This window comes from Pseudomonas sp. LAMO17WK12:I1 (assembly GCF_900177315.1).
Classification (GTDB): domain Bacteria; phylum Pseudomonadota; class Gammaproteobacteria; order Pseudomonadales; family Pseudomonadaceae; genus Aquipseudomonas; species Aquipseudomonas marginalis.
Genome location: NZ_FWZV01000024.1, coordinates 1 through 57,068, shown reverse-complemented (window position 1 = coordinate 57,068; position 57,068 = coordinate 1). Strand labels below are relative to the sequence as shown.

General features: G+C 61.9%; 50 protein-coding genes (1 of these 50 running past the window's edge). 24 read left to right on the top strand and 26 right to left on the bottom strand.

Translation table 11 applies throughout. The features are described 5' to 3' along the window. The 3 genes in view from B9N88_RS31155 to B9N88_RS31145 are tightly spaced (at most 10 nt apart) and all read right to left on the bottom strand, a layout consistent with a single transcriptional unit that may run on beyond the window. On the bottom strand, positions 1–445 hold the 5' portion of the coding sequence (locus B9N88_RS31155; RefSeq protein ID WP_027607928.1) for an ABC transporter ATP-binding protein. 272 nt of this gene lie to the left of the window's left edge; 445 of the gene's 717 nt are visible here — the first part of the coding sequence; the start codon lies at positions 443–445; its stop codon lies off the left edge, out of view. Next, positions 442–1,269 (bottom strand): ABC transporter permease, encoded by an 828-nt coding sequence (locus B9N88_RS31150; protein WP_027607927.1) that lies wholly within the window; start codon positions 1,267–1,269, stop codon positions 442–444. The genes B9N88_RS31155 and B9N88_RS31150 overlap by 4 nt, the downstream gene beginning before the upstream one ends. Before the next feature lie 10 nt (positions 1,270–1,279). After that, complete coding sequence (locus tag B9N88_RS31145) at positions 1,280–2,251, bottom strand: aliphatic sulfonate ABC transporter substrate-binding protein (protein WP_027607926.1); 972 nt, start codon at positions 2,249–2,251, stop codon at positions 1,280–1,282. Positions 2,252–2,591: 340 nt separating this feature from the next. Between B9N88_RS31145 and B9N88_RS31140 the strand changes: the two genes are divergently transcribed. Further along, positions 2,592–2,807 (top strand): TOBE domain-containing protein, encoded by a 216-nt coding sequence (locus B9N88_RS31140; protein ID WP_003173733.1) that lies wholly within the window; start codon positions 2,592–2,594, stop codon positions 2,805–2,807. A 47-nt stretch (positions 2,808–2,854) separates the two neighbouring features. Here the strand turns inward: B9N88_RS31140 and B9N88_RS31135 are convergent, their stop codons facing one another. Beyond that, entirely contained in the window at positions 2,855–4,000 is a 1,146-nt protein-coding gene (locus B9N88_RS31135; RefSeq protein WP_027607925.1) for a MalY/PatB family protein, read from the bottom strand. 78 nt (positions 4,001–4,078) lie between these two features. After that, on the bottom strand, positions 4,079–4,930 hold the full coding sequence (locus B9N88_RS31130; RefSeq protein WP_370671275.1) for a LysR substrate-binding domain-containing protein: 852 nt from the start codon (positions 4,928–4,930) through the stop codon (positions 4,079–4,081). A gap of 243 nt (positions 4,931–5,173) precedes the next feature. Between B9N88_RS31130 and B9N88_RS31125 the strand changes: the two genes are divergently transcribed. From B9N88_RS31125 to ggt, 10 genes are all read left to right on the top strand, one after another. Beyond that, positions 5,174–5,995, top strand: coding sequence for a transporter substrate-binding domain-containing protein (locus B9N88_RS31125; protein ID WP_027607923.1), 822 nt, complete (start codon positions 5,174–5,176; stop codon positions 5,993–5,995). A 2-nt stretch (positions 5,996–5,997) separates the two neighbouring features. Next, positions 5,998–6,804, top strand: coding sequence for a transporter substrate-binding domain-containing protein (locus B9N88_RS31120; protein WP_027607922.1), 807 nt, complete (start codon positions 5,998–6,000; stop codon positions 6,802–6,804). Further along, positions 6,797–8,218 (top strand): FAD-binding oxidoreductase, encoded by a 1,422-nt coding sequence (locus tag B9N88_RS31115; RefSeq protein ID WP_027607921.1) that lies wholly within the window; start codon positions 6,797–6,799, stop codon positions 8,216–8,218. The genes B9N88_RS31120 and B9N88_RS31115 overlap by 8 nt, the downstream gene beginning before the upstream one ends. Continuing rightward, positions 8,215–9,417, top strand: coding sequence for an aminotransferase class I/II-fold pyridoxal phosphate-dependent enzyme (locus tag B9N88_RS31110; RefSeq protein WP_027607920.1), 1,203 nt, complete (start codon positions 8,215–8,217; stop codon positions 9,415–9,417). The genes B9N88_RS31115 and B9N88_RS31110 overlap by 4 nt, the downstream gene beginning before the upstream one ends. Continuing rightward, positions 9,414–10,139: an amino acid ABC transporter permease gene (locus B9N88_RS31105; RefSeq protein WP_027607919.1), complete on the top strand. Its 726-nt coding sequence runs from the start codon at positions 9,414–9,416 to the stop codon at positions 10,137–10,139. Before B9N88_RS31110 ends, B9N88_RS31105 begins: the two co-directional genes overlap by 4 nt. Continuing rightward, positions 10,129–10,812, top strand: coding sequence for an amino acid ABC transporter permease (locus B9N88_RS31100; protein WP_027607918.1), 684 nt, complete (start codon positions 10,129–10,131; stop codon positions 10,810–10,812). Before B9N88_RS31105 ends, B9N88_RS31100 begins: the two co-directional genes overlap by 11 nt. Next, positions 10,799–11,623 (top strand): amino acid ABC transporter ATP-binding protein, encoded by an 825-nt coding sequence (locus B9N88_RS31095; RefSeq protein ID WP_027607917.1) that lies wholly within the window; start codon positions 10,799–10,801, stop codon positions 11,621–11,623. Before B9N88_RS31100 ends, B9N88_RS31095 begins: the two co-directional genes overlap by 14 nt. 16 nt (positions 11,624–11,639) lie before the next feature. Beyond that, positions 11,640–12,233 (top strand): cysteine dioxygenase family protein, encoded by a 594-nt coding sequence (locus B9N88_RS31090; protein WP_027607916.1) that lies wholly within the window; start codon positions 11,640–11,642, stop codon positions 12,231–12,233. A 154-nt stretch (positions 12,234–12,387) separates the two neighbouring features. After that, entirely contained in the window at positions 12,388–15,090 is a 2,703-nt protein-coding gene (gene metC / locus B9N88_RS31085; protein WP_027607915.1) for a cystathionine beta-lyase, read from the top strand. 92 nt (positions 15,091–15,182) lie between these two features. Next, positions 15,183–16,907: a gamma-glutamyltransferase gene (gene ggt, locus B9N88_RS31080; RefSeq protein WP_027607914.1), complete on the top strand. Its 1,725-nt coding sequence runs from the start codon at positions 15,183–15,185 to the stop codon at positions 16,905–16,907. A gap of 93 nt (positions 16,908–17,000) precedes the next feature. Here the strand turns inward: ggt and B9N88_RS31075 are convergent, their stop codons facing one another. The 3 genes from B9N88_RS31075 to B9N88_RS31065 all read right to left on the bottom strand — a co-directional run bounded on the left by B9N88_RS31075 (position 17,001) and on the right by B9N88_RS31065 (position 19,892). Then, positions 17,001–17,519 carry an AAA family ATPase gene (locus B9N88_RS31075; protein WP_027607913.1) on the bottom strand — a complete coding sequence of 173 codons (519 nt, stop codon included), beginning with the start codon at positions 17,517–17,519 and terminating at the stop codon, positions 17,001–17,003. After that, the gene (gene pnuC, locus B9N88_RS31070) at positions 17,516–18,079 is read right to left on the bottom strand and encodes a nicotinamide riboside transporter PnuC (RefSeq protein ID WP_027607912.1); all 564 of its coding nucleotides are present in this window, start codon (positions 18,077–18,079) and stop codon (positions 17,516–17,518) included. Before pnuC ends, B9N88_RS31075 begins: the two co-directional genes overlap by 4 nt. 178 nt (positions 18,080–18,257) lie before the next feature. Beyond that, positions 18,258–19,892, bottom strand: coding sequence for a methyl-accepting chemotaxis protein (locus B9N88_RS31065; RefSeq protein WP_027607911.1), 1,635 nt, complete (start codon positions 19,890–19,892; stop codon positions 18,258–18,260). Positions 19,893–20,121: 229 nt separating this feature from the next. Between B9N88_RS31065 and B9N88_RS31060 the strand changes: the two genes are divergently transcribed. Then, complete coding sequence (locus B9N88_RS31060) at positions 20,122–20,952, top strand: undecaprenyl-diphosphate phosphatase (protein ID WP_027607910.1); 831 nt, start codon at positions 20,122–20,124, stop codon at positions 20,950–20,952. After that, positions 20,949–21,332 (top strand): DUF1294 domain-containing protein, encoded by a 384-nt coding sequence (locus B9N88_RS31055; RefSeq protein WP_027607909.1) that lies wholly within the window; start codon positions 20,949–20,951, stop codon positions 21,330–21,332. Before B9N88_RS31060 ends, B9N88_RS31055 begins: the two co-directional genes overlap by 4 nt. Here the strand turns inward: B9N88_RS31055 and B9N88_RS31050 are convergent. Both B9N88_RS31050 and B9N88_RS31045 read right to left on the bottom strand, forming a co-directional pair. Next, positions 21,315–21,677, bottom strand: a complete 363-nt coding sequence (locus B9N88_RS31050; protein WP_027607908.1) for an MmcQ/YjbR family DNA-binding protein — start codon at positions 21,675–21,677, stop codon at positions 21,315–21,317. The genes B9N88_RS31055 and B9N88_RS31050 overlap by 18 nt on opposite strands. Continuing rightward, a complete protein-coding gene (locus tag B9N88_RS31045) occupies positions 21,674–22,582 on the bottom strand; it encodes a LysR substrate-binding domain-containing protein (RefSeq protein WP_027607907.1) in 909 nt (302 codons plus the stop codon). Before B9N88_RS31045 ends, B9N88_RS31050 begins: the two co-directional genes overlap by 4 nt. Before the next feature lie 126 nt (positions 22,583–22,708). Here B9N88_RS31045 and B9N88_RS31040 point away from each other — a divergent pair, with 126 nt between their 5' ends. Next, positions 22,709–23,320, top strand: a complete 612-nt coding sequence (locus B9N88_RS31040; RefSeq protein ID WP_027607906.1) for an FMN-dependent NADH-azoreductase — start codon at positions 22,709–22,711, stop codon at positions 23,318–23,320. A 240-nt stretch (positions 23,321–23,560) separates the two neighbouring features. Beyond that, entirely contained in the window at positions 23,561–24,598 is a 1,038-nt protein-coding gene (locus B9N88_RS31035; RefSeq protein ID WP_027607905.1) for an alpha/beta hydrolase family protein, read from the top strand. On the opposite strand, the gene B9N88_RS31030 is transcribed toward B9N88_RS31035, so the two are convergent. From B9N88_RS31030 to B9N88_RS31010, 5 genes are all read right to left on the bottom strand, one after another. Beyond that, a complete protein-coding gene (locus B9N88_RS31030) occupies positions 24,592–25,767 on the bottom strand; it encodes an MFS transporter (RefSeq protein ID WP_027607904.1) in 1,176 nt (391 codons plus the stop codon). The two genes, B9N88_RS31035 and B9N88_RS31030, sit on opposite strands and share 7 nt — an antisense overlap. 351 nt (positions 25,768–26,118) lie before the next feature. Further along, positions 26,119–27,705, bottom strand: coding sequence for an ABC-F family ATPase (locus B9N88_RS31025; protein WP_027607903.1), 1,587 nt, complete (start codon positions 27,703–27,705; stop codon positions 26,119–26,121). 221 nt (positions 27,706–27,926) lie between these two features. Then, positions 27,927–28,253 (bottom strand): DUF2388 domain-containing protein, encoded by a 327-nt coding sequence (locus tag B9N88_RS31020; protein ID WP_027607902.1) that lies wholly within the window; start codon positions 28,251–28,253, stop codon positions 27,927–27,929. Positions 28,254–28,324: 71 nt separating this feature from the next. After that, the gene (locus B9N88_RS31015) at positions 28,325–28,900 is read right to left on the bottom strand and encodes a hypothetical protein (RefSeq protein ID WP_027607901.1); all 576 of its coding nucleotides are present in this window, start codon (positions 28,898–28,900) and stop codon (positions 28,325–28,327) included. A 49-nt stretch (positions 28,901–28,949) separates the two neighbouring features. After that, complete coding sequence (locus tag B9N88_RS31010) at positions 28,950–30,188, bottom strand: MFS transporter (protein ID WP_027607900.1); 1,239 nt, start codon at positions 30,186–30,188, stop codon at positions 28,950–28,952. Between the two features lie 155 nt (positions 30,189–30,343). Between B9N88_RS31010 and B9N88_RS31005 the strand changes: the two genes are divergently transcribed. Continuing rightward, on the top strand, positions 30,344–31,156 hold the full coding sequence (locus tag B9N88_RS31005) for a class I SAM-dependent methyltransferase (RefSeq protein WP_027607899.1): 813 nt from the start codon (positions 30,344–30,346) through the stop codon (positions 31,154–31,156). A gap of 137 nt (positions 31,157–31,293) precedes the next feature. Here B9N88_RS31005 and B9N88_RS31000 read toward each other — a convergent pair whose 3' ends face one another. Beyond that, positions 31,294–31,680 (bottom strand): TIGR03067 domain-containing protein, encoded by a 387-nt coding sequence (locus B9N88_RS31000; RefSeq protein ID WP_027607898.1) that lies wholly within the window; start codon positions 31,678–31,680, stop codon positions 31,294–31,296. A gap of 363 nt (positions 31,681–32,043) precedes the next feature. Between B9N88_RS31000 and B9N88_RS30995 the strand changes: the two genes are divergently transcribed. Beyond that, positions 32,044–33,363, top strand: coding sequence for a Wzz/FepE/Etk N-terminal domain-containing protein (locus B9N88_RS30995; protein WP_081744489.1), 1,320 nt, complete (start codon positions 32,044–32,046; stop codon positions 33,361–33,363). Between the two features lie 264 nt (positions 33,364–33,627). Continuing rightward, positions 33,628–34,527: a lipid A hydroxylase LpxO gene (gene lpxO, locus B9N88_RS30990; RefSeq protein ID WP_027607896.1), complete on the top strand. Its 900-nt coding sequence runs from the start codon at positions 33,628–33,630 to the stop codon at positions 34,525–34,527. Between the two features lie 18 nt (positions 34,528–34,545). Here the strand turns inward: lpxO and ligD are convergent, their stop codons facing one another. Continuing rightward, positions 34,546–37,020: a DNA ligase D gene (gene ligD, locus B9N88_RS30985; protein WP_027607895.1), complete on the bottom strand. Its 2,475-nt coding sequence runs from the start codon at positions 37,018–37,020 to the stop codon at positions 34,546–34,548. 24 nt (positions 37,021–37,044) lie between these two features. Beyond that, entirely contained in the window at positions 37,045–37,884 is an 840-nt protein-coding gene (locus B9N88_RS30980) for a non-homologous end joining protein Ku (protein WP_027607894.1), read from the bottom strand. Positions 37,885–38,068: 184 nt separating this feature from the next. Here B9N88_RS30980 and B9N88_RS30975 point away from each other — a divergent pair, with 184 nt between their 5' ends. Beyond that, positions 38,069–38,383, top strand: coding sequence for a hypothetical protein (locus B9N88_RS30975; protein ID WP_027607893.1), 315 nt, complete (start codon positions 38,069–38,071; stop codon positions 38,381–38,383). Between the two features lie 12 nt (positions 38,384–38,395). Further along, on the top strand, positions 38,396–39,553 hold the full coding sequence (locus B9N88_RS30970) for a PQQ-dependent sugar dehydrogenase (RefSeq protein ID WP_027607892.1): 1,158 nt from the start codon (positions 38,396–38,398) through the stop codon (positions 39,551–39,553). Between the two features lie 42 nt (positions 39,554–39,595). On the opposite strand, the gene B9N88_RS30965 is transcribed toward B9N88_RS30970, so the two are convergent. Continuing rightward, positions 39,596–40,075 carry a nuclear transport factor 2 family protein gene (locus B9N88_RS30965; RefSeq protein WP_027607891.1) on the bottom strand — a complete coding sequence of 160 codons (480 nt, stop codon included), beginning with the start codon at positions 40,073–40,075 and terminating at the stop codon, positions 39,596–39,598. 54 nt (positions 40,076–40,129) lie between these two features. Further along, complete coding sequence (locus tag B9N88_RS30960) at positions 40,130–40,693, bottom strand: TetR/AcrR family transcriptional regulator (RefSeq protein WP_027607890.1); 564 nt, start codon at positions 40,691–40,693, stop codon at positions 40,130–40,132. A gap of 125 nt (positions 40,694–40,818) precedes the next feature. On the opposite strand from B9N88_RS30960, the gene pssA reads away from it, so the two are divergent. Continuing rightward, positions 40,819–42,162, top strand: a complete 1,344-nt coding sequence (gene pssA, locus B9N88_RS30955; protein ID WP_027607889.1) for a CDP-diacylglycerol--serine O-phosphatidyltransferase — start codon at positions 40,819–40,821, stop codon at positions 42,160–42,162. Positions 42,163–42,521: 359 nt separating this feature from the next. Further along, positions 42,522–45,920 (top strand): hypothetical protein, encoded by a 3,399-nt coding sequence (locus B9N88_RS30950; protein WP_027607888.1) that lies wholly within the window; start codon positions 42,522–42,524, stop codon positions 45,918–45,920. A gap of 36 nt (positions 45,921–45,956) precedes the next feature. On the opposite strand, the gene efeO (B9N88_RS30945) is transcribed toward B9N88_RS30950, so the two are convergent. From efeO (B9N88_RS30945) to efeU, 4 genes are read right to left on the bottom strand one after another with little or no spacing between them, the layout of a single operon-like run. Beyond that, complete coding sequence (efeO, locus tag B9N88_RS30945; protein ID WP_027607887.1) at positions 45,957–46,775, bottom strand: iron uptake system protein EfeO; 819 nt, start codon at positions 46,773–46,775, stop codon at positions 45,957–45,959. Between the two features lie 25 nt (positions 46,776–46,800). Next, positions 46,801–48,105 (bottom strand): iron uptake transporter deferrochelatase/peroxidase subunit, encoded by a 1,305-nt coding sequence (gene efeB / locus B9N88_RS30940; RefSeq protein WP_027607886.1) that lies wholly within the window; start codon positions 48,103–48,105, stop codon positions 46,801–46,803. A 14-nt stretch (positions 48,106–48,119) separates the two neighbouring features. Then, complete coding sequence (gene efeO / locus B9N88_RS30935; RefSeq protein ID WP_027607885.1) at positions 48,120–49,322, bottom strand: iron uptake system protein EfeO; 1,203 nt, start codon at positions 49,320–49,322, stop codon at positions 48,120–48,122. A gap of 10 nt (positions 49,323–49,332) precedes the next feature. Further along, positions 49,333–50,178, bottom strand: a complete 846-nt coding sequence (gene efeU, locus B9N88_RS30930; RefSeq protein WP_027607884.1) for an iron uptake transporter permease EfeU — start codon at positions 50,176–50,178, stop codon at positions 49,333–49,335. Between the two features lie 168 nt (positions 50,179–50,346). Between efeU and B9N88_RS30925 the strand changes: the two genes are divergently transcribed. Then, positions 50,347–51,363: an AraC family transcriptional regulator gene (locus B9N88_RS30925; protein WP_027607883.1), complete on the top strand. Its 1,017-nt coding sequence runs from the start codon at positions 50,347–50,349 to the stop codon at positions 51,361–51,363. Positions 51,364–51,463: 100 nt separating this feature from the next. Next, the gene (locus tag B9N88_RS30920) at positions 51,464–55,042 is read left to right on the top strand and encodes a hypothetical protein (RefSeq protein ID WP_143491284.1); all 3,579 of its coding nucleotides are present in this window, start codon (positions 51,464–51,466) and stop codon (positions 55,040–55,042) included. Between the two features lie 30 nt (positions 55,043–55,072). On the opposite strand, the gene B9N88_RS30915 is transcribed toward B9N88_RS30920, so the two are convergent. Together B9N88_RS30915 and tnpB are read right to left on the bottom strand one after the other, a co-directional pair. Further along, positions 55,073–56,605, bottom strand: a complete 1,533-nt coding sequence (locus B9N88_RS30915) for an IS66 family transposase (RefSeq protein WP_027604575.1) — start codon at positions 56,603–56,605, stop codon at positions 55,073–55,075. 18 nt (positions 56,606–56,623) lie between these two features. Then, complete coding sequence (gene tnpB, locus B9N88_RS30910) at positions 56,624–56,983, bottom strand: IS66 family insertion sequence element accessory protein TnpB (protein WP_019412232.1); 360 nt, start codon at positions 56,981–56,983, stop codon at positions 56,624–56,626. Between the last annotated feature and the right edge of the window lie 85 nt (positions 56,984–57,068).

Here is a 57,068-nt window from a genome sequence, read left to right as displayed (position 1 = left end):
ACGGTTCGTCGAGCAGCAACACCTGCGGACGTGAATACAGGCCGCGTGCGATCGCCACCCGCTGTGCCATGCCGCCGGACAACGCCTTGGGCAGCGCCTGGGCGAAGCCCTTGAGGCCGACTTCCTCGATCAATTGTGTGACCCAGGCCCTGTCGTAGCGGTTGTCATCGCTGAAACCAATGTTCTGCTCCACCGTGAGCCAGGGCATCAGGCGCGGTTCCTGGAACACGAACGCCACGTCGCCGTCAGGGCTGCGCAGTTCGCCCTGGAAGTCCTTTTCCAACCCGGCGACGATCCGCAGCAGGGTACTTTTGCCACAGCCACTGGGGCCCAGCAGGCTGACCGCTTCGCGCGGCTGCAAGGCCAGGCGTACGTCTTTCAACACGGTGGTGCTGGCAAAGCTTTTACGCTCCACCCGAATGTCCAATAACGGCTGCGTACTCATTGTTCCGCTCCTTGGCCGGTGAAGGTGTCGCGCCAGGCCAGGCAGCGTTTCTCCAGCGCCGCGAGCAGGCCGTCGCTGACCTTGCCCAGTAGCGCCAATACGATGATGGCGGCCAGCACAATGTCGGGCCGTGAGGTTTCCCGCCCATCGCTGAGCAGGTAACCCAAACCCTTGGTCGCCGCGATCAGTTCGGCCGCCACGAGGAACATCCACGCCAGGCTCAAGCCACTGCGCAGCCCGGTGAACAGGCCGGGCAGGGCCGCGGGCAGCAGGATCCGGCGCACCAGGCGGCGGCGACTGAAACCGTACATTTGCCCGACTTCCACCAGCTTGCGATCAATATCGCGAATCGCCGCGACGCCATTGAGGTACACCGGGAAAAACGCGCCAATGGCGATCAGCACAATCTTCGAGGTTTCATCGATGCCCAGCCAAAGCAGCAGCAAGGGCACCCAGGCCAGGCTCGGGATCGAACGCAGGCCGGCGAAGGTCGGCTCCAGGTAGGCTTCGGCTTCACGGCTCAAACCGACCCAGGCGGCAAACACCAGGGCCAGGCTGGCGCCGATGGCAAAGCCCAGCAGCACGCGGGCGAGGCTGGCGCTGATGTGTTTCCACAAGGCGCCCTCGGCCAGGTCGGTGAGGGTCACGGCGATCTCGCTGGGGGCCGGCATCTGGTAGGACGGCAGCCAGCCCACCCGCACGACCACTTCCAGGATCAACAGGATCAGCACCGGCAGGACCAGGCCTTTGAACCGTCGTGGCCAGGCGCTGCGCTGGCTGACCGCGGGGACCGGAAGGGGCAATGCCTGGCTTTTGCTGGTCATCGCGCGCCCCTTATTGCTTCGACAGGGTTTGGCCGAACGAAGGGTCGATCAGTTGATCGATCACCTGGTCCACATTCACCCCGCGACGCACCAATTCCTCGGACACCAGGATCGGCGCCGCCGCCTTCGACGACTGCACATCCTTGGCGCTCAACAACGGCGTGCTCAGATCGGTGCGCGACAATTGCAGCTTGGCCACTTCCAGCGGCAGGCCGGATTCATCCGCCAGCAACCTGGCGAATTCATCGGGGTGCTTCACCGCCCAATCCCGGGCTTTTTCATACGCCCCGAGCACCTTGGTGATGGTCTGTGGGTGCGCCTTGGCGAACTGCTCGGTGACGCTCACCACGCCATAGCTGTTGAAATCCTTGTTGCGGTACAGCAGGCGCGAACCGGCCTGGATTTCACTCGCGGCCATGTGCGGGTCGAGGCCGGCCCAGGCGTCCACGTCACCTTTTTCCAGGGCGGTGCGGCCGTCCGGGTGTTGCAGGTGCACCAGTTCCACGTCGTCTTTTTTCAGCCCGGCCTGTTGCAGGCTGCGCAGGGTGAACAGGTACGGGTCGGTGCCTTTGGTCGCGGCGATTTTCTTGCCCTTCAGGTCGCTGACGCTGTTGAGCGGCGAGTCCTTGCGCACCACCAGGGCGGTCCACTCGGCGCGGCTGTAGACGTACACCGATTTGATCGGGCTGCCATTGGCGCGGCTCAACACGGCGGACAAGCTTGCGGACGAAGCGAAATCCACGCCGCCGCTGTTGAGGTATTCCAGGGAGCGGTTGCTGCCCTGGCTGAGTACCCAGCCGACCTTGCTGTGGGGCAGGGCCTGTTCCAGCCAGCCGAAGTGCTTGAGCACCAGGCTGACCGGCGAGTAGTAGGCGTAGTCGAGGTTGACTTCGGCGGGATCGGTTTCGGCGGCATAGGCATGTGCCTGCAGGCTCAGGATGAGGGCGCAGGCGCCGAGTAGACGCTGGGTGAAGGGTTTCATGGAACAGCTCCGGACAAGGCGTTGAGAGAAGGCTTTTCTTATATTCAGAAAGATGATTTTTAATGTCTCATCATGCTTTACAGGAATATGCAGTCTCTATGCCAAGGTTACCGCTACCCCGCGTAGAGATCGTCTTAACCGTAAATATCGCCTTATCCAAATCCGCAGCTGCTACGGGGGTAGCAAATTGTTGATCGGCTGTTGGTGGGGCAACAGTGCGCATATATTTTTATGGAATAAATAAAGAGTTATATATTCCTTTTAATGTTCTGCGTGATGGCGCACTTTGAGGGCCTGCGCATTCGTGCGGATTGACCCAACAGCCAAAAGGAAAGCCGACATGACCATTAAAGCGATCAACGTGCGCAACCAGTTCAAGGGTGTGATCAAGGAAATCCTGCTGGGGGAGGTGGTGTCCGAAATCGACGTGCAAACCGCGTCCGGCATCGTCACCTCGGTGATCACCACCCGCTCGGTGCGTGACCTGGAATTGAAGGTGGGCAGCGAAGTGATTGCCTTCGTGAAGTCCACCGAAGTGTCCATCGCCAAGCTGTGAAGCCCACCGGATGTGGGAGCGCTGCTCCCACATCCATAAAGCCTGCCTCAGCGTTGCTGCAGCGCACGCTCCATACGTTGCAGACCCTCTTCCAGCAAAGCCCGTGGGCAGCCGAAGTTCAGGCGCACGAACTGCTGGCTGTCGTCACCGAATTCGATCCCCGCACTCAGCCCGACCTTGGCCTGTTCGAGGAAGAACTGCTGTGGGTCGTCCAGGCCCAGGGCGCTGCAGTCCAGCCAGGCGAGGAAGGTGCCTTGCGGCGCATGCATCACCACGCCGGGCAAACGGGTTTGCACGGCGTCGAGAAGGTAATCGCGGTTGGCTTGCAGGTAGTGCTTCAGCGCGTCGAGCCATTCACCGCACTGGCTGTAGGCAGCGCGGGTGGCTTCCAGCCCCAGGGGGCTGACGCTGTCGACCATGCCGCAGCGGGCCTGGTTGAAGCGCTCGCGGATCTCGGCGTTCTGGATCACCGCAAAGCAGGTCTTCAGGCCGGCCACGTTGTAGGCCTTGCTCGCCGACATCAGCGTGATGGTGCGCTGGGCAATCTCAGGGCTAAGGCTGGCGGTGGGGATGTGGCGGCGGCCGTCGAAGCACAGTTCGGCGTGGATTTCGTCGCTGATGATCAGCGCGCCGTTTTCCAGGCAGGCAGTGGCCAGGGCCAGCAGTTCTTCGCGGGGGAAGACCTTGCCGATCGGGTTGTGCGGGTTGCTCAGCAGCAGTGCGCCGGCGCCGCTCAGGGCCTCGCGCAGGGCGGGCATGGGGGTGACGTATTCAGCGTTGTTCAATTCGAACGGTACTTCGATGCGCGGCAGGTTCCAGTGGCCGGGCGCCAGGCGAATCGGCCGGTAGTTGGGGGTTTGCAGCACCACCGGCTGGCCCGGTTGGACGAAGGCGTGCAGCGCCATATTGAAGCCAGGCTCGACGCCGGGCAGGAACAGCAGGTCGTCGGGCTGCACGCGCCAGGCGTACTTGGCCCACAGGTCGGCCACGATGGCCTCGCGTACATCCGGGCCGGCCACGCTGTAGCCGAGAATCTGCTGGTCGAGGCGCGCGTGCAGGGCCTGCAGCACGGCGGGCGGCGCGGCGATGTCCATGTCGGCGATCCACATCGGCAACACATCGGCCGGGTAGCGGTTCCACTTGGTGCTGCCGGTGCCGAGGCGGGGGTGGATCGTGTCGAAATCAAAGCTCATGAAGGGGCTCGTGTCAGGGAGGGCAGGCGGGAATGGCGATGATTCTAACGGGATAAAATCCAGATGCCAGCCCCGTCTTTACAGGCCCTGGCTGCCCCGAATCAAGTCATACGCCTTGCGCGCAATCGGGTTCGCCGTATTCGGCCGAATCCACAGGTAATACGTGACCTCCGGCAACCTCGGCAACCCATCCGTTTCGCCCAGCACGCGCATGTCCGGGCCGAGCATTTCCATGCTGCGCGGCGTCACCCCCAGGCCCGCGCGAGTGGCCGCTTTAATCCCGATCAGGTTCGACGCCAGGTACGCCTGGCGCCAGGGAATGTTCGCCCGTTCCAGCGCCTCCAGCGCGTAGCGCCGGTAGATGCTCGGCTCATCCACCAGGATCAGCGGCAGCGGCTCGCTCGGCTGGTGGATGTACTGCGCCGAACAGATCCACCACACCGGCGACGTACGCAGCGCAAAGCCTTCCAGGTTCGGGTCGGCGCGGGTGGAGATCACCATGTCCACCTTGCCCCGGTGCAGGTCGTCCATCAGGAACGGACTGCGGCCCACGTCGATCTCCAGGCGCAGGCGCGGCGCCGAGCGGGCGATATGGCTGAGGATCGGCGGCAGGATGGTGTCGGCAATATCGTGGGGCGAGCCGATGCGCAGCACACCGCTCAGGCTGCTCTCGCGCAGGGAATTCAAGGCATCGTCATTCAGCGCCAGCATCTGCCGCGCATGGCGCAGCAGTTGCAGGCCGGGCTCGGTCAGTTGTTTTTGCCGGCCGCGCTTCTCGAACAGGCTGACCCCCACTTGCTGCTCCAGGCGCTGCATATGCTGGGTCACGGACGACTGGGTGCGCGCCAGGTGCGTGCCGGCTTCGGCGAAACTGTGGTGGTCGACCACGGCGATAAAGGTGCGCAGGAGTTCAAGGTCGAGGGTCGACATGGCCATTTCCAGGGGCGGTTTTATATCAAGGACGTGAAGTTAAACATTACAGATATTTATGCTTTTCTGGAGATTATTTTTGCGTGGGTCAATAAATAAAGGGTTATGCCAAAAACGAAGGCGGGGCGGACACGGCAAGTTATAACGATATGAGATATTTGCATTTCCGTTGCCCGCGCACTCTCCCTAGCATGCCCCTCCATCAGGTCGGGGTACGCCGATCATTCGCCAGGGGGAAGTCCAATGATGTTGAAGAAATGGTTGCCGGTGGCCCTGGGGTCGATGATCGCCCTGGGCGGCAGTGTGGCGGCGCAGGCCGATGCGACCCTGGACAAGATCGAGCAGCGCCATGTGCTGGTGGTGGGCGTGTTGTTGTCCGGCGGGCCGTTTGGCAGCATCGATCCGGCCACGCAACAGCCCAAGGGCTTGAACGTCGACCTGGCCAATGAGCTGGGCCGTCAACTCAAGGCCGAAGTGCAACTGGTGCCGGTATTGCCGGCCAACCGCGTGCAGTTCCTGCAACAGGGCAAGGTCGACCTGCTCATCGCCAATATGGAATGGACCGCCGAACGCGGTGAAATCCTCGGCTTCGTGCCGACGCCGTTCTACCGCGTCGGCGGTGCGGCTGCGGTGCTCAAAGACAGCCAGATCACCCGCTGGGAAGACCTCAAGGACCAACCCGTGTGCACCTCCCAGGGCAGCAGCTACGTCAAGCCGCTGACCGGGTTCGGCGCGCAACTCAAGGCGTTCAAGAGCTCGTCCGAATCGCTGCTGGCCCTGCGGGGCAACAACTGCGTCGCGGCGGTACACGACTCTACCCTGATCAACCCGTTGATCAACGACAGTGCCGAATGGAAGGACTACCGCGTCCTTGGTCCGGAGCTCAACCCGGCACCGTCGGTGATCTGGACCCGTCGTGGCGAGAATGACACCCAGGCCAGGCTCGACCCGATCGTCAAGGAACTGCACCGCAGCGGCTGGCTGATCGACGCCCAGACCCGCAACCGCATCAGTCCGGCATCACCGGCCCTGGTGGAATTGCAGAAACAGTTCAAGGGCGCCTGAGCATGAACCTGAAAACCTTCACCGCACTCGGCCTGGCCCTGTGCGCGGGCCTCGCCCATGCCGACGCCACCCTCGACAAGATCCAGCAACGCCACGTCGTCAGCGTCGGCGTGATCCTCAGCGGTCCGCCGTTCGGCACCATTGATCCCAAGACCGGCGAACACCTGGGCTACAACGTCGAGCTGGCCAAAGGCATCGGCCAGGCGCTGGGTGTCGAGACCCAGACTGTCTCGGTGCTGGCGCCCAACCGCGTGCAGTTCCTGCAACAGGGCAAGGTCGACATTCTGATCGCCAATATGCAGTTCACCGAAGAGCGCGCCGAAATCCTCGACTACGTGCCTACGCCCTATGAAGAAGTCGGCGGCGCTGCGTTGATTCGCAAAGGCGCCGGCATCCAGCAGTGGGCCGACCTCAAGGGCCAGCCGGTGTGCGTGTCCCAGGGCAGTAACTTCATCAAGCCTTTGCAGGAGACCTACGGCGCACAGATCAAGGCGTTCCGCAGCCAATCCGAATCGCTGCTCTCGCTGCGTGGCAATGGTTGCGTGGCCGCCGTACATGTCAGCCCGACCATGCATGCGCTGCTCAGCGATGCCGAGTGGGCCGGTTATGAAATCCCGTTGCCTGGCGATTTGATCCCGTCGAAATCGGTGATCTGGATTCGCAAGGGCGAGCACGACACCCAGGCCAGACTCGATGCCATCGTGAAGAGCTGGCATAAAAGCGGCTTCCTGATCGCCCTCGGCGAGCGCACCGGCATGGCGCCGTCCCAGGCCTTGCGCGACCTGCATGAGCAGTTCAGCCATGAGTGATGCGCTGTTCGCCACCTTGCAACAACTGCTCGGCGCGGCCCATGTACAAACCAGTGATGAGGCGGCGCACCGCCTCACCGATAAACAGGGCCGTTATAGCGGGCGGGTGGTAGCGGCGGTGCACCCAGGGAATACCGAAGAAGTTGCCGCGGTGGTGCGCGCCTGTGTGGCGTTGAAAGCGCCCATCGTGGTGCAGGGCGGCAACACCGGCCTGATGGCCGGCGCGACGCCGGATGCCAGCGGGCGCTCGGTGTTGCTGTTGCTCGACCGCATGAACCGTGTGCGCAATGTCGATACCGACAATGACACCCTCACGGTAGAAGCCGGCTGCATCCTGCAAAACGTCCAGGACCTGGCCCGCGAGGCCGGCCGTCTGTTTCCGTTGAGCCTGGGCGCCGAAGGCAGTTGCACCCTCGGCGGCAACCTCGGCACCAATGCCGGCGGCACCGCAGTGCTGCGCTATGGCAACACCCGTGAGCTGACCCTGGGCCTGGAGGTCGTCACCGCCGAAGGCGAGATATGGGATGGCCTGCGCGGTTTGCGCAAGGACAATACCGGCTACGACCTGCGCGACCTGTACATCGGCAGCGAAGGCACCCTTGGCATTATTACTGCCGCCACCTTGAAGTTGTTCCCGCTGCCCAAGGCCCAGGCCACCGCACTGTTGGCCTTTGATGAGCTGGCCCAGGCGGTGGCGTTCCTGTCCCACGCCCGTGCCGGTTTTGGCGCCAATCTCACCGCTTTCGAATTACTCAGCGCCGATTGCCTGGCCTTGCTGCGCGACCAGTTCCCTGAAGGCCCCCAGCCGTTCAGCAGCGCGCGCCAACCCTGGTTTGCCTTGATCGAACTCTCGGATAACCATGGCGAAAGCCATGCCCGCGAGGCTTTTGAACACGTGCTTGGCGAAGCCTTCGAGCACGAATTGATCGCCGACGCCCTGATCGCCGAAAGCCTGGCGCAAAGCGACGCCTTGTGGCTGCTGCGCGAGAACATGAGTGAGGCGCAGAAACGTGCCGGGGGCAACATGAAGCACGACATCTCGGTGCCGATTTCTCAGGTGGTGGCCTTCGTTGCCCACACCGATGCAGTGCTCCAGGAACATTTCCCCGGCGTGCGCAACTTCACCTTTGGCCATCTGGGCGACGGCAACCTGCATTACAACGTGGCCCATCCGCTGGATTCGACGGTGGAGGCGCATATGGCCCATTACGCGCAATTGAGCGCGCTGGTGCATGACAGCGCCAACGCCCACGGCGGTTCGATCAGCGCCGAGCATGGCATCGGCCAGCGCAAGGTCGGCCTGCTCGGCCGCTATAAAAGCCCGGTGGAGCTGGACCTGATGCGCCGCATCAAGCAGGCGCTGGATCCGCACAACCTGCTCAACCCCGGCAAAGTCCTCGAGGTTCAGCCATGACCGTACGCCTGTCCCGGCGCGTGCAGCGAGTGTCGCTGTCCGCCAACGCCGCGGCCAAATCCCGCGCGACTGAATTGCGCGATGCCGGTCGCGACATCCTCGACCTCACCACCGGCGAGCCGGATTTCGACACGCCCGAGCACATCAAGCAGGCCGCCTGCGCAGCCATCGCTGCCGGTGCGACCAAATACACACCGACGCCGGGCGTTAAAGCCTTGCGCGTCGCGGTGCAGCGCAAGCTGGCCGAAGAAAACCAACTCGACTACCCGCTGGCGTCCATCGTGATTGCCAATGGCGCCAAGCAGATCATCTTCAATGCCTTCGCCGCTACCCTGGATGACGGTGATGAAGTGCTGGTGCCGACGCCGTACTGGCCGTCTTTCCCGGACAGCGTGCGTTTCAATGGCGGCGAACCGGTGTTTATCGAATGCGGCCTGGAGCAGGGCTGCAAGCTGCTGCCGGCGCAATTGGAGCAGCACATCGGCGCACGCACACGCTGGCTGATCCTCAATGGCCCCGGCAACCCCAGTGGCGCGGTGTACAGCGAAGCCGAGCTGCAGGCGCTGGCCGAGGTGCTGCGGCGTCATTCCCACGTATTGATCCTGCTGGACGAGCTGTATGAACACATCCGCTTCGATGGTCGCCCGGCGCAGAGCCTGTTGAATGTCGCGCCGGATTTGCAGGCGCGCTGCCTGCTGGTGGGCGGCGTGTCCAAGACCTACGCCATGACCGGCTGGCGCATCGGCTTTGGGGCGGGGCCGAAAACCCTCACCGACGCCATGGCGGTGGTGCAATCCCAATCCACTTCCGGCGCCTCATCGGTGGGGCAGGCGGCAGCGTTGGCGGCGTATACCGGCGGGTTGGACTTCCTCGCGGAGCAGGTCGCAGCCTATCAATTGCGCCGCGACATGCTGGTCGAGGCGCTGAAAAACATCGATGGACTGGACGTACTCGAGCCCCAAGGCGGCTTCTTCGTCTTCGTGCGTTGCGCCGGGCTGATGGGGCGTTCTCGTCCGGACGGCCAGCGTATCGACAATGACGCCGATGTGGTGGCCTGGTTGCTGGAGGAAGGCGTGGCCGGCGTGGCGGGCAGTGCCTATGGCCTGTCGCCGTGGTTCCGCCTGTCCATCGCCACCGCGACCGACAGCGTTGCCGAAGCCGGGCGGCGTATCGTGACAGCCTGCGGAAAATTGCAATGATGGAGCTTTTCGTCGATTGGGCCGCGCGTATCGGCCTGAACTACACCTTCCTGCTCGACGCCTATCAGCGCGGCAGCCTGGTCCAGGGCGCGCTGACCACCGGCCTGCTGTGCCTGTTCACCATCCTCGGCAGCCTGCTGGCGGGGATCACGCTGGCAGCGATGCTGACTTCAGGCAACCCCTGGCTGGCCAAGCCGGCGCGGGTGTTCGTGGAAGTCACGCGCAACACGCCGACGCTGGTGCAGCTGTATTGCGCGTTCCTGGTGTTGAACATGCTGTTGACCCAGGCGGTCGGCGCGGCCAACCCGCTCACGCCGTTTGCCTGGGTGGTGATCGTGATCTCCCTGCACAAGGGCGCGTTCCATGCCGAGGCCTTGCGCGCCGGCATCGAAGCGGTGCCCGCCGTCACGCTGGAGGCCGCCAGCTCCCTGGCCTTCAGTCGCCGCCAGTTGCTGTGGAATGTGCAGTTGCCCCTGGCGCTACGCTTCGCCTTGCCGTCGCTGATCAATAACCTGATCGACCTAGTGAAGATGACCGCCGTGGCCTCCGCGATTGCGGTGGGCGACATCACCTACGCGGCGATCATGATCTGGACCCAGAGTGACAACGTGCTGGAGCTGATGCTCCTGATCCTGAGCTTTTTCGGCCTGCTGAGTTTTATCGTCAATTGTGTGGGGCGCTGGCTTGAAGCGCGCCTGAGGATGCCCGGCTATGGCCATTGATTCATTTCCCGTGCTGTCGGCGTTGTGGCAATGGTCGCCGGCGCTGGTCGCAGGCTTTGGCCAGAACATTCTGATCAGCCTGCTGGCGATCGGCATTGGTTCGGTGCTGGGCCTGTTGATCGGTGCATTGGCATTGTCGCCCCTGGGCTTTGTGGCGCGGCTGTGGGTGCAGGTGTTTCGTAATGCGCCATGGCTGGTGCTGATCTACTTCACCACCTATGTGTTCCCGTTCGAGATCCGGATCGGCAGCGGCTACGTGTCGTTCCCCGACTGGGTCAAGGTCACTATCGGCCTGGCCTTGCCGGCCAGCGCCAATGTCGCGGAAATCTTCCGTGGCGCCATCGGTTCGATCCCCAGCACCCAATGGGAAGCCGCGCGGTCCCTGGCGTTCACCCGTGGCCAGCTGTTTCGCTCGATCATCCTGCCGCAGTGCTTCAAGCGCATGTTGCCGCCGTGGATGAACCTCTACGCGGTGGTCACCATGGGCACCGCGCTGGCCTCGCTGGTGGGCGTGCATGATGTGATCGACACCGCGCAGATCGCCAGCAACACCGTGAACATGACCGGCTTTACCGTGGTGATCTACCTGAGCCTGCTGGTGCTGTTCTTTGCGTACTGCTACCCGATTTCCCGCCTGACCCAACACCTGGAGCGCCGTTATGCCTTCTACTGAACCCCTGGTGAGCCTGCGGGATGTGCACTTGTCGTTCGGCGCCAACCCGGTGCTCAAGGGCATCGACCTCGACGTGCTGCGCGGCCAGGCCGTGTCGATCATCGGCCCGTCGGGCTCGGGCAAGTCCACGATCCTGCGCTGCATCACCGGGCTGTTGCAGCCCCAGCGCGGCAGCATTCGCGTGGACCAGACCCAGGTCGACAGCCTGGTCCAGGAAGCCCAGCGCATCGAGTTGCGCAAGCGCGTCGGCTTTGTGTTCCAGCAATACAACCTGTTCCCGCACTTGTCGGTGCTGGAAAACCTGGTGATCGCCCCGCGCAAGGTGCTCGGTCGCAGCCGTGCCGATGCGGAAAAAGACGCGCGGGCGCTGCTGGCCAAGGTGCGCATGGAGCACAAGGCCGATGCGTACCCGGGCCAGTTGTCCGGCGGCCAGCAGCAGCGCGTGGCGATTGCCCGCGCCCTGGCGATGCGCCCGGAGCTGATCCTGTTTGACGAAGTGACCTCGGCGCTCGACCCGGAAACCGTCGGCGAAGTGCTGACGGTGATCCGCGAGTTGACCGAAGAGGGCATGACCTGCGTACTGGTCACACACGAAATGCGCTTCGCCGAAGAGATCAGCGACGTCGTGTACTTCACCGAAAACGGCGTGATTGTCGAGCATGGCAGCGCCGCGCAGATCTTCCAGAACCCTGGCAACGAACGCACCCAGACGTTCCTGCGCCATGCCTTGGGCGATTCGGGGCGCCGTGGCCCCATCCACCATGACCCGTACCTGTTGACCCATTTGAGCCGTTACAGCCTGTCAGTCTGATAAGAGGAAAACCGTGATGAGCAACGCAAACCGTGCCGCCGTGATCGAGGCGTTTTTGCAGCAGATCCGCGTCATCAACCAGCGCGGCGTAGACCGTGCGGCCCTGGTGGAAATCGTCGGCCTGCTGGAGCAATTGGCCGAGCGCCGCGACCTGTTCAACTTCGAGGCATTCCCCGCACCTGTGCCAGGGCAGGGCAGCAGCGCATTCCGCTATCGCCTCAACGACGACGGCGATACGCCCACCCTGTACCTCAACTCGTTGTTGCCGGGCAAAAGCACGCTCCCGCACAACCACGAGACCTGGGCGATCATCAGCGCGGTGGAAGGCCAGGAGATCAACTACGTCTATGCACGCAATGACGAAGGCCGCGAACCGGGCTTCACCACCCTCAGCCTTGAGAAGGAAGTGATCGTGCAGCCAGGCACGTCGATCTCGTTCCTCGGTGAAGACCTGCATGGCATCAAGGTTGAAGGTGAGCAGGCAACGTTGCATTTCCACCTGTATGGCTTGCCGTTGGAATCCCTCAATGGCCGCTACGGCGTGGACGCGGACGGCCGCATCCTCAACTACAACGCCTCGCAGATGGCGCCGTCTATTCGCGCTTACTGATCGCGGGGTGTCAACCGGATCAAATGTGGGAGGGGGCTTGCCCCCGATGGCAGAGTGCCAGTCACCGGATGGATTAACTGACACGCCCTCATCGGGGGCAAGCCCCCCCACAGTTGGTGTTGCAGTCACTTTTCTCTTAATTGTTGGGACTTCCATGAGCCAGACCATCACCCCACTTCAACTGCAGCAATGGCTGTTCGATGGGCAGGAAATCGCCGTGTTCGACGTGCGTGAGCACGGGCAATACGGCGAAGCCCACCTGTTCCATGGGGTGAACCTGCCCTATAGCCGCCTGGAGCTGGAAGTACGCCGCCTGGCGCCCAACCCGCAGGTGCGGCTGGTGATCTATGACCAGGATGGCGGCGAGGTGGCGGCGCTGGTTGCCGCGCGTTTGCAGGCGCTGGGCTACCGCTGCGTGCATGTGCTGGAGGGCGGTGCCGAGGGTTGGCAGGCGGCGGGGTTGCAGCTGTTTGCCGGTGTGCACGTACCGTCCAAGGCCTTTGGTGAGTTAGTGGAAGAGGCCAGTCACACGCCCCATGTCACTGCGCGGCAGCTGGCGGATTGGCAGGCGCGCGGCGAGCCGCTGGTGGTGCTGGACGGACGACCGTTCGAGGAGTACCGCAAGATGACCATCCCCGGTTCCATCTGCTGCCCCAACGGTGAGCTGGGCTACCGTGTACAGGACCTGGTGCCGGATGAAAGCACGCCCATCGTAATCAACTGTGCAGGACGCACCCGCAGCATTATCGGCGCCCAGACCCTGATCAACCTGGGCCTGAAAAACCCTGTCTATGCCTTGGAAAACGGGACCCAGGGCTGGTACCTGGAAGATTTCCAGCTGGAACATGGCAGTACTCGGCGCTATGCCGATCAGGTCAGCACTGACCTGGCTCGGCAGCGCCTGGCTGCGCGGCAATTGGCAGAGCGGTCAGGGGTGGTGACGGTATCGGCGGATCAGGTTCGACAATGGGCCGAGGACGCGCAACGCAGCCTGTTCCTGTGTGATGTGCGCACCGCTGAAGAGTTTGCCCTTGGCTCGTTGCCAGGCGCGCAACATACACCGGGCGGGCAGTTGATCCAGTCCACCGACTTGTATATCGGCGTGCGCCAGGCACGCATCGTGCTGGTGGACAGCGATGGTGTGCGTGCGCCGATTGTCGCCAGTTGGCTGCGTCAACTCGGGCACGAAGCCTATGTGCTCAGCGGTGGTATCGACAGCGGCCTGGCGCTGCCGGTGTTGCCGACGGTGGCGTATCAGCCGTTGCCGCTGATCAGCGCCCAGGCCCTGGCGCTGGAATTGAGCGATGTGAACCTGATCGACCTGCGCCCGAGCATGGCCTACCGCAAGGGCCATATTGCCGGATCCCGCTGGTCGATTCGTGCGCGGCTCAAGACCGACCATCGTCCCTTGGTGCTGGTGGCAGATGACCCGGCATTGGCGGCCTTTGCTGCCGAAGGCCTGTCGGCCAGGTTGCTCGACGGTGGCTTCGCTGCCTGGGTCTCGGCCGGCCTGCCGGTCAACCAGGATCCGCAGACGCCGCCGGACGCCGAGTGCATCGACTTCCTGTTTTTCACCCACGACCGTCACAGCGGCAACAAGGACGCCGCGCGCCAGTACCTGGCCTGGGAAATCGGCCTGCTCGCACAAATGAGCGAAGCGGAAATCGCCAGCTTCAAGCCGCTGGTACCTGTGTCGCGGGTGCGCACGCGCTTGATCCATGCCGCGCGTACCGAAAAAGGCTACGGCGGCCGCGCCGTCAACGTACCCGTCACGCGCCTGAGCACCGTGCTGTTCGACAACCTGGCGCAGATGCGCGACGCCCGTGCCCGCCGCGACAGCGAACGGGTGCTCAGCTACGGCGCGCGTGGCAACCCGACCTCCCATGCGCTGGAAGACCTGGTCACCGAGCTGGAGGGCGGCTTTCGCACACGGCTCTACGGTACGGGCCTGGCGGCGGCGGCCCAGGTGTTCCTGGCCTACCTGCGCCCCGGCGATCATGTGCTGATCACCGACGCGGTGTATTCCCCGGTGCGCAAGCTGGCACGGGAATTCCTCCAGCCGTTCGGCATCGAGGTCGGCTACTTCGCACCCGATGGCAAGGGGCTGGAAGCGCAACTGCAAGCCAATACCCGGCTGGTCTACGCCGAAGTGCCGGGCTCACTGTTGTATGAGCTGTGCGATCTGCCGGCGATTGCCGCGTTGTGCAAGCCTCGCGACATCCTGCTCGCCGTCGACAACACCTGGGGTTCGGGCTACCTGTACCGGCCACTGGCGTTGGGCGCGGATATTTCGATCATGGCCCTGACCAAATACCTCGGCGGCCACAGCGACGTGATGATGGGCAGCGTGTGCACCACACCAGCGGCCTGGCCGGCGCTGGGCAGGATGAGCGACACCTTCGGCAACGCGGTGAGTGCCGACGACGCCTACCTGATCCTGCGCGGCGCCCGCACCCTGGCCTCGCGCCTGGATGTGCACGAACGCCAGGCCGTGGACATCGCCCTGTGGTTGCAGGCGCAACCCCAGGTCAAGCGCGTGTTCCACCCGGCCTTGCCCGGGCATCCGGGGCATGGGTTGTGGCGCCGGGACTTCACCGGCAGCAATGGCTTGGTGTCGTTTGAACTGGTGAATGCCGAGGCCGCCTACGTCGAGCGGTTTATCGACGGCTTGCAGCTGTTCGGCCTGGGCGCTTCGTGGGGCGGCTATGAAAGCCTGGTCACCGTGGCCGACACCGGCGACCGCGACAGTGCGGCCGACCGTGGGCTGAACCCGGTGGTGCGCCTGCATATCGGTCTGGAAGATGTGGCGGCGTTGATCGAGGATCTGCAACGCGGCTTTGCACGTGCCGTTCTGTGACCGACAGGTTCTGTAATAAAAACGCCATTGCGCTGGGGATTAAATTCGGGACGGGCTATTTTGGTGCATCTCAATAACTAGAGTAGCCATGGATGAAATACCAACCCTTCAGCCGCACACTGATTGCCACCGCCCTGGTGTTGACGGTCAGCGGCGTGCAAGCCGCGTCCCAGGCCCCGGTGGCCGGTGAAAATGGCATGGTGGTGACCGCCCAGCATTTGGCCACGCATGTCGGCGTGGATGTACTCAAGGCCGGCGGTAACGCGGTGGATGCCGCCGTGGCGGTCGGCTACGCGCTGGCGGTGGTGTACCCGGCGGCGGGTAACCTGGGCGGCGGCGGGTTCATGACCGTGCAACTGGCGGATGGGCGCAAGACCTTCCTCGACTTCCGCGAAAAGGCCCCGTTGGCGGCCACCGCCGATATGTACCTGGACAAGGCCGGCAATGTGGTCGAAGGCCTGAGTGCCAAGGGGCACCTGGCGGTCGGCGTGCCCGGCACCGTGTCCGGCATGGAGCTGGCCCTGAGCAAGTACGGCACCCTCAAGCGCGCCCAGGTGATTGCCCCGGCGATCAAGCTGGCGGAAAACGGCTTTGCCCTGGAGCAGGGCGATATCGACCTGCTGCACACCGCCACCGGTGAGTTCGAAAAAGACAAGGATATGCGCGGGATCTTCCTGCACAACGGCCAGCCGCTGCAGGTCGGCCAGAAGCTGGTGCAGAAAGACCTGGCCAGGACCCTCAAGGAAATCTCCGCCAAGGGCAGCGACGGTTTCTATAAGGGTTGGGTCGCCAAGGCCCTGGTGGATTCCAGCCAGGCCGGCAAGGGCATCATCACCCAGTCCGACTTGGACAAGTACAAGACCCGCGAACTGGCGCCCATCGAGTGCGACTACCGCGGCTACCACGTGGTCTCGGCACCGCCGCCAAGCTCGGGCGGCGTGGTGATCTGCCAGATCATGAACATCCTCGAAGGCTACCCGATGGCCGACCTGGGCTATCACTCGGCCCAGGGCCTGCACTACCAGATCGAAGCCATGCGTCACGCCTACGTGGACCGTAACAGCTACCTGGGCGATCCGGATTTCGTGAAGAACCCGATCGAGCATCTGCTGGACAAAAACTACGCGGCCAAGCTGCGTGACGCCATCGAGCCGCAGAAGGCCGGGGATTCCCAGGCGATCAAGCCGGGTGTGTCTCCGCACGAAGGCAATAACACCACGCACTACTCGATCGTGGACAAGTGGGGCAACGCGGTCTCTGTCACTTACACCCTCAACGACTGGTTCGGTGCGGGCGTGATGGCGAGCAAGACCGGGGTGATCCTCAACGATGAAATGGATGACTTCACCGTCAAGGTCGGGGTGCCGAACATGTACGGCCTGGTCCAGGGTGAAGCCAACGCCATCGCACCGGGCAAGGCGCCGCTGTCGTCGATGAGCCCGACCATCGTGACCAAGGACGGCAAGGCCGTGATGGTCGTAGGTACGCCGGGCGGCAGCCGCATCATTACCGCGACCCTGCTGACCATCCTGAATGTCATCGACTACAAGATGAATATCCAGGAAGCCGTGGACGCGCCGCGTTTCCACCAGCAATGGATGCCGGAAACCACCAACCTGGAGACCTTCGCGGTCAGCCCGGACACCCAGAAGATTCTGGAAAGCTGGGGCCACAAGTTTGCCGGGCCGCAGGACGCCAACCACTTGGCGGCGATCCTGGTGGGGGCACCGTCCCTGGATGGCAAGCCGGTGGGCAACAACCGCTTCTATGGGGCGAATGACCCGCGTCGTAATACCGGCCTGTCGCTGGGCTACTAACCCCCCCTAAAACCAAACACCGCGTCCTGTCTGGCAGGCTGCGGTGTTTTTATTGGGGCGGCTTCGCCACCCAGCGCGGGGCAAGCCCGCTCACTACAACAGCTGTTCTACCGCAGCAAACGCGGCGGTGCGGCGCTCCTCCCAACTCCCCCTGATGATCACCACCGCCTGTCGATGCGCCTGCATCCACGCCAGGCTGTCCTGGAAAAACGCCTGGCGGTCGGCCAGTTCGGGTTGGCAGCGCTGCCCGTCGGCGGTCCATTCCACATCATCCGGCGACAGCAGCAGGTGCAGGTCGTAATGCCGCGCCAGCAGTTCGTCGTCGAGCCATGCCGGGTAGTCTCCGAACAGGGTCTGGCTCCAGAGTTTGTTGGTCAGCAGGTGCGTGTCGAGGACCAGCAGGCGCGGCTGCCGGGCGCGGGCGGCATCTTCCCAGGACAGTTGGCCGTGGGCGATGGCCGGGATATCCGCCAGGCTGGTGTCGCGCTGGTGGCGGTCCATGAAATCGCGCACGTATTCACGCACCATCAGCCCACCGAAATGCGCGTGCAACTCGGCAGCCAGCCAGCTTTTACCGCTGGATTCGGGTCCGGCCAGTACCACCACCTTCATGGTTGCAACGCCGGGTCGGCGCGCCATTCACGCCAGCCTTGCACGGCGATCACGGTGAACAGGGCGTAGAGCGCAGCGGTGAGGTACAAGCCCTTGTAGAGGAACAGCCCGACAAAAATCACGTCCACGGTGATCCACAGCGGCCAGCATTGCACGCGTTTCTGCGCCATCCACATTTGCGCCACCAGGCTGAAACCGGTGAGGGCGGCATCCAGCCAGGGTTGCGCGGCGTCGGTCCAGTGCGCCATCGCAGCGCCCAGCAGCAGGCTGCCGACCGCACCGATGGTCATGCTGGTCATGATTGCCGGCCAACCCAGGCGGGTGACCTGGCGCCCTTGCCTGACCTCGCCGGCGCGGGTCCACTGCCACCAGCCGTAGACTTGCAGGGCGGCGTAGACCACTTGCAGCAGCATGTCGGAATAGAGCTTCACGTCATAGAACACCCAGGTGTACAGCAACACCATCACCAGGCCGATGGGCCAGCACCAGGGGTTTTGCTTGACCGTCAGCCAGACAGCGATCACCCCCAGGGCGGCGGCGAACAGTTCAAGCCCGGACATGGCGGTTCCTTGGGAGAGTGGGAGAGGGCGGGGATTGTAACCAGAGGCCAGCAATCTTCAAAACACAGTAAGGCAAATGTGGGAGGGGGCTTGCCCCCGATAGCGGAGGGTCAGCTGCACATATGCAGACTGATGTATCGCCATCGGGGTGTAGCCCCCTCCCACATTTGGAGCAGTGTTAGACCTTGAACTGGCGCAAGAGGCCGTCGAGCTGCTCGCTCAGCCCGCGTAAATGCACGCTGGCCACGTTGGACTGCTCGGCCGCCATTGCGGTGCTGTGGGACAGGCTCGCAGCCTGGGTGACGTTCTGGTTGATGTCTTCCACCACATGGGCCTGTTGCAGGGTGGCGCTGGCAATCGAGGCATTCAAACCGTTGAGGTTGTGCAGCGCCTGGCCGATGGCGGTAAGGCTGGCACCGGCCTGGCCGGCTTGTTCGATGGTCAGTTGCGAGGCGCTGTGGCTGTCGCTGATCACCTTGACCGCAGCTTCCGAGTGACCTTGCAGGCGCTCGATCATCGCCTGGATCTCGGCGGTGGATTTTTGCGTGCGCTGGGCCAGCAGGCGGACTTCATCGGCCACCACGGCAAAACCACGGCCTTGTTCCCCGGCGCGCGCCGCTTCGATGGCGGCGTTGAGGGCCAGCAGGTTGGTCTGGTCGGCGATGGAGCGGATCACTTCCAACACGCCACCGATCTGCGTGCTTTCGCTGGACAAGGTGCGGATCACTTCCACGGCCTGGCTGATGGTGGTGGAGAGCTGGTCGATCTGCTGCAGGCTGCTGTCGATATTGACCTGGCCTTGCTGCGCCTGGGCCTGGGCATCGCGCATTTCGCTGGCGGCGTGTTCGGCGTTCTTGGCCACGTCCTGCACGCCGTAGGTGACTTCATTGATGGCGGTGGCCACCAGTTCCATCTGCTGGGACTGCTGCTGGCTGCGGTCGTGGGCCTGGGTCGCGTTGTTGCCCAGTTCCGTGGAGGACTGGCCCAGGGCGTTGGCGCACACCTGCAACTGGCTGACGACCTGGCGCAGCTTGGCCGTGAAGGTGTTGAAGTGCTGGGACAGCTGGGTGACTTCGTCGCGGCCGTGGGTGTCGAGGCTGCGGGTCAGGTCGCTTTCGCCGCTGGCGATGTTGCCCATGGCGTTCACCGCATCCTGCAGGGGGCGCACGATGCTGCGGGCAATCAGCGATACGAGCAGGGCCATCACCAGTGCGATGCCGAGGACGATAAGCGAGGCCTTCCACACTTGGCTGTTGAACTCGGCCTGCACATCGTCCACGTACACGCCGGAGCCGATGATCCAGCCCCACGGCTCGAACAACTGGATATACGAGGTTTTCGCCACCGGCGCCTCCGCGCCCGGCTTCGGCCAGCGGTAGTTGATGATGCCGGCACCCTTGGCCTTGGCCAGGATCACGAACTCGTTGAACACGGCAAACCCGTCGGGATCGCGGATGGCCGAGAGGTTCTGGCCGTCCAGCTTGGGGTTGGCCGGGTGCATGATCATCACGGGGGTGAGGTCATTGATCCAGAAATAGTCGTCGTGGTCATAGCGCAAGCCGCGCACCGCGCTCAGGGCTTGTTTTTGCGCGGCTTCGCGGGTCATCACGCCGGTGGTTTCGAGGCTGTGATAAAACGTCAGGATCCCGCTGGCGGTCTGGACCACGTGCTGGGTCTGCTGGCGCTTGGCCTGGTACAGGTCGTCGTGGATCTGCTTGAGCATCAGCAAACCCAGGGCCATCAGCATCAGCACGGCGACGATCAGGATCATCCAGAGGCGTCGGCTGATCGACATATTGCGCAAACTGTTCATCGTCCTGTCACTCCGGGCTTTTTATAATTGTGGGCGTCGCATCGACTTTTACGCCTTGTCTGATAGGCTTTCGGCCTGAAATCGCAAAACCTGAGTACTGCCTGATTTTTCACAGAATTTTTGCAGGCCGGCATTGACCATGGTCAACACCGGGCACTTGAGTGCGCTCGTCAGTGAACCATTAAAAGATTGATAAGGCATGCCACCGCGCATGACCTTTGGGGGAAGCATGGATTTTTGGACCGCCATTCAGGCATTGATTCTTGGCGTCGTGGAGGGGCTTACCGAGTTCCTGCCGATCTCCAGCACCGGACACCAGATTATCGTCGCCGATTTGCTCGACTTCGGCGGCGAACGCGCCATGGCGTTCAACATCATCATCCAGCTGGGCGCGATCCTCGCGGTGGTCTGGGAATTCCGGCGCAAGATCCTCGATGTGGTCACCGGCTTGCCGACCCAGCGCAATGCCCAGCGCTTCACGGTCAACCTGCTGATCGCGTTCCTGCCGGCCGTGGTGCTGGGGGTGATCTTTGCCGACCTGATCCACCATTACCTGTTCAACCCGATCACCGTGGCCGCCGCGTTGGTGATCGGCGGCATCGTCATGCTGTGGGCCGAGCGCCGCGAGCATGAAGTGCACGCCGAAAGCGTCGATGACATCACCTGGAAAGACGCGCTCAAGGTCGGTTTTGCCCAGTGCCTGGCGATGATCCCGGGTACGTCGCGCTCCGGCTCGACCATCATTGGCGGCCTGCTGTTCGGCCTGTCGCGCAAGACCGCCACCGAGTTTTCGTTCTTCCTGGCCATGCCGACCATGGTCGGTGCGGCGGTGTACTCGGGCTACAAATACCGCGACCTGTTCCAGCCGGCGGACCTGCCGGTGTTCGCCATCGGCTTCGTCACCTCGTTCATCTTCGCGATGATCGCGGTCAAGGGCCTGCTCAAGTTCATCGCCAGCCATAGCTACGCGGCGTTCGCCTGGTACCGCATTGCGTTCGGTCTGCTGATCCTGGCGACCTGGCAATTCGGCTGGATCGACTGGGCAGCGGCCAAGGCATGATGATTCAGCATCCGCGCTTGAAAGCGGCGATCTTTGTGCTGCTGTGCGCCGCGCCGCTGGTGGGGTCGGTATTGGTGTGGCAACGCGGCGAAACCGTGATCCCGCTGGTGGCCTATGGGGTGGTCAGCATGATCGCGTTTTTCCTGTACTGGAGCGACAAGCGCAAGGCCCGCACCGACAGTTGGCGCACTCCGGAAAACATCCTCCACGCCGTGGAACTGGCGGGCGGCTGGCCGGGGGCGCTGATTGCCCAGCAGGTGTTCCGGCACAAGACACGCAAGGTGTCTTACCAGGTGCTGTTCTGGGTGATCGTGCTGTTGCACCAGGTGTTCTGGCTGGACCAATTGTTCCTCGGTGGCACGCTACTGTCCGTTCTCTAGCAGCAACCCCACCTGTGTGCGCTTGGGCAATTTGCTCACCACCAACTGGTGGGAGCGCTGCAACAGGCTACGCAGTTCCTCGGCCCCCAGCGGGTAGGGCGTGTTCATGATGATCCACTGCGCGCGTGCCAGGTACGGCGCCGGGTGGATGCCGGGACGGTCCACATGGCCGAGGAACAATTCCTTGTCGACCTTGAACGCCAGCGAGTCGCCGCGCAGGTTTTGCAGGGCAAACATCTTGTTGCCTGCTATCGAGAACACCCGCACGCCACCCCATTTGTAGTCTTCCCGCGCGCCGGGCAGGCTCAGGCAGAACGTTGCGACCTGTGCTTCGGTCATTTTCATAGCAGGCGGTCTCCGCAGCTTTTGAAGCCTTCTTCCAGGTAATCGATCCAGGCGCGAATCGCCGGCAGCACGCCACGGCGATGCGGGTAGACGGCCTGCAGCCAGCCGCCCGGCAACGACCATTCCGGCAGCAATTGTACGAGCCGGCCGCTGGCCAGTTCTTCTTCGCAGTACATCATCGGCAGCACGGTAAAGCCCAGGCCCATGATGGCGCTGGCCTTGCGTACGTTGAAGTCATCGACGCCCAGGCGCGCTTCCATCACCAGGTCGTGGGGGTTGCCTTCGGGATCGAGGATGCGTTGGTGCACCATGCGGTCTGCTTCCAGCGCGCCGAGTATCGGCAGTTGCTTGAGGTCGTCGAGGCTGTTGATGTGCCGACCGTGCAAAAAGTTCGGGCTGGCGACCAGTGCCGTCTGGGCCGGGCGCAGGCGCTTGGTGACCAGCAGCGGGTCTTCATCGCCCAGTTCGCGCACGCGCAGCGCCACATCGATGCCTTCGGCTACCAGGTCGACACGGCGGTTGACCAGGGTCATCTCCAACTGCACCTGGGGGTGGGCGGCCAGGAAACCCGCGACCACATCCGGCATCATGTTTTGCGCCAGGCCCACCGGACACGTCACCCTCAGCCGCCCACGGGGTTCGCTGGACATGCTGGCGACGGCCTCGTCGGCCATTTCCGCTTCGAGCAGCATCGCCTGGCAGTGGCGCAGGTAGCGCTCGCCGACGGCGGTCAGGGTCAGTTGCCGCGTGGTGCGTTGCAGCAGGCGCGCGCCGAGGCGTTCTTCCAGCTCGGCAATGCGCCGCGACAGCCGCGACTTGGGAATGCCCAACAGCCGCCCGGCCGCCGCAAAGCCGCCGGCTTCGACGACTTTGGCAAAATAGTAGAGGTCGTTGAGGTCTTGCATGGTCAGCCTATTGTCCTGTCAGTGGGACAAACTATCGCATTTCAGGCGTCTTATCGACTATTGGTTTCATGCGTAGCATCCCCTCCATCTGATCGCCACTGTCGATCCCACCCTCGGAGATCCACCATGAAACTGTTGCACATCGATTCCAGTATCCTCGGCGACAACTCGGCTTCCCGGCAGCTCAGCGCTGGCGTGGTCAAGGCCTGGCAAGCGGCCGAGCCAGGTGTGGAAGTGACCTACCGTGACCTCGCCAGCGAAGGCATCAACCACTTCTCCGGCGCGACCCTGGGCGCCCTGGGCACCGCCGCCGAACTGCGTGACGCCGCACAACAGCACGAGGCCGACCTGAGCGCCAACAGCCTGGCCGAATTCCTCGCCGCCGACGCCGTGGTGATCGGTGCGCCGATGTACAACTTCACCATTCCAACCCAGTTGAAAGCCTGGATCGACCGCATCGCCGTTGCCGGCCAGACCTTCCGTTACACCGAAGCGGGCCCTGAAGGCCTGTGCGGTAACAAGAAAGTCATCATTGTGTCCACCTCCGGCGGCATGCATGTCGGCCAGGCAACCGGTGTGGCCCACGAGGAATACCTCAAGGTGATGCTGGGCTTCCTCGGTATTACCGACATCGAATTCGTCCGCGCCCATGGCCTGGCCTACGGTGATGAAGTGCGCAGCAAATCCCTGAGCGACGCCAACGTGCTCATCAACGAACAATTGTTCGCTGCTGCGTAAGGCTTGTGTAAATTTCGCCTCTGCTCGGTTTCAATCCGAAGCCGGGCGCCTAAACTCTGTATTCTTGTCGCCTGAAACGACCGGAGTACGGAGTTTTTTCGTTTACCCGCTGTCATTACTTTGGCCCAGGTTATGCACGCATGGGTTTATCACCCGATGCGAGTGCCTTGAACCATGGACTTTTCATATAGACATGCCGCGGGTGTTGAACGTGGTCACGCAGCAAAGGTGGACATCCTCATGATGCGTCTTTGTGCTGTTATGGTTCTTTCCCTGCTCGGCGGCCTGATTTCAGTGCACGCCGCGCCCGCGCCGCACCCCCATTGGAGTGTGGGCTTCCACCGCATGAGCTTTCTCGACCCGCTGGACCTGCAGCCGATGAAAGCCGTGGCCTTCTACCCGTCCACCGACGATGAACACAGCACGCAACTGGGTCCCTACCACGTCGCCGCCAGCGAAGATTCCAAGATCGCCATTGGCCGCTTTCCGATGTTGATGCTGTCCCATGGCAACACCGGTACGCCGCTGGCCCTGCATGACCTGGCCACCTCCCTGGCGCGCAAAGGCTTTGTGGTGGTCGCGGTGTTGCATCCCGGCGATAACTATAAGGACCACAGCCGCCTGGGCACGGTGAGTAACCTGTACGGCCGGCCGATCCAGATTTCCGAAGCGATCACCGCGACCCTGGCCGACCCGATGCTGTCGCCGTTCGTCAACGTCGATCAGGTGGGCGTTATCGGCTATTCGGCCGGTGGCGAAACCGCGTTGATCCTGGCGGGAGCCAAGCCGGACTTCGACCGCCTGCGCCGCTATTGCCAGGAACGCCCCGAAGATCGTGATGCCTGCACCACCAAGGGCGAACTGGTGGTGGACCGTGACGACCTGCAACCGCAATCCGACCCGCGCATTCATGCCTTGATGTTGATGGCGCCGTTGAGCCTGATGTTCGGCCGCCACACCCTGGCCGACGTGCATGTGCCGGTGCTGCTCTACAGCGGCGATGGCGACAAGCTGGTGGCGGTCGACAAGAATGCCGCCGCCCTGGCACGCAAACTGCCGGAGCCACCGGACTTCAAGCTGCTGGCGGGGGCAGGGCACTTCGTGTTCATGGCGCCGTGCGACAGCGACCAACTGGCCGCGATGCCGGCCATCTGCACCGATGCGGACGGCGTCGACCGTGAAGGCATCCACCGCGACCTGATCTCCGAGGCCGGGCGTTTTTTCACCCATACCCTCGGCCAGGCTACCCGCGCCGGCTTGCAGACCGCCGATCAGTAAGCGCGGCGCTTGAGCAGCAAGGTCACGCCCAGCGCCGTGACCGATAACAGCGCTGCGCAGAAGAAAATCCAGCTGTAACCCAGGTTCAGCGCCACGGCGCCCATCAACGGCCCGGCAATCGCCAGGGCCAGGTCGAAAAACACCGCATAGGCACTCAGGCCGGCACCGCGGCTGCTGTTGGGCACCTGCTTGATGGCCTCAACGCCCAGCGCCGGGTACACCAGCGACAAGCCAAAGCCGGTCAGCCCTGCACCGATCAAGGCTACGCCGGTGGACGGTGCCAGCCATAGCAGTGTCAGGCCCAGGGTCTCGATGATCATGCAGGCAATCGCCGCCCTGAAGCCGCCAAACCGGCTGATCGCGGAGATGAACAGCAGCCGCGAGAGGATAAAACATACGCCAAACACCGTGAGGCAGTACGCCGCGCCGGCCCAGCCGCGATTGAGGTAATACAGGGTGATAAAGGTGGTCAGGGTGCCGTAGCCGATGGATGCCAGGCACAGGCTGGCACCAAAGGGTGCGATGCGCCCGAACACCGCCCAGAACGGCAGGCGCTCGCCACGCACCACCGGCACCGAGGGTTTGTTGCGGATCAGCATCAGGCCCAGCGCCGCCAACACCGACAGCGCGATACCCAGGCTGGTGTAGCCATATTCGGCGACCATCACCACTCCGAGCGGCGCGCCGATGGCGATGGCACCGTAGGAGGCAATGCCATTCCACGAAATCGACCGCGCCGTGTGCTCCGCCCCGACCTGGCCCATGCACCAACTGATGGTGCCCACGCCGATCAGACCCTGGGCCACGCCCAGTAACAGCCGGCCGACGATCAGAATCCCCAGGCTCAGGCTGGGCAGGCTGTCCACCAGGGTGGCGAAGAACGTCAATACACCGCTGACCAGGATGCCCGCCAGCCCCAGCACAATCGCGCGCTTGGTGCCGACGTTGTCGGACATGCGCCCGGCCATGGGGCGGCTGAGCAGGGTTGCCAGGTACTGCGAGCCGATGGTAATCCCGGCCACCACCGCACTGAAGCCCAGTTGCTCATGGACATAGCCCGGGATTACCGCAATCGGCAGGCCGATGCAGATAAAGGCGATGAAGGTGTAGAACACGATGGAGACGATCTGCAGGGTGATCGACAGGGAGGAGGGGGCGGCGTTGGACATGGGCACTCGTTCGCGGGCGGGCGGTGAATGCATCATGGCAAGGGCTTGGGGGAAAAGGAAGCAGGCTAACTACTTTGGCTGAGAAACCGTCCTACTGTGGCGAGCGGGCTTTTGTGGTGAGCAGGCTTGTTGTGGTGAACGGGCTTTTGTGGTGAGCGGGCTTGCCCCGCGCTGGGCTGCGCAGCAGCCCTGAAAACGAACACCGCGTTTTGCCTGGCAGAATGCGGTGTTTTTTATTGGGGCTGCTGCGCAGCCCAGCGCGGGGCAAGCCCGCTCACCACAAAAGCCTGCTCACCACAAAAGCCCGTTCACCACAACGAGCCTGTTCCCCAGGGTTTCACGTCGCTACTGTTAGAACACCACGCCCTGGCTGCGCAGGTAATCGTCGTAGGTGCCGCTGAAGTCGATCACGCCGTTGGCGCTCAACTCGATGATGCGGGTGGCCAGGGACGATACGAACTCACGGTCATGGCTGACGAAAATCAGCGTGCCCGGGTAGTTCTCCAGCGCCAGGTTCAGCGCCTCGATGGATTCCATGTCCAAGTGGTTGGTCGGTTCGTCCATGATCAGCACGTTCGGCTTTTGCAGGATCAGCTTGCCGAACAGCATGCGGCCTTGCTCACCACCGGAGATCACCTTGACGGACTTCTGGATTTCATCGTTGGAGAACAGCATACGACCCAGGGTGCCACGGATCATTTGCTCGCCTTGGGTCCACTGGCCCATCCAGTCGAACAGTGTGACGTCGTCTTCGAAGTCGTGGGCGTGGTCCTGGGCGTAGTAGCCCAGTTCCGCGGCGTCGGTCCACTTGATGCTGCCGGCATCCGGGGTCAGTTCGTTGACCAGGGTGCGCAGCAGGGTGGTCTTGCCGATACCGTTCGGGCCGATGATCGCCACGCGCTCGCCGGCTTCGATCTGGAAGCTGAAGTCCTTGAACAGCGGCTTGCCGTCGAAACCTTTGGCCATGCGCTCGACGATGACCGCCTGGCGATGCAGCTTCTTGTTCTGTTCGAAACGGATGAACGGGCTCACACGGCTCGAAGGCTTGACCTCGGCCAGTTGGATCTTGTCGATCGCCTTGGCGCGGGAAGTGGCCTGCTTGGCTTTCGAGGCGTTGGCCGAGAAGCGGCTGACGAAGGACTGCAGCTCGGAGATCTGCGCTTTCTTCTTGGCGTTGTCCGACAGCAGTTGCTCGCGGGACTGGGTCGCCACGGTCATGTACTCGTCGTAGTTGCCCGGGAACAGGCGCAGCTCGCCGTAGTCCAGGTCAGCCATGTGGGTGCACACGCTGTTCAGGAAGTGACGGTCGTGAGAGATGATGATCATCAGGCTGGAGCGCTGGGTCAGGATGTTTTCCAGCCAGCGGATGGTGTTGATGTCCAGGTGGTTGGTCGGTTCGTCGAGCAACAGCACTTCCGGGTCCGAGAACAGCGCCTGGGCCAGCAACACACGCAGTTTCCAGCCGGGGGAGACTTCGCTCATCGGGCCGAAATGCTGTTCCAGGGGAATACCCAGGCCCAGCAGCAGTTCACCGGCACGGGATTCGGCGGTGTAGCCGTCCATCTCGGCGAATTCGGTTTCCAGCTCGGCCACGGCCATGCCGTCGTCTTCGCTCATTTCCGGAAGCGAGTAGATACGGTCGCGCTCGGCCTTGACCTTCCACAGCTCCTCGTGGCCCATGATCACGGTGTCGAGCACGGTGAATTCTTCGTAGGCGAACTGGTCCTGGCGCAGCTTGCCCAGGCGCACATTCGGCTCCAGCATGACCTGGCCGCCGGACGGATCGAGGTCGCCGCCGAGGATTTTCATGAAGGTCGACTTGCCGCAACCGTTGGCACCGATCAGACCATACCGGTTGCCGGCGCCGAACTTGACCGAGACGTTCTCAAAGAGCGGCTTGGCGCCGAACTGCATGGTGATGTTAGCTGTGGAGATCAATTACTTTACCTATCAATGGGTTGCGAGCGTGGCGGCAGGAGCCTTCAGGCATGCATCAACAGCGACATTAAGGCGCGAAACCCGGTCGCTGAGCAAAAAATGGGGGATGTGTGTTGGAATTTGGCGCGCATTGTCGCATATGTCAGGCGACAGTTGTATGGCGGCCGACGACGGATGTTCAGCGTTTTGAATGTGGCAAGCCGTTCTCGACGAGGCCGCGCTCAGTAAGTTGTTGCGATTGCCTGTGCGAGCTGCATATCGGTCATGGGGCGCGTGTGAGGGGCCGAGCGGTAGTGTAGAGATGCCTGCTCAAACTGAGCGCCGCGAATTTCGCCCTCGGAGCCAATGAATGCAAGGGCATCATCCTTCGCTTTTTTCATTACTGAGGGCGAGTAGACCGTGAATGCCGTGGTCCCGCCGAGGACAATGGTCGGGAACAGGGTGGTGGCGCTCAGCGCTCTCTCGACCGGGTTCTCCACATACCATGCCATAGCGTTGGTGCTGATCGATGCCATGAGGGCGATTGCCAGCGTCTTCCAGGAATTCATTCTTCGATGCTTCCATTGCGGTCGAAGGACGCACGGTAACAGAGTCGGCTGAGCGCCAGAAACCCGGCCCGTCAGCAATTAAACACAGGCGCATAACGCTCTTCGCGTTTCTTGAAATGAATCGGGGCCATAGGGACTTTTTCACCGTTGACGAATATGTCCGGGAAGGTGAGCGTGAAATCATCCATGTCGCCTTGGCCCAATGCTGTCCCTTTGAACTCGCTGTGGAATGTTTTCCTGGGGTCGAAACCGGTTTTGAGTTGTTCAATGGTGACAGGATAGCTTTGCCCATTCGCCAGGGTGACCGTGACAACGGGCGACGCTGCACTGACCCAAAGCGCCGGGTCGGCCTGTTTGACGGCTGCTGTGCTATTGGATGGGTAGAGCCGTCCGAACAGGCGCAGTTCAGCGGCGGTTGAGCGCTGGTTACCCGGCCAGCTGGATGTGCCGGGTGGCGCCACATAGACCAGCACATGAACCCAGTTGAGTTCTTCTGCCAGTGGGGCATAGCTCATCGCCGCTTTCGGGCCGGGGCAGGTGCGCGAAAGCAGGGCGTTGCTGCCCACCGTCGACTCCGGATGCAGATAGGGCCCCGTGCTGCATCCTGCGAGCAGAAGCAGTAGCGGATACAGGATGTATTTCTTCATAGGGGCAACTCCATTTGCTGTTTGGGTTCGGCGCACAGTGTCGCTTATATCATGCGGCAGATGCGTGGGGGGCCAAGATGGGCTTCGCCAGCGTCTCCGGCATCGCCAGCCATAACAGCGCCAACGCGACGCCCGCCACCCCGGCCAGGGTGAGGAAGGCCGCATTGTAGCCCGCCTGCTGCACCACAAAACCGGCCAGGCTGCTGCTCAAGGCCGCGCCCAGCCCAAATACGGTGGACAGCGCCCCCAGGCTGACGTTGAAACGCCCGGTGCCCTGGGTCAGGTCCTTGACGATCACCGGGAACAGCGCACCGAAGATCCCTGCGCCGATACCGTCGAGCATCTGCACGGCCACCAGCCAGTAGGGATCGCTGGACAGGGTATAGAGCACGCCACGCAGCGGCAGGATCATGAAGCCGAACAGCAACAGCGGCTTGCGCCCCCACACGTCGGCCTTGCTGCCCACCAGCCAGGCCATCGGCACCATCACCAATTGTGCGGCGACAATACAGGCCGAGGTCAGCGGCGTGGCCATCTGCAGGTTGATCTGCGAGAGCTTCTGGCTGACCAGTGGCAGCATCGCCGCATTGGCCAGGTGGAAGAGGGCGCAGCAGACGGCAAACAGCAATAACGGCCGGTTGGCCAGCAAGACCGCAATGCCGGACGGCTGCTCATGGTCGCTGTGGTGGGCAGGGTCGAAGCCCCGGGCCACCTCATGGTCGATCGCCTTGGCCGAGACGCAACTGACCGCGACGACGCTGGCCACCGCCATAAAGGCCATCAGGTAGAACACCACCACGGGGCCGAACAGGTACGCCAGGCCACCGGCCAACAGCGCCGCCACAGCGTTGCCGGCGTGGTTGAAGGTTTCGTTGCGCCCGGTGCGCCGGGTGAACGCACGTGGCCCGGTAATGCCCAGGGAAATCGCGGAAATCGCCGGCGCGAACACCGAGGCGGCGATGGCACTGGCCGCCTGGGTCAAGGCAACCAGGCTGAATGAACTGACGAAGGGCAGCAACAGGCAACTGCCGGTCACCAGCAGGGCGGCAACGGCAATCACAGCGCGTTTGCTGCGCGTGCGGTCGATCAGGGCACCCGCCGGGCCCTGGGTGATCAGCGCGGCGATACCTGCCAGGGTCATGACTACGCCGATACTGGCCGGATCCCATTTGTGCACCGCCAGCAAGTAGATGGCCAGGTATGGACCGAGGCCGTCGCGCACATCCGCCAGGAAAAAATTCAGGCTGTCCAGGGACAGGGTATTACGCAGGTCGGCGTGTGTGGCCATGATCAGGACTTCGCAGGGGGGCGTTCAAAGGCTGAACACTCATTGCGCTAGTGACCTGCGCGCAGTTCATTTAGTTTCGCCTGCTGCTGGGGTTTTAATCTGCGGGCTTGTGGCTTATTTTCTTTGCCTCGCCGTATGACTTATCTGGAGACGCAATGGACATGCCCTCAGCTCAACAGGCGATTGCCTGCAACAAGGACGCCTGGGATCAATCCGCCGACCTGCACAAAACCACCGAGACCTGGAGCGCCCTGCTTAACGGGGTCCGCGACCCTGGGTTTTCGTGTCTGGACCCCACCCTTACCGGGCTGTTGCAAGACATCGGCGTTGCCGGCAAAGAGGTGGTGCAGGTGTGCTGCAATAACGGCCGCGAAAGCCTGTCGCTGTTTGGCCTGGGCGCGTGCTCGGTGGTCGGTGTGGATCAATCCCGGGCGTTCCTGCAGCAGGCCCGTGAGCTTGCCGACGTTTCGCCCCACAACCCGGAATTCATCGAAAGCGATATCCACCAGTTGCCATCCCGCTTGCACGAGCGCTTCGACATTGCCTTGGTGACCATCGGCGTGCTGGGCTGGATGCCGGATGTGGCGCTGTTCATGCGCCATGTTGCGAGGACCTTGAAACCCGGTGGCACGCTGGTGATGTATGAAACCCACCCGTTTCTGGAAATGTTCGACCCGCGCGCGCCAGACCCACTGTTGCCGGCCAGTTCGTACTTCCAGCGTGAGCCTTTTGTGCTGCAGGAGTCGATTGTCTATGAGGGGCAGGGCGAAGTGGCGGGGCCGACCTCCTATTGGTATGTGCACACCCTGGGGGATGTGGTGAGCGCGGCGATTGCTGCGCAATTGCAGATCGACCATCTGCAGGAATATGCCCACTCCAATCGCGAAGAACTTTACGACCAGTACGAGCACCAGCCTGCCCAGTTGCCCCTGTGCTTCACGCTGGCCGCCACCAAGCGTCCCGCCTGAGCCGATTCGCACCAGGCAAAAAAAAGCCCGCGAACTGGCGGGCCAAGGGATTTACTGGAGTAGGTAGGCTTCACCCTATAGGGCTGAAAGTGAAGGCTTTGTGAAAATGCTGTCACGCGTTCGGATGGCGTACAGCATCAAGCGCGGCGCACGAAAGTGCGCATGGTTTGGCCTGGGCCGGTACTGAACACGATGGGCCTGGGCATACCTTCATCCGCCGCAATGAACACAAATGAATCCCCCTCGAGGCGATAACTGGCGGGCAGGTGCTTACCGGCGTCATCGCCCAGGGCGTCCACCCAGGTAATGCTTTTGGGAACCATGCTGCTGTCGAGGAAAAACCGACCCGCCAACAACACCTCGCCACTGACGGTCTTCACTTCGAAGCGGTCGCCGCTGATAGTGGTTAAAGCACCCGGAGCGCTGTGGGCATCGATGGGATTGAGTACGCCACTGTCTTCGAGTGAGGTTTGCTCCCAGGCGCCTTGAAGGGCTTGAATATCTGGGTCTGAAATGGATGACATACAAAGTCCTTTTTGTTGTAGGGTTAATTGCCGGCCGTTCCAGACGGTGCGGCGTTTTTTATCATCTGATATTGGGAATATATGTAGGAATTATCGTGTTTTTTAGTTTTTTTTGTAATTTTTCCTTTAATAACAGGTGATCAGCGTTACTTTGTCTGCCCGTCGGGCAACGTCTCATAACAGACCGTCTATGCTCGTGGTGTTTGTCAGAGAAGACACCCGTGTAACTGAAATGAAACCTCTGGCTGCTTAGGTGTGAAGATTCATTCAATTGGGTGGTTGACGTTGCCCCCTGTTTATTCAGTTGTTATTCAGGTCTGAGTTTTTGGGCGCTGGATTTCAATTCATCAGGGTTTACGTAATTTGAACAACATTCCCCAGCTCCACCAACGGTTGACATCGGACGAAATTGATCTCTTTGAACTGTTTCACGCGATATGGAAGCAAAAAAAATGGGTCATCGGTTGTACGATCCTGGCAGGCCTCCTGGGAGTAGGTTACGCGCTTCTTGCTCCCAGGGTTTACCAGGTCAGCAGTGTACTGCGGCCAGCGGCGATCAATGAGCTGGATGCCCTAAACCGTTCAGAAGTCTACAAGTTGCCGCCGGGCGACGCGTTGGCCAAGGTCGGGGCACAGTTGGAGTCCTATCAGGTGCGGCTGGGCTTTTTCAGGGCCAACCCCGCACTGTTCGAAGACCTCAAGCGGCCGGGGCAAAACCTGGAGCAGAGCTTTGAAGCGTTCAACAACAACGCCATCAACCTGGTGATGCCTGATTCGAAGAAGTCCGACGCAGTCAACAACGCTTACCTTCGCCTGGAAATGCAGTACCCCACGGGGATCGATGGCGCGGCCATTCTCAATGGATTCGTCGACTACGCCATTGCCCAGGAACGCACCCAGATTGGGGCCGACCTCAAGGTGATCGTCAATAACCGCCTCAACGAACTCAAGGGTAAGATCGACGCTGCGCGTGACAACTACGAAAAGGGCAAAGCGTCGAAGGTCGCCAGGTTGCTGGAGGCCGATAAAGTCCAACGCGCGCGCTTGCAGGATGAACTCACGGCTTTGCGCTTGCAGATGAAGATGGAACGCACCAACCGCCTGGCAGAACTGGCCGAGGCGATCTCGATTGCCAGGTCCGTTGGCATCAAGAACCCCACGACCCCCTTATCCATGGGAGGGGATGCGCTGAATGGATCGAACCAGGTGATGCGCACCGTGGTGACTAATCAGAAGGCTCCTTTGTACTTCATGGGTACCGAAGTGCTGGAGGCGGAGCGGGCCGCGCTGCAACAGCGCACCAACGATGATTTCACCAACAGCAGGGTAGCCGAGATCGCCAAGGAACTGCGCATGCTCGACACTAACCGTGAAGTCGAGGTTCTCAACAGCCGTAAAAATGAAGATATGTTCCTGCCGGACGTCGAACCGCTGTGGGCGGAAGAGGCGCGGTTGCGCAGCCTGAATATCGACATGAGCGCGCTGAAACTGGTCACTGTGGATCGTCAGGCACAGGCGTCGCCGAACCCGATAAAGCCAAGGGTGGGCATTATCATCTCGCTGAGCGTAGTGGCTGGCCTGATGCTGGGGATGCTCGTGGTCCTGATACGGCATTTCGTGCAGGTACGGCGCGCAATCGGGCCGTTTTCGGTATTCGAGGATCGCCAGTTGCCTCGTCAATAGGTCGGGCCGAACGCCTCTCGGGCTGTTGCGCGGCCAGCCCGTCGAGGCGTCTGCCAGGCACATTCGGTAGACAGGTTTTCACAATTCTTGATTAACTTTTGGTTACAAACTGTGGCTAAATAACTGCCACGGACCACGTATCGGGACATTACTCAGCCGTTCGTGCCAATTGTGTGAATTGTGATTTCAGATGCTGCTATCCATCCTCAGCCGTTGTGGGCGCGCAGGAGCAGCCTGTTTTCTCCTGACATGTGACGAAATCCCTTGAAACTCATCATTGTTGTTCTCTACGTTGCCTCCATTGCGTATGTACACCTGCGTGGTCGGGTGCGGCATAAGCTGGGCCGCCAACTCAGTGATCATTCGACCTTCCTGGCCCCGATCAACTGCTTGCTGTACCTGTGCTCCAGGTTACCCGGCCGTCCCTACCTGTCACCCAGTGACTTTCCTGACTTGAGCCCCCTTGAGGCGCATTGGAAGGAGATTCGCGAGGAGGGCCTGAACCTCATGCACATGGGTGAAATCAAGCGCTCGGACCAGTACAACGATGTAGGTTTCAACTCGTTCTTCAAGTCTGGCTGGAAACGCTTTTACCTGAAATGGTACGGCGAAAGCCATCCTTCGGCGATGAAACTGTGCCCGCGTACTACCGAGCTGTTGCAGGGCATCGGCTCGATCAAGGCGGCAATGTTCGCCGAGTTGCCACCGGGCTCCAAGCTGGTGCGCCACCGTGACCCCTACGCCGGTTCGTACCGTTATCACTTGGGTCTGGTGACCCCGAATGATCCGGGCTGCTATATCAATGTGGACGGCGAGAACTATTACTGGCGTGACGGTGAGGCCGTGATGTTTGACGAGACCTACATCCACTACGCCGAAAACACCACGCAGCAGAACCGCATCATCCTGTTTTGCGATATCGAGCGGACGATGAAATATCGCTGGGCTGCCAGGTTCAACCGTTGGTTCAGTCGTAACGTCATGGCCGCTGCAGGCTCGCCCAACGATGCAGGCGACAAGACCGGCGGGCTCAATCGCGCATTTAACCGGCTGTACAAGATTCGCTTGCGTGGCAAAGAGCTGAAAAAACGCAACCGCACACGTTACTACCTGGAAAAATGGGCGATCTTCGCGGCCCTGGCACTCATCTTCATACTGATTTGAAGTCGATTCGGGCGTTAGTCACTCCGGTGGCTTTGCGCCCAACTTTTCCCACATTTTTTTACTAATCTTCTGCCGATTGGCGTAGCCGGCCCAAGGATCAACCTTCAGCTCCTGCAAGCGTTGGTGCAGGTTGGCCACCGTCCATTGCTGAGCGCCGCGCAATCCCTTCAATTCCTCGCGACTGACCGGCACCGACACCGGCAGCCCAGGGCGTGCGCGCACCGAATAAGCCGCCACGGTGCTCGCGCCTCGTGCATTGCGCAGGTAATCGATAAAGATCTTGCCTACACGGTTTTTCGGCCCGGAGGTGGCGGTGAAGCGCTCGGGCAGTTGCTCGGTCATGAAATGGGCAATGGCCTTGGCAAAGGCCTTTACGCTGTCCCAGCCATCCCGCCGCGCCAGCGGTATGACCAGGTGCAAGCCTTTGCCGCCGCTGGTCTTGACGAAGGCTTCCAGCCCCAGCTCGTCGAGTACCGACAAGGTGAGCTGAGCGGCTTCCAGCATGGTTTTCCAGGGCAGCGCCGGGTCCGGGTCAAGGTCCAGCACAAACAGGTCCGGGGTTTCGATCTTGTCCGAGGTGGCGCCCCAGGTATGCAGTTCGAGGGTGCCCATTTGCACGGCCCCAATCAGCGCTTTTGTCGTGTCGATCTCCATCAGGCGCGCATGGCCTGGGTCCAGTGCCGGGTCCAGTTGCTTGATGTTCGGAATCGCCAGGCGCTCCGCGTGCTTCTGGAAGAACTGCTCGCCCTCGATGCCTTCCGGAGCCCTGAGCAGGGACACGGGGCGATGGCGCAGGAAGGGCAGGATCCATTCGCTGATGCCTTCGTAGAACTGCGCCAATTGCTGTTTCTGCGTGCCGCTTTGCGGGTCGATGACGCGGTCGGGGTGAGTGATCGTCACCCCGCTGGCTTTGCGGGCCGCCGGTGCTTTCAGGGTTTTGGCCGCGCGGGGCTGCTCCCGGATGACCTGCGCGGCGGGTTTGTCCGTGCGCAACCCCACAAACGCTGCCTGGCGTACCACGCCCTCTCGGGTCCATTGGGCAAACTGCACCTCGCCCACCAGTGTCGGCTCCACCCAATGTACGCCGCGCGCCTGGGCGCCGGTAAGCGGTTTTGCCAGGGGCGACGCGGTGCGTTCCAAAGGCTTGAGCCGGGCATGGATATTTTTCAGTGAGGCCTGGTCGAACCCGGTGCCCACGCGCCCGGCATAGACCAGCGCGCCATCGGCATGGACGGCCAGCAGCAGCGCACCAAAACCGCTGCGTGAGCCCTGGGGGAGGGTGTAGCCGACGATCACGAACTCCTGGCGCAGGCGGCATTTGAGCTTGATCCAATCGGTACTTCGACTGGAGACGTAGGGACTGCCCTTACGTTTGCCGATCACGCCTTCCAAGGCCAGCTCGCATGCGCTTTCGACAATATCGCGCTGGTTGGCGGCAAACGCCTCGGAGAAACGCAGCAATTTGCTGCGGCTGCCGGACAAGGCGTCTTTGAGCGCGGCGCGACGCTCCTCCAGTGGCGCCTGGCGCTGATCGCTGCCGTTTAAAAACGGCGCGTCGAACAGGTAGTAGACGATGTCCAGGCTGCGGCCGAGCTCAAAGGCATTTTGCAGCGCCTGGAAGTCCGGCAGGCCGTCGTCATTGAGGCTGACCACCTCGCCATCGAGCCAGCTGTCCTTGAGCTTCAGGGCCTGCAGGGCCTTGACCTGGCGTGGCAGGCGCTCGGTCCAGTCGTGGCCATTGCGGGTAAACAGGCGTACCTCGCCGTCGCGGATGCGGACGAGCATGCGGTAACCATCGAACTTGATCTCGTATTGCCAGTCGCCTTCGGGCGCACGGTCCACCAGGGTCGCCAGTTGCGGGGCGAACTGCTCGGGGAGGGCCGTTGCCCGCTTCTGTGGTTTGGCGCGAGGCCTGGTCTTGGGTTCACCGACCGAAGCGTCACTGAGCACGCTCTTTGGCTGGGCCTGGACGATATCGTATTCGGTGGCGGGGCGGGCCTGCTGGTCTTTTTCCTTGATCAGCAGCCACTGCTCCTTGTCGCCGCTGCCCTTGAGGCGCGTACGTACCAGCGCCCAATCACCGGAGAGCTTTTCACCGACCAGGGTGAACTTGAGTTTGCCGGCAGCGTAGGCCTTGTGCGGGTCGTCATGGGGTTGCCAGATGCCGCGGTCCCACACGATCACATCGCCGGCGCCGTACTGGCCGGCCGGGATGCTGCCCTCGAAACCGCCATAGCTCAGGGGATGATCTTCAACGTGCACGGCCAGGCGTTTCTGGCTCGGGTCCAGGCTCGGCCCCTTGGGCACTGCCCAACTGAGCAGCACTCCGTCAAGCTCAAGACGGAAGTCATAGTGCAGGTTGCGCGCAGCGTGCTTCTGGATCACGAAGCTCAGGGCCGATGCCTTGGGCTTACGACCCGGTGCGCGGCCTGCTGGCTCGGCGGTGACCTCGAAATCGCGTTTACGGTTGTATTCGCTCAGGGGCTTGGCCATGTGGTTCTCCCGCATACGTCAGGCTCAAGAGGCCTTTTTGCCGGTTTTTTTCGCGGCCGGTTTTTTCGTCGTCGGCTTGCCGGCCAGGCTGCGCTTGAGCAGCTCGGTCAGGTCGATCACATCGGCGGACTTGCGTTCCTCGCTGCCTTCCTGGGATTCGACGTCTTCGATCTTGCCGGCCTTGGCCTTCCTGGCCACCAGCGCCATGATCTTTTCCTGAAAGCTGTCGCGATATGCCTCGGGCTGCCAGTCGGCGCTCATGTCTTCCACCAGGCGCCTGGCCATGTCCAGCTCGCCCTTGGCCAGGCTGGGTTTGGTCACATCGCTGGGCAGTTCCAATTCATCCAGGCTGCGCACTTCAGCCGGCCAGCGCAGCATCACCAGCACCAGCGCCGACTCCAGGGGCATCAGTGCCGCCAGGTGTTGCTTGGTGTGCAACACCACATTGGCCAGGGCGACCTTGCGGGTTTTCTTCAAGGTTTCGCGCAGCAGTGCGTAGACCTTGCCACCGCGTTTATCCGGGGCCAGGAAGTAGGGCGTGTCGATGTTTTGCAGAGGGATCTGGTCGCTGGCGACGAACGCGATGATCTCGATGGTCTGGGTCGACTTGGGGTGGGCCGAGCGGATCTCGTCTTCGCTGAGTACCACATAGCGGCCTTTCTCAAACGCCACGCCCTTGACGATATTCTCCTTGGTGACCTCCTTGCCGGTGGCCTTGTTGATGCGCTTGTAGCCCACCGGGTCCATGCTGCGCTTGTCCAGCCAGTCGAAATCCACGCCCTGGGCGGACGTGGCCGAGACCAGCGATACCGGAATATGAACCAGGCCGAAACTGATGGCGCCTTTCCAGATTGCCCGTGGCATACGTGCGATTCCTTAACAAGAAGCTGTGTTCTGGTGACTCGAAGGCTGCGTGAAAAGTTTCGCCGGGCAGATGCGTGGACAGATCTCGTTACACCTGATCAGAAACTATTTAGTTACGAAAGCCGAACCCAGGGCGTAGCGTGGTATCGAAAGCACGTACTCCTCGCCCCAGAGAGGCTTTGTCATGAACAGCTGTGTGCGTCATCTCGCGGTGCTGGTGTTGGGCCTGGCACTTGGGCCAGTTGCCCTCGCGCAAAACCTGCCCGGCAGAAGCGATTCCAATACCGGCCCGATCCACCGGGCCAACCCCAACAGCATGCAGGGCACCCAGCCCAATACGCCGGCGGTGCGTGGTATTCAGACCGTGCCAACGCCGCGCACACCGACCCTGGAAAACGGTGGTATCGGCAATCGCTACCCGCAACGCGATGCGGCCCCCAGCCGTCCCGCCACCGAAACCAAAGCCCCCACCTATGATGCCAACGGCAATCGCCGGTAAGGACGCTGTCTTATGTTTATACGCAAAACCCTGCTCGCCACCCTGTGCGCCACCGCGCTGCTTGCGCAGACGGCCGTTTATGCCGCCGATGGGCAGCAGTTCCCCAGTGAACAAGGCAGCATCACCGCGACTCCGATTGCCAAAGGCCTCGATCACCCGTGGGCCGTGGCGTTTCTACCCGACCAGCAGGGTTTCCTGGTGACCGAGCGTCCGGGCCACCTGCGCTTTGTCAGTCCGGACGGCAAGCTGTCTGCGCCGTTGACCGGCGTGCCTGAGGTGTGGGCCAAGGGGCAGGGCGGTTTGCTCGATGTGGTGCTGTCGCCGGACTTCAAGCAGGACCGCATGGTCTACCTGACGTACGCCGAAGGCGGCGGCAAGGGCGGCACGGCCGGCACCGCAGTGGGTCGCGGGCGCCTGGCGCCGGACCTGAGTGGCTTGACCGATTTCAACGTGATCCTGCGCCAGGAGCCGAAACTCTCCACCGGCAACCACTTCGGTTCGCGCCTGGCCTTCGACCGCGATGGCTACCTGTTCGTGACCCTGGGGGAAAACAACGACCGCCAGACCGCCCAGGACCTGGACAAGCTGCAGGGCAAAGTCGTACGGATCTACCCGGATGGCCGCGTACCCGATGACAACCCGTTTGTCGGTCAAGCCGGGGTACGTCCCGAGATCTGGTCCTACGGCCAGCGCAATCCGCAGGGGCTGGCGCTGAACCCATGGAGTGGCACGCTCTGGGAAAACGAACACGGGCCGCGCGGCGGTGATGAAATCAACATTATCGAGCGGGGCAAGAACTACGGCTGGCCGCTGGCGACTCACGGCATCAACTATTCGCTCACACCGATTCCCGAGGCCAGGGGCAAGACCGCAGAAGGCACCGTGGCGCCCCATCATGTGTGGGAGAAATCACCGGCCATCAGTGGCATGGCCTTCTACGACGCCGACCGGTTCAAGGCGTGGCAGCACAACGTGTTCATCGGTGCGCTGGCCAGCCAGGAACTGATTCGTCTGCAGTTCGATGGCGACAAGGTTATCCATGAAGAGCGCTTGCTGGGCGGCTTGAAGGCACGCATTCGCGATGTGCGGCAGGGGCCGGATGGCTTTCTGTATGTGCTGACGGATGAGGACGATGGCGTGCTGTATCGAGTGGGCCTCAATCAGGATTGAGCAATGAACCGCAAGCTTGAAGTTTCAAGCTTGCGGCTTCAGTCAAAGCCCGAGTTCGGACAACCCCGGATGCTCATCCGGGCGCCGTCCCAGCGGCCAGTGGAACTTGCGCTCGCTCTCATTGATTGGCAGGTCGTTGATGCAGGCAAAACGATTGGCCATCAGGCCATTCTCGTCGAACTCCCAGTTCTCATTGCCATAGGAGCGGAACCAGTTACCCGAGTCGTCGTGCCATTCGTAGGCATAGCGCACGGCGATGCGGTTGTCGGTAAAGGCCCATAGCTCCTTGATCAGCCGATACTCCAGCTCCCTGGCCCATTTCCGGGTGAGAAAGCCCTTGGCCTCTTCGCGGTTATGGGCGAATTCGGCGCGGTTACGCCACTGCGTGTCCAGGGTGTAAGCCAGCGACACCCGATGCGGGTCGCGGGAATTCCAGCCGTCTTCGGCCAGGCGCACTTTTTCAATCGCCGATTCACGGGTAAACGGCGGCAAGGGCGGACGTGTTTCTGCGGTAGATGACATCAGGCGGCTCCTCAAAACCATACAGCGTTATCGAAAGTTGCCAGGCGGGTGCGTTCACAGTCCCAATAACGTTCGCGCCATGCATTGCGCATTATCGGCAGCTGTTGAATCACCCATGACCAGGGCAACGGTAATGGCGCCATCGATCAGGATCAGCAGTTGCGCGGCCTGCCGTTCGGGGTCGGGGGTACCATGTGCTTGGCACAGTTCGAGTGCGTACTCGAACAGTTTCTGTTTATGGGCCTTGGCCAGCAGGCGGACCGGGTCGTGCGGGTCGCCGGTTTCGCCACTGGTGTTGATAAAGGCGCAGCCGCGAAAATCCGCCGAGCCGAACCAGGCCTTGAGCGCGTCGAACAGCGCGAGCAAGCGTGCGCCGCTGCCATCGACGCGCTCCACTTCGGCGCGCAGCCAGTGCATCCAACGCTCGTCACGGCGCTGCAGGGCCGCGATCACCAGCTCATCTTTATTGGCGAAGTAACGGTAAATGCTTTTTCGCGAGACGCCGGCGGTTTTCACCAGGAAGTCCATGCCGGTGGCGGCGATGCCGTGGCGATAGATCAACTTCTCGGTGACGTCGAGGATAATGTCGCGGGTTTCATTAGGGGTCATATCGTTCATGGCTGCTAAAGTAGAACGATCGTTCTTCTTGGTCAACAGGAATTTTACTCTCTGCCACTGCGAGACCTGAGCACCCCCATGGTGTAAGCTCGGGGCCTCTTCGGATTCGACCCATTGCGAGCCTTATGCCGTCGTTCTTCAAACGCTCCCTGTTGCCCAAACTGCGCGGTTTTCCCCTGCCCCCCGACGCCATTGACGTGCTGTCCGGCGCTGACGCGTTCCGTCGCTGCCTGCTGGAGAACATCGCCACGGCCACCCGCCGCATCTACATCGTCGCGTTGTACCTGCAGCAGGACGAGGCAGGGCAGGAGATCTACGACGCCCTGCACGCCGCCAAGGCCGCACGGCCGGAGCTGGACATCGTGGTGGTGGTCGACTGGCTGCGCGCCCAGCGCGGGCTGATCGGTGCCGGCAAGCAACCGGGCAACAGCGCCTGGTACCAGGCCATGACGCAGCGCCATGCCAGTGAAGTGCCGGTGTACGGCGTACCGGTGCAAACCCGCGAGCTGTTCGGCGTGCTGCACCTCAAGGGCTTCGTGATCGATGACAGCGTGTTGTACAGCGGTGCCAGCCTGAACAACGTGTACCTGCACAAGTTCGATAAATACCGCTTTGACCGTTACCACCTGATCCACAGCCAGCCCCTGGCGGATTCCATGCAGCACTTGGTGGAACACGGCCTGGTGGCCTCCAAGGCCGTGCACCGCCTCGACCTGCCCAACCCGCCGACCACCCGCAGCCTGCGCAACGACATCGGCGACCTGCGCAGCCGTCTCAAGCACGCGGCCTACGACACCACCGCAGGGCAGTTGCCCAACGGCCACCTGTCTGTCAGCCCGTTGCTCGGCGTGGGCAAGAACAACCCGTTGAACCGCGTGATCCTCGAACTGATCGCCAGCGCCCAGCACCAACTGACCATCTGTACGCCGTACTTCAACCTGCCGCTGCCGGTGACCCGGGAGATCAACCGCGCCCTGGCGCGTGGGGTGAAGGTAGACATCATCGTCGGCGACAAGACCGCCAACGATTTCTACATCCCGCCCAGCGAACCCTTCAAGGTGATCTCGGCACTGCCGTACCTGTACGAAATCAGCCTGCGCCGTTTCGCAAAACGCCATCAACCGGTGATCGACAGCGGCCAGTTGAACCTGCACCTGTGGCGCGACGGCGACAACACCTACCACCTCAAGGGCATGTGGGTCGATCAGCGCTACACCTTGCTCACCGGCAACAACCTCAACCCACGGGCGTTTCGTCTCGACCTGGAAAACGCCTTGCTCGTCGATGACCCCCAAGGCCAGTGGCTGGAGCCGCGACGCACGGAGCTGGCGCAGATCTTCCAGCACACCACGCGGATCGAGCGTTACCAGGACTTGCAAACCCTGGTGGATTATCCGCAGGCGGTGGGCAAGTTCCTGCGTCGCGTCAGCCGGGTGAGGATTGAGCGATTGCTGTACCGAATCCTTTAAGCCGCCTTGTGAAATCATCAGCAATGCAATCGTAGAGGGTATCGGACAGTTCCTATATCCAGCCTGGGATAAGCGTCTTTAGATTGCCTCTCACCGTTCACGGATGGACGGATCCATTCTTAATGGACTCATCCGAGAGAGCGATGACTATGTTGATGCTACTGCCTCACAGCCGCCCATCCGTTCCGGAGTTTCCCACCCCACCCAGCGCAGTGCCTGCTGCGCCTGATCCCATACCGACTCAACCACCCACCCTGCGCAGGCGGCGATCCACTGCCGATGCAACGCCGGCCGCGGCTGGCCCGTGGACGCGACTGCCTCCCCGGGATCAGGCGCGCACTGCCGCCGCCGACACTCAGTTGGCTGAGCGCGTTGCCGCCGCTGAAAGCAGCGGCTACACGATGGTCGAGGTGCCGCCGGACAGCAGTCCGGGCCTGGCAACGCGCTTGTACCAACACCTGCTGAACCGGCCAGCGTTGCAACAGTGGATTGCCGAGCAGCGCCTTGAGCCTGCGACCCTGACCTTTCACCGCGATCATATCGAGGGCTACGCCAACCATAATGGTGTACGCAGCGCCGTCAGATTCAGCCTGACCGATAACTCCGGCTGGAACGAAGTTTCCCGCACCCTGAGGCCGATTCGAGAACTGCTGGACCCCTCGGACCAGGGGCTGCCTTTTATCGGGCCAGACGACGCATTGTGGCTGCCGCGCCAAGGGGTCGGCCACATCACTGCCGGCAACCTTGAGCAGACCTGGCAAGTGATCAGCGAACTGGAGGAGCGCCTTGCCCTGGCCGATCGCCTTGAAGCAGAACTTGAAGAACTGCCGGACACTGCGCGTACGGACTGGTCGGATCATGAGACCGAGCTTTCACCGGCATCGTCATTGCCCCGGCATAGCCAGGCTGCGGTGGAGCGTTTGCAGCGGTTTGTCACGTGCCCGCAAATGGTTCGCCTGCTGGAGCAGGAGGGCTTCGCCTGGGCCGGTGCGCCATTCAGGGTGTCTGAAGGCAGGCTTGAGCGCCTGAGTCCGGTAGGCGGTTGGGTGAATCTGACCCGCTACGTGGAAGCCGTACCGGAACTGAACGATGAGTTCGAGGCACTGGCGGCGCTCAGCGTGCCCTTGGGCAACGCCCTGTACTCGACGCCACGCTACGACATGCGCCAGCTCCTGGATTTCAAGGGCTTGGGCTCGGCGCGTACCGTGAGTGAAACGCGCAACCTGGTTGCCTGGTTGCGCACTGCCTTGCCAACGCCGCCGCCATTGGGGGACTACGGCGCGTTGTTGCCCCAGGAGTGGAAGCCGGGCACCTTGACCGCAGACGATCAAAAGCACATGGGCACCATGGCCGACATCCGCCTGCGCGGTCCCCTGGCTCGTGGGTTCAGCGCATTGTCCGGGGTCACATTGCAGGCGTTGCAGGCCGACCCGCAGGCTCACCTGGACAGGCTGCTGGACGGCCCGGATGCCTTGGCGTTCGGCGAGCAAATGGCTGGCGCGCTGCGCTGGCAGGTGGGCCAGGGCGCTAACTCGACGCTGCCCAGGACGCTGCTCCAGCAACTGGTAACCGCCGCGATCAAGCTGCACGTCGATCCCTCGATGTCCGACAAGCCCGGGGAAGTGGCGGGCTATCCGATCTACCAGCCGACGAACATGGGGCGCTCGTTCAGTCAGGTACGCCGTGACATCGAGCGCCACCTTCAGCACAACAAAGGCCTGGACCCCAAGCTGGCGGTGTTGGCTGCCCACGTGTGCCTGGCGCAGGCGGCGCCGGAAATGCTCGTGCGCGATGTGCCCGAGTCCGTGAGTATCGGCACGCCGGCCTGGATGGAGCTGCGCCTGGGCTGCGCATTGGCCGATCACAATGCGCCAGGGACGTCGAGGATGATGAATGAACAGCAGGTCACCGACTTGACCACCCTGGAACCCGTCAGTGACGCGCAGGCGACGCTGATGCAACTCAATGCCTTGAAAGTCATCGCTGATTGGGGGGTGTTGAACGGCTGTATCAGGCAGCGCAGTGACAGTGGATACTCGTCGGGGGATATCCAGGAGGCTGCGCGGGTATTTTTCCGCCAGCGTGAAGACGTCGCCACCGCCTTCACGACTGCGAGCAGTGAACTGCCGACGCGCAAGGCGCTGGCGATCAAGGAATTGCTACGCGTGTTTCCTGGTATCACCCAGGCCGAACTGGAAGGCATGACCGTGCATGTGGCCAGTGCAGAGGATCGTCGCAACCTGCCGGTCTCGGAACCGCGCACCCGCTCGTTGGTGGAGACCTATATGACCGGCGACCTGGCACCGGGCAAATGGGTGCTCAGTGACGACATGCCTGCTTTCCCCGCGACGGCGAAAACGCCTTACCACCACGCGCGGGCACCCCAGGTAACCGAGGCGGCGCGGGCCAGGCTCGATACACGTATTCGCCGTCTGCCCGAGCTGGATAAGTTGCTGGAAAACTCGGTGCTCCAGCACCGGAAAAAGCTCCAGGACGCATACGCCACCAAGCTTAAGCTGATGTTTGCCGAGTTGCCTCTGGAGGATCGCAAGTTGCTGGAACTGGGCAAGGTCGAACTTTTCACCTTGCGCCGGGAAACCGGGAAGATCCAGGCCGAGGAGACCGACGCACTCAAAGACGCCAGCAGGGCGCGCCACGGCACCCTGATGCGCGTTGAGCATGGACCCACGGTCGTGCATTTCGAGGTGTTCGCCAACGGCAAGATCATCAAGCGTACGGATCTACCCGACGCGATGGAGCTCGACGGCGTCATTCACCGCGAGGGTTTTCCATCACCCCATGGCCCGGTGTATTTACCGGTGGTACGCGGCGCGCAGATGAACCTTGATTTGGACGCCTATGCCAACGGTTCCCATCCTGATCCCAACCCAGCATTCCAGGCGGTGATCGTGTCGGCGTTGGGCGGCGCATTTGCTGCGCGAGAATTACCGCCCAGCCATACGCCGGAATCGTTCGTCCCGGACACCTACAGTTCGCGAAAAACAGCGAGCATCGTCAACAGGATCGCCCAGGACAACTTTTACGAGCCCGCCGAAAGCATGTTGCAACGCGCAAGCGAGTCACTGCCGCTGGAGAAGCACCGTGAAGCGCGGGCACGCGATCATGCCTTTCTACTGGGGTTCGTGCCGTTCGTGGGGGCGTATCAGGAGTTCAAACAAGGCAATATCAGCGCAGGTCTGGCCAACCTGGCACTGGATGTAGTCGGCGTGGCCATTGGTGCGGGTAGCCAGGCCCGGGCGCTGATCCGCTCGGCCAGGGCCCTGGTGCCCAGCCGCCTGACCCAGCTTGTTACACGACTCAAGCCATCGGCGATTGCAGTGCCCCAGGTGAAAGCTGGAGCGAGTTTCAGCGATCGAGCATTTGACTTCATCAAGCAGTCCGGTTTGTTTACCAGTGCGGCGCTGAACCCGCTGGATGGTTACCCGCAGATGATCAATGCCGCGACCAAGGGACTGGTAAAACTGCCGGCGTTGCTGGCGGGTGGGGCAATGAAGTGGGGCAAGACGGTCCCGCATCTGGTGACCGCCGAGGAGAAGTTGCGTGCGTATCTGCTGATTGCAGCCGGGCAGGCGAGCGGCACGGAGGCGCCCGTGGTGACACCGACAGCGGGCAAGGCGGGGCGTTATCGGGAGGTCGACGTGCACGCCACGCCATACAACGGCCGCTGGTATGCGATTGACCCGCGCAGCGGCGCGCCTTTCGGCACGCCACTGAACGGCTTCCAGCCAACCCGTTGAGCCGACGACCTCCCGCGCCAGGCGCGGGAGGCCGTATCAGTTCAGGCCCAGCTTGCCGCGCAGGGTCGACAGGTCTTCGGCCAGGGTGTTGACCGGACCTACCAGCGCCTTGCGGTCGTTTTCCTTGACCTTGTCGTAGGTCTGGAAGCCGCCGTCCTTGGTCTTGTACTTGGCCAGGATCTTGTCCACGCTGGCGAAGTTCTTGTCGACCTTGGCCAGGAAAGCCTTGTCCTGTTTCTCGATCTGGCCACGGAACAGGTCGACGATTTTCTTCGCACCGTCGATGTTGCCCTGGAAATCATACAGGTCGGTGTGGCTGTAGCGGTCTTCTTCACCGGAGATCTTGGTGGCGGCAACTTCTTCCAGCAACGCAGCGGCACCGCCGACGACTTTCTCCGGCGGGAAGGTCAGGCCGTCGACACGGGTTTTCAGGTCGTTGACGTCAGTGTTGAGCTTGGCCGTCAGGGCTTCCAGGCCTTTGGTGGTGTTCTGGGAGAACAGCGCGTACTCGATGCGGTGGAAACCGGTGAAGTCTTCGGCGGTCACGCCTTTTTCGTGGTCATCGACCCGGGAGTCAATGGACGCATCCAGGTCGCTGAACAGCTCGGCGATCGGCTCGATGGACTCATAGTGCACGCGGGTCGGCGCGTAGAGCTTCTTGGCGGTGGCCAGGTCGCCCTGGTTGATGGCGTCGGTGAACGCCTGGGTCTGGGTGACCAGCTCGCCGATTTCTTCGGTGACGTAGATCTTGTAGTCCGACACCGGGCCTACCAGGTCCAACGGCGCGGTAGCGGCAAACGCTGCCAGCGGCGAAAGGGTCATTAACAACGACAACGCGATAGTCGACTTCTTCATGGGACGTGTTCCGCTCTGGTTTGTTTTAGGTGTGGGCAGTGGTTTGAAAAGGCGTTGCAGCGAGCAGCGTGCGCCCGATGAAATCCTTAGGTCCGGTGACCCCCGGCAAGGTGAAGAAATACCCGCCGCCGACCGGCTTGAGGTATTCCTCCAGGGGTTCGCCGTTGAGCCGGGTTTGCACGCTGATAAAGCCTTTCTCCAGGTCAGCCTGGTAGCAGATGAACAACAGCCCCATGTCCAGCTGACCGTTTTTATTGACGCCGTTGGAGTAGTTGAACGGCCGACGCAGGATCAGGTTGGCCTGGGTCTGCGGGGTGCGCGGGTTGGCCAGGCGGATATGGGCATCGAGCTTGGTCAGCTTGCCTTCCGGGTCCTTGCTGTAGTCGGGCACCTGGGATTCTTTCTGGCCATCCATGGGCGCGCCGCTGGTCTTCACACGGCCGATGATGCTTTCCTGCTCCTGCAGGGGCGTGCGGTCCCAGCGTTCGACGAAGTTGCGGATGATGCGCACCGCCTGGTAGCTGCCATGGGCCGCCCAGCTCGGTTCGTCGCTGCCGGGTTGGACCCACACAATCTGGTCCATGGCCTTGTTGTCGTTGGAGTTGGGGTTGGCCGAGCCGTCGCGGAAACCCAGGAAGTTGCGCGCGCTTTGTGCCGGTTCGCCGGGTTTGGCCGGTGCCTGGGGCGGCACGCTGCCTTCCTGCTTCCAGCGCACCAGCAGCAGGTCGGGCAGGTTTTTCACGATGTCGCGCAGGGCGTGGATATTGGTGTCCGGGGTGTTGGAGCTGAATTGCAGGCTCAGGTCGCCGTGGCACTGCGCCGGTTCCAGCGCATCGTTGGGGAAGCCCACCATGCGGATCAGGCGCTTGGGTTTGACGGCGGCCAGGCCGAAGCGCTCATCGAACAACGATGCGCCGACGGACACTGTGATGGTCAGGTTATCCGGCGTGACCACCGGGCCGAGGATGCCGGAATCGGTGGGCGGCAGCTTCGGGTCGACCTGGGGTACGGTGCCGCCGGTCATCAGGAAGCCGATGCGTTCGTTCAAGGTGCGGAACAGGCGCTCCAGGTCTTCGCGGTCGCTGGCCAGGACGTCGAACGCCACGAGCATGCCGCAGGCCGGGCGTGGGGTGACGATGCCGCTCTGGTGCTGGCCGAAAAAATCGTGGTGGTCCTGGGTCTTGTCGCTGCGCGGTGCGGTGGTGACTTGCTCGGCGGCGGCCGCCATGGCCGGGCAGGTCAGGGTGCTGCCGGCAATGGCGGCACCGGTGGCGGCCATGCCCAGGAGGACACGGCGACGTTGTGCTGAAAACTGTTCTGAATCACTCATGTGTGCGGTCGTCTTCACTGCAGGCCGGAAAGGCCAAGGGCGGGGTCGATTCCATCGAGTGCGGCGGCCAGAGCCTTGGCCTTGTCGGCGATCTGCTTGCGCTGATCGGCGGTAACGCTGTCATACGTGGCGTAGCCCTTATCGAGCTTGAAACCCTGGAGCTCGGCATCGAAGGCGGCGAGGGCGCTGTCGACTGTCGGCAGCAGGTCGGCGGCGGACTTGGTCAGCAGCGGACGCATCAGTTCGACCACCTTGTGCGCGGCCTCCAGGTTGGCGGCGAAACCATTCAGGTCGACATGGCTGTAGCGCTCTTCTTCACCGCTGATGGCGCGTACATCCGCCAGGCTGTTGAGGTTGCGCACCACGATGCTCACCAGTTGTTCCGGCGGCAGTGACTGTGCCAGCAACTGCTGTTTGAGGCGGGTGACATCGGTGACCAGGCGCTGCGCAATCGGCCCCAGGCCATCAAGGCTGCGTTGCTGGAACAGGCTGTATTCGAGGCGATGGAAGCCGCTGAAGGCCGGGTCTTGCTCACGTTTTTCAAAGTAATCGGCCCGGGCGTTGATGGCGTTGTCCAGCTCGGCCAGGCGCTGCGAGGCCGGGGCCAGGCGTTGGTAAGCCTCACGGGCCGGCACGTACAGCGCTTGCGCCTGAGCCAGGTCACCGGCGTCGATCGCCTGTTGCAGGGCGGTCACGGCCTTGACCAGGGCACTGCCCTGGCTGCTCAGGTACACGCGAAACTCCGACAGCGGGCCGATAAACGCCACCATCGACGGCTTGGCCTTGGCCTGTGCGTCGGATTCTGCGGTTGGCGTCACATGCAGGGTGCCGCGCGGGTTGCTCAGCAGGCCGCAGGTAATTGCATAGTCGCCTGGCAGCAGGTTGGCGTTGATCACCTGGCTCAGGCCGGGGGCGATGTTTTCGCGCTCTTCGACCACCAGCACGCCGTCGAGGATTTCCCACTCCACCGCCCGGTCAGAGCGGTTGATGATGCGAAAGCTCGCACGGCCGGCCGGCACCGTCAGTGCATTGGGCTCGCAGGCATGCCCATGGATGGTCACGGCGATTTCATCGTGGTTGGTCTGGCGCTTGCTGGCCGCCAGTTGCGAGGCGTAATAGAACAGGCCACCGGCGGCGATCATCACGACCACCGAGCCGGCTACCGCCCAGCGCAGGGCGCGGGGGGGCGAAGCGGGTTGAGGCGTTGGGTTGGACAAGAGACGGTCCTTACTGGCTGGAAACGGAAGAAGGGCTGGCGGCAGGCTTGGGCGGTGCCGCGGGCAGGAAAAACATCACCAGCGCCACCACCAGATACATCAGATAGGCGCCCAGGGTGCTGACGGTCGGCGCTTCCTGATAGCCGAACATGCCGGCCAGTACCGAACCGAGCGGGCTGTCCATCGGCAGCTCGGCGCTGAAATCGAACAGCACGGTCTGCCAGTGGTTCCACACGCCGGCTTCATGCAGGGCTTGCACCGAATTGGCGAGGATGCCGGCGGCGACCACGAGGATGAACAGGCCGGTCCAGCGGAAAAATGCACCGAGGTTCAGGCGCATGCTGCCGGTGTAGATCAGGAAGCCGACGATGATCGCCAGGACCAGGCCGAGCAGGGCGCCAATCGGTGCGCCTGGGCCTTCGCTCTGTTGGAACACCGCCAGCAGGAAGAACACGGTTTCCAGGCCTTCACGAGCGACGGCGAAGAACACCATGAGGATCAACGCCGTGACCTGGTGTTTGGAACCGGTCAACGCCTGATCGAGGGAGGCATGCAGCGAATGTTTGATGGAGCGCGCGACCTTGCGCATCCAGAACACCATGGAGCTGAGGATGCCCACGGCGACCAGGCCGACGATGCCTTCGAACAATTCCTGCTGTTTCTGCGGAAACTCGGCACTGACCAGTTCAAGGCCACCGCCCACCAGCAAGGCCAGGGCCGCGGCGAGGAACACGCCGATCCACACCGCCGGCATCCACTGGCCGCGGCCGGTTTGTTGCAGGTAACTGGCGATGATGCCGACGATCAGCGCGGCTTCAATGCCTTCGCGCAGCATGATTAAAAAGGGAACAAGCATCGGGCACCGCAGCTTAAGTAGATAGGAAGCTAAGTTGTAACATAATGATACTCATTGCTAAACAGGAAAACTTGACGTTTGCTGAACAATGGCTGAACGGTGGTGGCGAATCGCAAGCCACCTTATGATGCGCGGCATCGATAGCGCCGCCGGATTGCCCAACCTCCCATGTCGGAAAAAGACACCATCTCCATCCATCTCGTGCGCGAGGCCTTGTTGCAGAGCTGCGCACCGGGGCCGGCCACCGTCGAAGCCTTGAGCAAGGTCGGGATCGATCCAGCATTGCTGGAGCAACCCGACGCCCGGGTTCCGGCCACCGCCTACGCCCGTTTGTGGCGTCTGCTGGCCAGGCGCATGGACGATGAGTTCTTCGGCATGGACCCGCGCAAGCTCAAGTCCGGTAGCCTCGAGTTCCTTTGTCGCGCCGCCATTGCACAGCCCAGCCTGGCATCGGGCCTGCACACCGGCCTGGGGTTCCTCTCGCTGATGCTGGAACACCTGCCAGCCCAGCTGGTGCGCCAACAGAGCCTGGCGGAAATTGTGTTGCAAGAACCCGAGCCAGCGCCCAAGCGCGCATTCACCTATTTCACCTACTGGATGATCGTGCACGGCGTCGCCTGCTGGCTGGCAGGCCGGCGCATCCCGATCCTGGCCATCGAACTGCGCTGCCCGCAGCCGGACTTTTGCGATGACTACCAGGTGATGTTTTCCGACAACCTGCGTTTTGATCGGCCACGCACGCGGATGATCTTCTCCGCCGACTGCCTCGACCTGCCGATCAAGCGCAGCCCGGAAGAACTCAAGCGCTTCCTCGCCCATGCGCCGGCCAACATCCTGGTCAAATACCGCAACCCCGACAGCCTGGCTACGCGCATCAAGCACGACCTGCGGCAAATGCCTCCCGACACCTGGCCTGAAACCGAGGGCCTTGCGGCCACGCTGTGTATCTCCGCTTCCACGCTGCGCCGCCGCCTGGCGGAAGAAGGGCAGAGCTACCAGGGACTCAAGGACAGCGTGCGCAAGGAGTTGGCGATTGTCTGGCTGGCCGAACCGCAGATCAGCTTTGCCGAGATCGCGGCGCGGTTGGGGTTTGCCGATACCAGTTCGTTTTATAAGGCGTTTCGCAAGTGGGTGGGGTCCAATCCTGGGCATTACCGCAGTTTGATCCTGGGGGAACCTCGTTGAGTCGCGCACAGGCTGCTGGCGGCCAGGACTTTTCCGATCCCATCCATTCATGTTCCGGGGCAGGGTAGACACTCTTCAATCGTGAAAGCGAGTTCTCCTGATGTCCAAGGTCGTTGCTACGCCTGAACCTGTTGCAGTGGGTTTGCCATCCACGGCCGCCGGGATTCAGCCAGATCGTTCCCCAGAGGTCATCCGTCCGGAGCCTTTGCTGCGCCCTTCGACGCTGGTTCATCACATTCCAGGCCAATTGCAGGGCATCAGCGATTTTTCGCAAGCCCTGCTCGACACGGCGATACTGGAAGCCAGAAATAAGGAACGCTGGATCGCTGCCCTGGAGCACCACGTGCAGGGCAAGGCGGATCAGGACACTATCGACCTCGCCGAGATCCGCTTTTCAAGCGTCACGAGATCCACGCTGGCGACCGATGTACAGCGTGGGCGCAAGGCCCTGGCCGCTTTGGCAAATCGTCCCGGCATGCAGGCGGCCTTGGAAAAATATGGAATCGACAGCCAGACTGCCCATCTACGCATCTTCGATGGACGCTTGGAGGTATTGGACAGTGCAGGGCGCTGGATCGATTTGAGCGACTCTGTATCCGCCCGGCCAGGCTTGAAGAAACGCTTCGACACGCTGTTGGACATGGCGCAAACCACCGGACATATTCTGCACTCCACGGGCGAAGTCGATGCATTGCAGATGCTGCGCGTGACGCTGCCCAACGCCGACGGGCAGGATGTCCCGCGCTCGGCCAAGGTCATTCGCAACCTGATTGGCTGGCAGCGCCATCCGCTTCCCTCCAGCCCGCCGATGGGCAACTATACCGGGCCCTGGCTGGCGCTGGACTCGCCGCTGAAACTCAGCCAGCAAGACCGCCAAACGCTGGTTGGGTCCTTTGAACGCTTCGTCGGCCCGCAGTGGCTGGATAAGCAGCCGCCTCTTTCCGGAGACGTCGATGCGCACATCCTTGGGCGGTTACGCAGCCAGAAGAATCTCAATGTGTACCGCCAGCACCGCTTGCTGGAAGGGCTGAACGCTCCCCACGATGGTTGGCGCAAACAGCAGCTCAATCAGTTGCAGGTTACCGCCCATCTGTTGCGTATTGATCCGCACCTGGGGCAGCAGAGAAATCACGTGGCGGGGTATGACCTGTACTCGCTGCAAAATGCCGGGCTCAAGATGGCCGATGCCCGCGAAGACCTGCACATGCACCTGGTGCACCGCAAAGGCGTGAGTCCGGACGCCGTGGAGGTTGTCAGCCATCTATTCCTGGCGACTGTCGCGCCGGAGTTTCTGGTGCGGGATATCCCCGACACCGTGCATATCGGTTCTCCCGCCTGGCTGGTGTTGAGGAAAACCGTTGCCCTGCTTGAAGCCCACGCGCCAGGATCGAGTCGGACCCTGACCTATGCTCAAGTGCTGGAGCGCGCGGCTCTCCAGCCTCCAACACCCGCACTGGTGCCGTTGTTCCAGGCGGCCGAGGCAGATCCGTTGCTGGATTGGGGCGTGCTCAATGGCGTGATCGCGGGCCGTGCCGATGACCGTTACACCGTGGAAGATCTGCGCAAGAGCGCGGGCAAATACAAGGACTATATCGAGACCACTCAAAAGGCCACTGCGGTCCTGCAGACCCCTCCCGTGACGCGCAGAGCCTTGGCCCAGGCGGACCTCAAGGCGGTGTTCCCAGGGCGGGACTTGGATAAGCCCGTGCAGAGAGATACCTATCCGATGCCTTTTTTCATGGCTGATCCCTCCCATGAATTGAGCTTGATCGACCTGCATATGATGGGGGCGTTGAAGAACGGTGGGTATGCGCAAAAAGTGGCCAACGGCCCCTTTGGCGGGACTACGGCAGACATAGGTAGAGAGCTCGCCGACCTGCAGGCGGGTTTTAATCGGCTTCGGTTTACCAAAGACATGCTCGACCGCTCGGTAAAGTCGGAGGTCGACACGTTCACCTCAGCCATCACCACACGTCTCAAGGACCTGTTCAGCAAAATGCCCTATCAGGACCGACAGCTGCTGGAGCGAGAAGAACTGACGTTTTACCGGGTCGAGGGCGAGTCCATCACCGCCGAAGGAAAGGCCATCAGCGGTGCGGCGGAACAAACGGAGCGGGTAAAGGGGCGCTATGGTTTTATCGTCCAGGCGGGACAGGGTGACAATGCGAAATGTTTTGAGTTTTGGCCCTTGAGGGGCGAGTACTTCGAGCGTCCCGATTTCCTCAAGGCACTGGCCCGAGGCGAAGCGCAGGTGCCCCGTGTGTGGGTGACGAAACTGCAATCCCACGCGGACGGCCATGGGGCCAGGGAGTCCCAGGTACAGATACGCGCCCTGCGCGAGACCCTGCCGGCCGGCAGCGGGCGCGGATCATTGGCAGACGGCGGATACTTTTCGCAGAAAACCAGGGATTTTGCCGCCTATGTGCGGCGCCATGACCTGGTGCTCAATCGCCAGGAACTGCTGGACTCCGCCATGGGCACGACGCCGCGTGAGCGTTTCGAGGCGCGCACGCAGGAAGCGGTCAAGACCATTGAAGACCTGCTTATTCCGTTCAAGGGATGCTACGACGACATCGCCTCCGGGCGCGTGAAGACCGAGCTGGGCGCGCTCACCGGCTGTGCGCTCGACGCCGTGATGATCGGCTCCGTGGTCGCTGGCGAGGTTGTGGAAGGGGCGCAGGCTGTCAGTCGGGCAGAGACTGCCTTGTCCAAGATGTCGGCGGCCACCAGAGCGTTTGGTGCGCTGAGCAATAACCTGTTCAACCCTGTTGCGGGTTTGGAGCAGCCGTTACAGGCAGGCTACGAATGGTTGAGCAGCCGCCCTGTGTTTCGTCTTGGCAGGCCGCTGGGGGAGCTCCGTGCGACCTGGAAGACCGCGATGAAGGAGCAACTGGGCGCGCCGCCTTTTGCCACCGAGCGTCCCCGGAAAATGCGCAGGCCTTCCGTTGACGGTGAGCAACCGCGTCCGCACGACCCGGCTCGACTGCCCACCCTGGAGACCGCCGAAGCGCCCGCCGCGACAAGCCCTCTTGAGCAAAGCCGCCAAGCCATTGAACGAGCACTGCCCATCGCCCGGGAGCGACTCCATGGTGCCTTGAGTGCGTTGTCTGATCCTGAGTTCGAGAAAGACCTCAAATTCGTGTGCAAAACCTTCTTCGGCGCGGATTCCGAGGAGGTCGTGGCTGCCTTTACACGCAAGCAGCGCACCATGAAAGTGGACTTGGACAAGCTGGATCTTTCCAACATCAACTTCCTCGAAAACGAAGGCTCGGAGTGGCAGGCCCAGCTCCTGCCGTCGTCCTATAGCCGTTACAAAGCAGGCTATCGCCAGGAAAAATACATAGAGGTGAATGTGAACGGCGCCACGGACTATTACCGCAGCATGGGGAGTAGCGACGATGCCATGGCCAACACACTGATCCATGAGCAGGCCCATGGTTTTCCCGGTGATGAGGATTATGTCTATTCCGGCGCGATCAAAGGCGGACGCGAGGACATTGCAGACCTGCTCAACCTGGGGAACACCACGGACCCCAAGCACTTTCGCCACTTGGGTGACGAGGTGAAGGAGGCGACCTTGAGCTTGTTCGCCAAGGCGCCCCAGGCGCATAACGCCGATTCGACCCTGTTCGGCATTGCGTTGCTGGACCAGGCTAAAAACAACGTAAGCGCTCCATAAACCCCACCTGTTCAAAAATAGGCGGCGCGCTTAGCTAGGCGATGCGGGCGAACAGTTCCACGGCAGCAAGGCTTCGTAATCTTCAACCGAGGTTGCCTGTGGCAGGCGCTCAAGGGCGTGGCGCAGCCACGCATAGGGCTCTTGGCCGTTGGCTTTAGCCGTCTCGACCAAACTGTAAAGTTGAGCGCTGGCCGTCGCGCCTTTGGGCGTGTCGCTGAACAGCCAGTTCTTGCGCCCGATCACGAAGGGCCGGATCGCACGCTCGGCCGCATTGTTGTCGATCGGCAAATATCCGGCTTCGGTGTAGCGCACCAACTTGATCCAGTTGCTGGCCAAGTAGCTGATGGCTTTGCCCAGTGCATTTTGCGCCGTCACTTGTGGCTGGGTTTTCTCCAACCATGTTTGCAATTGGGCCAACACCGGCAAGCTGTTTTGCTGTCGGCTTTCGTGGCGATGTTCATCGCCGACTTCTTTTAAATCTCGCTCGATACCGTACAGCTTGTTGATCAGATTCAGGGCGATATCGGCACGCCCGGTTTTACCTTTAGGCTGCACCTTTTGCGCCTCGACAAACTTGCGTCGTGCATGGGCCCAACAGCCTAAACGTTCGACACCGGACTGCGCGCCCAAGGCGTTGTAACCAACATAATCGTCGGTCATCAGGTAGCCGCGATAACCTTCGAGCAGGCGCGACGGAACCTCCTGCGCCCGGCTGGTCGAGTAGTCAAAAAGGATCACAGGCTGATTAGGCGGTCCGCCGGTTTGCACCCACATCCAGGATTGACTGGTCGGCTCTCGATCAGGCTCTTTCATCACCTGTACACGCGTTTCGTCGCAGTGGATGATGCGACTTCCCAGCAGTCGATCCCGCATCAAGTTGAGCAAGGGTTGCAGGTGTTCGCCGCACTGGATAACCCAGCGCGCCAAGGTCTGGCGTGGGATATCGATACCGTGGCGGCCCAGCACTTTTTCGAAGCGGTGAAGCGGTAAGCCATCGACGTATTTGGTCGTCAGCAGCATCGCCAGGACACTTGGGCTGGCCATGCTTTTTTCAATCAGTTGAGCGGGCTTGTCCGCGGTAACCGGTGCGGTCTCGCAATCGCGGCAACCGTAGATCTTGCGGACATGTTTGATCACACGGATTTGCATCGGCACGATCTCCAGCTGCTCGCTGATTTCCTCACCAATGGTGTGCTTGCGGCAACCGCAGGCGCAGGTCAGTTCGTGCTCGGGCAGTTCGTGGATGACGTCGATGCGCGGAAGATCGGCGGGCAGAGGCTTGCGTTTACCGCGATGTTTGGTCGGAGCGACAACCTCTTCTTCCACCGTTTCGTCGACAGACTCGGCCACGCTTTCAACTTCGTTGAACAAGGCCATTTGCGGGGTCGCGGGATCGGCTGTCTGCTCTGACTTACGCCCGAAAAGGCGCTGACGCAACAACGCGTTTTCTTCTTCGAGATGAACGATCTTGCCCTTATCCGACTCGCGCTCACTCAGCATTTGCTCAAGCAGTTGCTTGAGCAAAGCAGGGTCGTCAGGAAGGTCTTTGGGCATGGAAATCATGCCCTGGATTATACCGAATCAGGCGACAAATCGAGGCGTCAAAACTTGATGCGGGCGGTTGCGCCACAAATCAAAACCATCCAATAACCAGTTGAGTTCTTGAACCGTCAGCACGATGGCTTCATCCGAACAATCCGGCGATGTTTTGAAGCGCTCGGACTCCAGCCGCTTTAGCCAAAGGCAAAAACCGTTACGCTCCCAATACAAAATTTTCACTCGGTTTCGAGGCTTGTTGAGGAACACGAAAAGTACCGGGTCAAACACCGCGACCTTAATGTCCAGTTCGACCAGAGCGGCTAGGCCATCGATGGATTTTCGGAAGTCGACGGGTTTGGGGTAGAGATAGACTTTTTCGACTTTTGCGTCGGGACGCATCATGAGGTGCTGGCTCCGGAAAGGAATCGGGAGCACAGCATCGGGGATCAGATGGTGACTTTGAATGTGGGGTTCATGGAGCGCTTAC

Bases quoted from the DNA above. Each gene is read 5' to 3' on its own strand.
- B9N88_RS31115 (WP_027607921.1), top strand. From the start codon at position 6,797: ATGAGTGATGCGCTGTTCGCCACCTTGCAACAACTGCTCGGCGCGGCC.
- B9N88_RS31105 (WP_027607919.1), top strand. From the start codon at position 9,414: ATGATGGAGCTTTTCGTCGATTGGGCCGCGCGTATCGGCCTGAACTAC.
- B9N88_RS30965 (WP_027607891.1), bottom strand. From the start codon at position 40,075: ATGTCATCTACCGCAGAAACACGTCCGCCCTTGCCGCCGTTTACCCGT.
- B9N88_RS31110 (WP_027607920.1), top strand. From the start codon at position 8,215: ATGACCGTACGCCTGTCCCGGCGCGTGCAGCGAGTGTCGCTGTCCGCC.
- B9N88_RS31140 (WP_003173733.1), top strand. From the start codon at position 2,592: ATGACCATTAAAGCGATCAACGTGCGCAACCAGTTCAAGGGTGTGATC.
- B9N88_RS30980 (WP_027607894.1), bottom strand. From the start codon at position 37,884: ATGCCACGGGCAATCTGGAAAGGCGCCATCAGTTTCGGCCTGGTTCAT.
- efeO (WP_027607887.1), bottom strand. From the start codon at position 46,775: ATGAAGAAGTCGACTATCGCGTTGTCGTTGTTAATGACCCTTTCGCCG.
- B9N88_RS31135 (WP_027607925.1), bottom strand. From the start codon at position 4,000: ATGAGCTTTGATTTCGACACGATCCACCCCCGCCTCGGCACCGGCAGC.
- B9N88_RS31060 (WP_027607910.1), top strand. From the start codon at position 20,122: ATGGATTTTTGGACCGCCATTCAGGCATTGATTCTTGGCGTCGTGGAG.
- B9N88_RS30960 (WP_027607890.1), bottom strand. From the start codon at position 40,693: ATGAACGATATGACCCCTAATGAAACCCGCGACATTATCCTCGACGTC.
- B9N88_RS31150 (WP_027607927.1), bottom strand. From the start codon at position 1,269: ATGACCAGCAAAAGCCAGGCATTGCCCCTTCCGGTCCCCGCGGTCAGC.
- efeB (WP_027607886.1), bottom strand. From the start codon at position 48,105: ATGAGTGATTCAGAACAGTTTTCAGCACAACGTCGCCGTGTCCTCCTG.
- B9N88_RS31015 (WP_027607901.1), bottom strand. From the start codon at position 28,900: ATGAAGAAATACATCCTGTATCCGCTACTGCTTCTGCTCGCAGGATGC.
- B9N88_RS30970 (WP_027607892.1), top strand. From the start codon at position 38,396: ATGTTTATACGCAAAACCCTGCTCGCCACCCTGTGCGCCACCGCGCTG.
- B9N88_RS30920 (WP_143491284.1), top strand. From the start codon at position 51,464: ATGTCCAAGGTCGTTGCTACGCCTGAACCTGTTGCAGTGGGTTTGCCA.
- B9N88_RS31125 (WP_027607923.1), top strand. From the start codon at position 5,174: ATGATGTTGAAGAAATGGTTGCCGGTGGCCCTGGGGTCGATGATCGCC.
- B9N88_RS31005 (WP_027607899.1), top strand. From the start codon at position 30,344: ATGGACATGCCCTCAGCTCAACAGGCGATTGCCTGCAACAAGGACGCC.
- B9N88_RS30925 (WP_027607883.1), top strand. From the start codon at position 50,347: ATGTCGGAAAAAGACACCATCTCCATCCATCTCGTGCGCGAGGCCTTG.
- B9N88_RS31075 (WP_027607913.1), bottom strand. From the start codon at position 17,519: ATGAAGGTGGTGGTACTGGCCGGACCCGAATCCAGCGGTAAAAGCTGG.
- B9N88_RS31000 (WP_027607898.1), bottom strand. From the start codon at position 31,680: ATGTCATCCATTTCAGACCCAGATATTCAAGCCCTTCAAGGCGCCTGG.
- B9N88_RS31050 (WP_027607908.1), bottom strand. From the start codon at position 21,677: ATGAAAATGACCGAAGCACAGGTCGCAACGTTCTGCCTGAGCCTGCCC.
- B9N88_RS30915 (WP_027604575.1), bottom strand. From the start codon at position 56,605: ATGATTTCCATGCCCAAAGACCTTCCTGACGACCCTGCTTTGCTCAAG.
- B9N88_RS31145 (WP_027607926.1), bottom strand. From the start codon at position 2,251: ATGAAACCCTTCACCCAGCGTCTACTCGGCGCCTGCGCCCTCATCCTG.
- B9N88_RS30975 (WP_027607893.1), top strand. From the start codon at position 38,069: ATGAACAGCTGTGTGCGTCATCTCGCGGTGCTGGTGTTGGGCCTGGCA.
- B9N88_RS31095 (WP_027607917.1), top strand. From the start codon at position 10,799: ATGCCTTCTACTGAACCCCTGGTGAGCCTGCGGGATGTGCACTTGTCG.
- B9N88_RS31120 (WP_027607922.1), top strand. From the start codon at position 5,998: ATGAACCTGAAAACCTTCACCGCACTCGGCCTGGCCCTGTGCGCGGGC.
- B9N88_RS31130 (WP_370671275.1), bottom strand. From the start codon at position 4,930: ATGTCGACCCTCGACCTTGAACTCCTGCGCACCTTTATCGCCGTGGTC.
- ggt (WP_027607914.1), top strand. From the start codon at position 15,183: ATGAAATACCAACCCTTCAGCCGCACACTGATTGCCACCGCCCTGGTG.
- B9N88_RS31065 (WP_027607911.1), bottom strand. From the start codon at position 19,892: ATGAACAGTTTGCGCAATATGTCGATCAGCCGACGCCTCTGGATGATC.
- B9N88_RS31045 (WP_027607907.1), bottom strand. From the start codon at position 22,582: ATGCAAGACCTCAACGACCTCTACTATTTTGCCAAAGTCGTCGAAGCC.
- pnuC (WP_027607912.1), bottom strand. From the start codon at position 18,079: ATGTCCGGGCTTGAACTGTTCGCCGCCGCCCTGGGGGTGATCGCTGTC.
- B9N88_RS31030 (WP_027607904.1), bottom strand. From the start codon at position 25,767: ATGTCCAACGCCGCCCCCTCCTCCCTGTCGATCACCCTGCAGATCGTC.
- B9N88_RS31035 (WP_027607905.1), top strand. From the start codon at position 23,561: ATGATGCGTCTTTGTGCTGTTATGGTTCTTTCCCTGCTCGGCGGCCTG.
- B9N88_RS31010 (WP_027607900.1), bottom strand. From the start codon at position 30,188: ATGGCCACACACGCCGACCTGCGTAATACCCTGTCCCTGGACAGCCTG.
- ligD (WP_027607895.1), bottom strand. From the start codon at position 37,020: ATGGCCAAGCCCCTGAGCGAATACAACCGTAAACGCGATTTCGAGGTC.
- efeU (WP_027607884.1), bottom strand. From the start codon at position 50,178: ATGCTTGTTCCCTTTTTAATCATGCTGCGCGAAGGCATTGAAGCCGCG.
- pssA (WP_027607889.1), top strand. From the start codon at position 40,819: ATGCCGTCGTTCTTCAAACGCTCCCTGTTGCCCAAACTGCGCGGTTTT.
- B9N88_RS31090 (WP_027607916.1), top strand. From the start codon at position 11,640: ATGAGCAACGCAAACCGTGCCGCCGTGATCGAGGCGTTTTTGCAGCAG.
- B9N88_RS31040 (WP_027607906.1), top strand. From the start codon at position 22,709: ATGAAACTGTTGCACATCGATTCCAGTATCCTCGGCGACAACTCGGCT.
- metC (WP_027607915.1), top strand. From the start codon at position 12,388: ATGAGCCAGACCATCACCCCACTTCAACTGCAGCAATGGCTGTTCGAT.
- B9N88_RS31020 (WP_027607902.1), bottom strand. From the start codon at position 28,253: ATGAATTCCTGGAAGACGCTGGCAATCGCCCTCATGGCATCGATCAGC.
- tnpB (WP_019412232.1), bottom strand. From the start codon at position 56,983: ATGATGCGTCCCGACGCAAAAGTCGAAAAAGTCTATCTCTACCCCAAA.
- B9N88_RS31055 (WP_027607909.1), top strand. From the start codon at position 20,949: ATGATGATTCAGCATCCGCGCTTGAAAGCGGCGATCTTTGTGCTGCTG.
- B9N88_RS31100 (WP_027607918.1), top strand. From the start codon at position 10,129: ATGGCCATTGATTCATTTCCCGTGCTGTCGGCGTTGTGGCAATGGTCG.